General features: G+C 57.2%; 50 protein-coding genes and 1 other annotated feature (1 of these 51 cut by a window edge). Of the genes, 6 read left to right on the top strand and 44 right to left on the bottom strand.

The genetic code is table 11. From position 1 onward, the window contains the following. The first annotated feature begins 24 nt into the window (after positions 1-24). The gene (locus MITSMUL_RS01900; RefSeq protein WP_040635742.1) at positions 25-1,161 is read left to right on the top strand and encodes an acyltransferase; all 1,137 of its coding nucleotides are present in this window, start codon (positions 25-27) and stop codon (positions 1,159-1,161) included. Between the two features lie 66 nt (positions 1,162-1,227). Here MITSMUL_RS01900 and MITSMUL_RS01895 read toward each other — a convergent pair whose 3' ends face one another. The 7 genes from MITSMUL_RS01895 to xylB form a co-directional block, all read right to left on the bottom strand. Further along, positions 1,228-1,743, bottom strand: a complete 516-nt coding sequence (locus MITSMUL_RS01895) for an ImmA/IrrE family metallo-endopeptidase (RefSeq protein WP_005839456.1) — start codon at positions 1,741-1,743, stop codon at positions 1,228-1,230. Between the two features lie 9 nt (positions 1,744-1,752). Continuing rightward, positions 1,753-2,163, bottom strand: coding sequence for a helix-turn-helix domain-containing protein (locus tag MITSMUL_RS01890; protein WP_005839453.1), 411 nt, complete (start codon positions 2,161-2,163; stop codon positions 1,753-1,755). Between the two features lie 67 nt (positions 2,164-2,230). Continuing rightward, entirely contained in the window at positions 2,231-2,692 is a 462-nt protein-coding gene (locus tag MITSMUL_RS01885; protein WP_005839452.1) for a hypothetical protein, read from the bottom strand. Positions 2,693-2,852: 160 nt separating this feature from the next. Then, a complete protein-coding gene (locus MITSMUL_RS01880) occupies positions 2,853-3,869 on the bottom strand; it encodes a LacI family DNA-binding transcriptional regulator (RefSeq protein ID WP_040635308.1) in 1,017 nt (338 codons plus the stop codon). Between the two features lie 177 nt (positions 3,870-4,046). Then, positions 4,047-4,664, bottom strand: a complete 618-nt coding sequence (locus MITSMUL_RS01875) for a DUF4867 family protein (protein WP_040635307.1) — start codon at positions 4,662-4,664, stop codon at positions 4,047-4,049. A 132-nt stretch (positions 4,665-4,796) separates the two neighbouring features. Then, positions 4,797-6,200, bottom strand: coding sequence for a sugar porter family MFS transporter (locus tag MITSMUL_RS01870; RefSeq protein ID WP_147653137.1), 1,404 nt, complete (start codon positions 6,198-6,200; stop codon positions 4,797-4,799). Positions 6,201-6,251: 51 nt separating this feature from the next. Further along, complete coding sequence (gene xylB / locus MITSMUL_RS01865; RefSeq protein ID WP_187115572.1) at positions 6,252-7,775, bottom strand: xylulokinase; 1,524 nt, start codon at positions 7,773-7,775, stop codon at positions 6,252-6,254. A 382-nt stretch (positions 7,776-8,157) separates the two neighbouring features. Between xylB and MITSMUL_RS01860 the strand changes: the two genes are divergently transcribed. After that, positions 8,158-9,651 (top strand): L-fucose/L-arabinose isomerase family protein, encoded by a 1,494-nt coding sequence (locus tag MITSMUL_RS01860; protein WP_005839445.1) that lies wholly within the window; start codon positions 8,158-8,160, stop codon positions 9,649-9,651. A gap of 79 nt (positions 9,652-9,730) precedes the next feature. Here MITSMUL_RS01860 and MITSMUL_RS01855 read toward each other — a convergent pair whose 3' ends face one another. Then, positions 9,731-10,219 (bottom strand): hypothetical protein, encoded by a 489-nt coding sequence (locus MITSMUL_RS01855; protein WP_147653073.1) that lies wholly within the window; start codon positions 10,217-10,219, stop codon positions 9,731-9,733. 8 nt (positions 10,220-10,227) lie between these two features. Then, a complete protein-coding gene (locus MITSMUL_RS01850; protein WP_040635306.1) occupies positions 10,228-10,791 on the bottom strand; it encodes a hypothetical protein in 564 nt (187 codons plus the stop codon). A 166-nt stretch (positions 10,792-10,957) separates the two neighbouring features. Between MITSMUL_RS01850 and MITSMUL_RS01845 the strand changes: the two genes are divergently transcribed. Then, entirely contained in the window at positions 10,958-11,926 is a 969-nt protein-coding gene (locus MITSMUL_RS01845; RefSeq protein ID WP_005839442.1) for an SLAC1 family transporter, read from the top strand. A gap of 89 nt (positions 11,927-12,015) precedes the next feature. Here the strand turns inward: MITSMUL_RS01845 and pflB are convergent, their stop codons facing one another. The 5 genes from pflB to MITSMUL_RS01820 form a co-directional block, all read right to left on the bottom strand. After that, positions 12,016-14,295, bottom strand: coding sequence for a formate C-acetyltransferase (gene pflB / locus MITSMUL_RS01840; RefSeq protein ID WP_005839441.1), 2,280 nt, complete (start codon positions 14,293-14,295; stop codon positions 12,016-12,018). Positions 14,296-14,402: 107 nt separating this feature from the next. Continuing rightward, positions 14,403-15,137 (bottom strand): pyruvate formate-lyase-activating protein, encoded by a 735-nt coding sequence (gene pflA / locus MITSMUL_RS01835; protein ID WP_005839439.1) that lies wholly within the window; start codon positions 15,135-15,137, stop codon positions 14,403-14,405. Beyond that, complete coding sequence (locus MITSMUL_RS01830; protein WP_005839437.1) at positions 15,134-15,646, bottom strand: NUDIX hydrolase; 513 nt, start codon at positions 15,644-15,646, stop codon at positions 15,134-15,136. The genes pflA and MITSMUL_RS01830 overlap by 4 nt, the downstream gene beginning before the upstream one ends. A gap of 73 nt (positions 15,647-15,719) precedes the next feature. Further along, the gene (locus MITSMUL_RS01825; protein ID WP_005839434.1) at positions 15,720-16,304 is read right to left on the bottom strand and encodes a DNA-3-methyladenine glycosylase I; all 585 of its coding nucleotides are present in this window, start codon (positions 16,302-16,304) and stop codon (positions 15,720-15,722) included. Further along, positions 16,301-16,615, bottom strand: a complete 315-nt coding sequence (locus MITSMUL_RS01820) for a TIGR04076 family protein (protein WP_040635304.1) — start codon at positions 16,613-16,615, stop codon at positions 16,301-16,303. The genes MITSMUL_RS01825 and MITSMUL_RS01820 overlap by 4 nt, the downstream gene beginning before the upstream one ends. A gap of 273 nt (positions 16,616-16,888) precedes the next feature. Between MITSMUL_RS01820 and MITSMUL_RS01815 the strand changes: the two genes are divergently transcribed. Beyond that, the gene (locus MITSMUL_RS01815) at positions 16,889-18,889 is read left to right on the top strand and encodes a BCCT family transporter (protein WP_005839432.1); all 2,001 of its coding nucleotides are present in this window, start codon (positions 16,889-16,891) and stop codon (positions 18,887-18,889) included. Positions 18,890-18,919: 30 nt separating this feature from the next. Next, positions 18,920-20,299, top strand: a complete 1,380-nt coding sequence (locus MITSMUL_RS01810) for a DUF389 domain-containing protein (RefSeq protein WP_005839430.1) — start codon at positions 18,920-18,922, stop codon at positions 20,297-20,299. Between the two features lie 47 nt (positions 20,300-20,346). Here MITSMUL_RS01810 and MITSMUL_RS01805 read toward each other — a convergent pair whose 3' ends face one another. From MITSMUL_RS01805 to MITSMUL_RS01795, 3 genes are all read right to left on the bottom strand, one after another. Then, positions 20,347-21,030 (bottom strand): TerC family protein, encoded by a 684-nt coding sequence (locus MITSMUL_RS01805; RefSeq protein ID WP_040635303.1) that lies wholly within the window; start codon positions 21,028-21,030, stop codon positions 20,347-20,349. Between the two features lie 229 nt (positions 21,031-21,259). After that, a complete protein-coding gene (locus MITSMUL_RS01800; RefSeq protein ID WP_005839426.1) occupies positions 21,260-22,132 on the bottom strand; it encodes a histidinol-phosphatase HisJ family protein in 873 nt (290 codons plus the stop codon). A 29-nt stretch (positions 22,133-22,161) separates the two neighbouring features. Then, complete coding sequence (locus MITSMUL_RS01795) at positions 22,162-23,322, bottom strand: MFS transporter (protein WP_005839424.1); 1,161 nt, start codon at positions 23,320-23,322, stop codon at positions 22,162-22,164. Positions 23,323-23,440: 118 nt separating this feature from the next. Here MITSMUL_RS01795 and MITSMUL_RS01790 point away from each other — a divergent pair, with 118 nt between their 5' ends. Further along, a complete protein-coding gene (locus tag MITSMUL_RS01790) occupies positions 23,441-24,337 on the top strand; it encodes an AraC family transcriptional regulator (protein ID WP_005839422.1) in 897 nt (298 codons plus the stop codon). A 123-nt stretch (positions 24,338-24,460) separates the two neighbouring features. On the opposite strand, the gene MITSMUL_RS01785 is transcribed toward MITSMUL_RS01790, so the two are convergent. From MITSMUL_RS01785 to nth, 27 genes are all read right to left on the bottom strand, one after another. Further along, a complete protein-coding gene (locus tag MITSMUL_RS01785) occupies positions 24,461-24,826 on the bottom strand; it encodes an ACT domain-containing protein (protein ID WP_005839420.1) in 366 nt (121 codons plus the stop codon). 29 nt (positions 24,827-24,855) lie between these two features. Beyond that, a complete protein-coding gene (locus MITSMUL_RS01780; protein WP_005839419.1) occupies positions 24,856-25,248 on the bottom strand; it encodes a C-GCAxxG-C-C family protein in 393 nt (130 codons plus the stop codon). Positions 25,249-25,322: 74 nt separating this feature from the next. After that, positions 25,323-26,195: a DUF5131 family protein gene (locus tag MITSMUL_RS01775; RefSeq protein ID WP_071599932.1), complete on the bottom strand. Its 873-nt coding sequence runs from the start codon at positions 26,193-26,195 to the stop codon at positions 25,323-25,325. A 42-nt stretch (positions 26,196-26,237) separates the two neighbouring features. After that, positions 26,238-27,041 (bottom strand): carbon-nitrogen hydrolase family protein, encoded by an 804-nt coding sequence (locus MITSMUL_RS01770; protein ID WP_005839415.1) that lies wholly within the window; start codon positions 27,039-27,041, stop codon positions 26,238-26,240. A gap of 28 nt (positions 27,042-27,069) precedes the next feature. Continuing rightward, on the bottom strand, positions 27,070-28,002 hold the full coding sequence (locus MITSMUL_RS01765) for a DMT family transporter (RefSeq protein WP_169627113.1): 933 nt from the start codon (positions 28,000-28,002) through the stop codon (positions 27,070-27,072). Positions 28,003-28,016: 14 nt separating this feature from the next. Then, positions 28,017-28,913, bottom strand: coding sequence for a DUF6282 family protein (locus MITSMUL_RS01760; protein WP_040635725.1), 897 nt, complete (start codon positions 28,911-28,913; stop codon positions 28,017-28,019). A 41-nt stretch (positions 28,914-28,954) separates the two neighbouring features. Continuing rightward, a complete protein-coding gene (locus MITSMUL_RS01755; protein WP_005839408.1) occupies positions 28,955-29,833 on the bottom strand; it encodes a LysR family transcriptional regulator in 879 nt (292 codons plus the stop codon). A 26-nt stretch (positions 29,834-29,859) separates the two neighbouring features. Further along, on the bottom strand, positions 29,860-30,777 hold the full coding sequence (locus MITSMUL_RS01750) for an NAD(P)-dependent oxidoreductase (protein ID WP_005839406.1): 918 nt from the start codon (positions 30,775-30,777) through the stop codon (positions 29,860-29,862). Between the two features lie 249 nt (positions 30,778-31,026). After that, a complete protein-coding gene (locus MITSMUL_RS01745; protein ID WP_005839402.1) occupies positions 31,027-31,818 on the bottom strand; it encodes an urease accessory protein UreD in 792 nt (263 codons plus the stop codon). Continuing rightward, on the bottom strand, positions 31,815-32,462 hold the full coding sequence (gene ureG, locus MITSMUL_RS01740; RefSeq protein WP_005839401.1) for an urease accessory protein UreG: 648 nt from the start codon (positions 32,460-32,462) through the stop codon (positions 31,815-31,817). Before ureG ends, MITSMUL_RS01745 begins: the two co-directional genes overlap by 4 nt. Before the next feature lie 50 nt (positions 32,463-32,512). Continuing rightward, positions 32,513-33,223, bottom strand: a complete 711-nt coding sequence (locus MITSMUL_RS01735; RefSeq protein WP_005839399.1) for an urease accessory protein UreF — start codon at positions 33,221-33,223, stop codon at positions 32,513-32,515. Further along, positions 33,216-33,755: an urease accessory protein UreE gene (locus MITSMUL_RS01730; protein ID WP_005839397.1), complete on the bottom strand. Its 540-nt coding sequence runs from the start codon at positions 33,753-33,755 to the stop codon at positions 33,216-33,218. The genes MITSMUL_RS01735 and MITSMUL_RS01730 overlap by 8 nt, the downstream gene beginning before the upstream one ends. Before the next feature lie 37 nt (positions 33,756-33,792). Beyond that, the gene (ureB, locus tag MITSMUL_RS01725; protein ID WP_005839396.1) at positions 33,793-35,514 is read right to left on the bottom strand and encodes an urease subunit beta; all 1,722 of its coding nucleotides are present in this window, start codon (positions 35,512-35,514) and stop codon (positions 33,793-33,795) included. Then, positions 35,514-35,924 carry an urease subunit beta gene (gene ureB / locus MITSMUL_RS01720; protein ID WP_050751621.1) on the bottom strand — a complete coding sequence of 137 codons (411 nt, stop codon included), beginning with the start codon at positions 35,922-35,924 and terminating at the stop codon, positions 35,514-35,516. The genes ureB (MITSMUL_RS01725) and ureB (MITSMUL_RS01720) overlap by 1 nt, the downstream gene beginning before the upstream one ends. 34 nt (positions 35,925-35,958) lie before the next feature. Beyond that, entirely contained in the window at positions 35,959-36,261 is a 303-nt protein-coding gene (locus MITSMUL_RS01715) for an urease subunit gamma (RefSeq protein WP_005839392.1), read from the bottom strand. A 43-nt stretch (positions 36,262-36,304) separates the two neighbouring features. Beyond that, positions 36,305-37,000, bottom strand: a complete 696-nt coding sequence (gene urtE / locus MITSMUL_RS01710; protein WP_005839389.1) for an urea ABC transporter ATP-binding subunit UrtE — start codon at positions 36,998-37,000, stop codon at positions 36,305-36,307. Next, complete coding sequence (gene urtD / locus MITSMUL_RS01705) at positions 36,993-37,781, bottom strand: urea ABC transporter ATP-binding protein UrtD (protein WP_005839388.1); 789 nt, start codon at positions 37,779-37,781, stop codon at positions 36,993-36,995. The genes urtE and urtD overlap by 8 nt, the downstream gene beginning before the upstream one ends. Continuing rightward, positions 37,778-38,884 carry an urea ABC transporter permease subunit UrtC gene (urtC, locus tag MITSMUL_RS01700; RefSeq protein ID WP_005839386.1) on the bottom strand — a complete coding sequence of 369 codons (1,107 nt, stop codon included), beginning with the start codon at positions 38,882-38,884 and terminating at the stop codon, positions 37,778-37,780. The genes urtD and urtC overlap by 4 nt, the downstream gene beginning before the upstream one ends. Positions 38,885-38,902: 18 nt before the next feature. Further along, a complete protein-coding gene (gene urtB / locus MITSMUL_RS01695; RefSeq protein ID WP_005839385.1) occupies positions 38,903-39,793 on the bottom strand; it encodes an urea ABC transporter permease subunit UrtB in 891 nt (296 codons plus the stop codon). 85 nt (positions 39,794-39,878) lie between these two features. After that, the gene (urtA, locus tag MITSMUL_RS01690; protein WP_005839383.1) at positions 39,879-41,111 is read right to left on the bottom strand and encodes an urea ABC transporter substrate-binding protein; all 1,233 of its coding nucleotides are present in this window, start codon (positions 41,109-41,111) and stop codon (positions 39,879-39,881) included. A 356-nt stretch (positions 41,112-41,467) separates the two neighbouring features. Then, positions 41,468-41,923, bottom strand: a complete 456-nt coding sequence (locus tag MITSMUL_RS01685) for a hypothetical protein (protein ID WP_156779528.1) — start codon at positions 41,921-41,923, stop codon at positions 41,468-41,470. A gap of 119 nt (positions 41,924-42,042) precedes the next feature. Further along, entirely contained in the window at positions 42,043-42,438 is a 396-nt protein-coding gene (locus MITSMUL_RS01680) for a VOC family protein (protein ID WP_005839380.1), read from the bottom strand. A 63-nt stretch (positions 42,439-42,501) separates the two neighbouring features. Further along, positions 42,502-42,918 (bottom strand): UPF0158 family protein, encoded by a 417-nt coding sequence (locus MITSMUL_RS01675; RefSeq protein WP_040635299.1) that lies wholly within the window; start codon positions 42,916-42,918, stop codon positions 42,502-42,504. Between the two features lie 115 nt (positions 42,919-43,033). Further along, the gene (locus tag MITSMUL_RS01670) at positions 43,034-43,924 is read right to left on the bottom strand and encodes a prephenate dehydrogenase (protein WP_005839376.1); all 891 of its coding nucleotides are present in this window, start codon (positions 43,922-43,924) and stop codon (positions 43,034-43,036) included. Continuing rightward, entirely contained in the window at positions 43,921-44,934 is a 1,014-nt protein-coding gene (aroF, locus tag MITSMUL_RS01665; RefSeq protein ID WP_005839374.1) for a 3-deoxy-7-phosphoheptulonate synthase, read from the bottom strand. Before aroF ends, MITSMUL_RS01670 begins: the two co-directional genes overlap by 4 nt. 50 nt (positions 44,935-44,984) lie before the next feature. Then, positions 44,985-45,216, bottom strand: a binding site (T-box leader). 116 nt (positions 45,217-45,332) lie between these two features. Then, positions 45,333-45,785 carry an N-acetyltransferase gene (locus MITSMUL_RS01660; RefSeq protein WP_040635718.1) on the bottom strand — a complete coding sequence of 151 codons (453 nt, stop codon included), beginning with the start codon at positions 45,783-45,785 and terminating at the stop codon, positions 45,333-45,335. Further along, a protein-coding gene (gene nth / locus MITSMUL_RS01655; protein ID WP_050751620.1) for an endonuclease III crosses the window boundary here: on the bottom strand, positions 45,785-46,084 show its end. Its footprint extends 369 nt past the window's final position; only the last 300 of its 669 coding nucleotides appear in the window; its start codon lies off the right edge, out of view; it ends in the stop codon at positions 45,785-45,787. The genes MITSMUL_RS01660 and nth overlap by 1 nt, the downstream gene beginning before the upstream one ends.

The following is a 46,084-nucleotide window of genomic DNA, read 5'->3' as shown; positions in this document are numbered from 1 at the left end:
CAAGAATCCCCGGCAGCAGCTCCCGTGAAAAAGCGGAAGCCCCGCCTGCCTGCCATCGAATACATCCGCGGCATCGCGATGATGGGCGTCATCGCCATCCACGTCGGTTCGCAGTACCTCATGAACCAGACGGCCAACGTCCATCTGATTGCCCTCTTAGAGGTGGCCTCGCGCTTCAGCGTGCCCATCTTCTTCTTCATCTCGGCCTTCGGGCTCTTCTACAACCTCGACATCCACGAGCCGCTCGACTACCGGGCCTTCATGAAGAAGCGCTTCCGTACGGTCCTCATCCCGTACCTCGTCTGGTCCGCCTTCTACCTGCTGCACGATGGCCTGTTCTACGGCGTCGGATTCCCCGACCCGCTGCACCTCCTGAGCATCCTGTTCTTCGGTACGGCGAAATACCAGCTCTACTTCCTCGTGATCCTGATCTGGTTCTACCTGCTCATGCCGCTCTGGATTGCCATCGTGCGGCGCGCGGGCAAGGTCAGCCTGATCCTGCTCTTCGTCGCGCAGCTGGGCTTTGACTACTGGTCGAGCTTCTCCGTGGCGTTCAACACGTTCGTCTACGCGCTGCCCGACCACTCCTTGCTCAAGCCCTTCCTCATGTACCGCCTCAACTACTGGGTCGTCCACTACGTCTTCATCTTCGTGCTCGGCGGCTATCTTGCGGTGCACATCCAGGAATTCCAGCGCTTCATGAAGGAGAACCGGCGCGCCATCACGGTGTTCTTCTGGGCCTCGCTCGTCTGGCTCCTCGCCTACTACTACCAGCTGATTTTCGAGACGGGCTACACACCGCTCGAGGCCATCAACACGGCTCATCAGCTGAGCCCGGCGGGCCTCTTCTACACGCTGGCCAGCTCGGTCTTCTTCTTCACGATCTTCACGTACCAGAAGTACCCGGGATGGCTCAATCCCATCCTGCACCAGCTCGGCCGCCACTCCTACTTCGCCTACCTCGTCCACCCGTTCTTCATCACCTACGCAGCCACGCTGCTCCAGAAGAGCGGGCACCTCATGACGGCCCCCGTCACGATTGCCTTCTACTTCGTGATCCTCGGGCTCTCCATGATTGCCGCGGCCCTCTGCCGCAAGCTCGGCGAGCGCCTGTCCATCCTCAACGAATGGACCATCGGCGTCTACCCGCGCAAGAAATGACGAGCAAACAAAAATCCTGCCCACATCGCAGACTGCGGTGTGGGCAGGATTTTTTATAATATCGATTCAGGCGCGGATTTTCTTGAAGAACTGGCTGTCGGCCGTATCCGTCAGCCGCAGGTCGTAGCCGAGCGCGACCATCTCGCGCATCTTGATGAGCATGAGGTTGATGTTGCAGCGCAGGCGCTTCGAGATTGTCTCCATGTCCTCGCCCGCGCGCACGAGCCGGTAGACCTCGTCGTTGTCGAGCAGGAGATGCGCCGCGAAGGCATTTGCCTCGTACTCCGTGCGGCTGTTCATGCGGAAGAGCTCGAATTCCTGCAGGCCCGTCTTCGCGAGCTCGCGATGCAGCTGGTCGTGGCCGATCTCATGCGCGAGCACCATCGGCAGCCAGTCCTCATCGAGGCGGCTGTTGAGGAAGATGAAGCGGTGGTGCCACTTGTTGAAGTACATGCCGAGCAAGTCCTTGTAATCATCCGCGAATTCGACATGGATGCCGAGCTCCTGCGCGAGTGCCAGCATCTCATGACCGGCGGACGGCTGGACCTTCTGCGCGGCCTGATAGAGCTGTATCGAATCCATCCAATCACTTCACTTCCTGTATTTTTTCGGCGTGTATTTCTGGTTGTCTTCCTTGGCTAGCCAGTAGGCCCGCTCGAGCGAGCGCATGACGGCCTCACGGTCCTGGTCCGAGAGCTCGCCGCCCGCGAACATGCCTGCTAGCTGGCTCACGAGCTCCTGCGCCTGCGCCATGCCGCGGCTGCCGTACTGCTCGTGCGCCGCGTCGAGGAACATCTCGCGGTCCGTGTAGAGGTAGTCGACATCGACCTCGAAGAAGTCCGCGAGGACTTGATACATCTCCTTCTTCTTCGGGTAGCGCTCCCCCGACTCATAGCCGCTGTACGTCTGGCGCGTGATGCCGCAGGCCGCCGCCACATCCTTCTGCGTGAGCCGGCGCGCGCGGCGCAGCTGCAACAGTTTATCACAGAATTTCACGATCATTCCCTCACTCTCAAATCATTGCTTTTATCATTCTATCATCGCTCTGCCTTACAGACAAGACAATCCCTCAGGCGATATGGCGCCATGACGGCCGCCAATCGACAGGCGCCTCCGCATGCTGCGGCAGGGACTGGCGCACAGGGGCCGAGTGCACAGGGCGCACCGGGCGCTGCTGCACCGTCAGGTAGACGAGCGTCAGCAGGTTGAGGAGCGGCAGGCACTGGCCGACGAGCACGAGCCGGCTCGCGCGGCAGTCATTGCAGCGCCAGAGCGTGACGAGCAATAAGAGGAGCGCAAACGGCGCCGTGAACTCCAGCGACGCCAGGCCGCCGACCTGATGCGCAAAGCAGAACGGAATGCCGCTGCCGAGGATGCTGAAGAGCCCCATGACGAGCCCCGTCGGCTCCGAGAGATACGGCTCGACTGTCTCGTACTCCCAGGCCGCGTAATAGAGCGGCACAGAGACGTAGAGCAGGATACTCGCTAAGGCAAAGGGCAGGCGCCCGATTTTCTTCGACACGATATACATATATAAGACCTCCCGTCATTATCTTTAACAATTGTAAAACTTATGCCTTAATATTAACATATGTCAGCGTATTTGTCAAAGTAAGCGCGAGAATGTCAAATATCTTGTCAAATAAAAACAGGCCTGCATCTTTGCAGGCCTGTCCGTGCCAAGGCAGCTCTCAGAGATTCTCGAGCAGCCGTATCTCATTCTTCATGATGTAATTCTTCTTGTCCGGCATCCTGCCGTTGACGAGGTACTCGAAGGCGAGGTTGATGGCCATGCGCCCCTGCCGGACCGGATGCTGGTAGAGGATGGCCTTGACGATGCCCTGGCGCATCATCTCGACCGTCGAAGGCACGCTGTCGAACGCGATCGTCACGGGGCGCTTCCCCTCCGGCAGCTGCATGATGGCGCGGCAGGCACCGTAAACGCCGGCCGCGAGCAGGAACATCGCCGAGATGTCCGGATGGTCGTCGAGCAGGTTCTTCGTGCGCTCGTACGAGCAGATCTCATCGTCGCCGTTCTCGACGACGTCGACGATAGAGAAGCCTGGGAGTCTCTTCATGCGGTGCTCGAAGCCCTCTAGCCTCTCGCGGTGGCCGAGGACCTGCCGGCTGCCCATGACGATGCCGACCTTCGCCTGCTCGCCGAGCAGCGCATGCAAGAGCGCACAGGCCGTCTCGCCGCCGTTGAAGTAATCGCTGCCGACATAGCAGTGACGCTTCGAGCTCTTGATGTCGTTGACGACCGTCACGACGAAGATGCCCGCATCGACAAAGTCGTCGATGGCCTTCGCGATGCGCGCATCGTCGATAGGGCTGATGATCAGGGCATTGACCTTCCCCTTCATCTGCTCCATGAGGTGCAGCTGCTTGTCGACGTTGTAGCCCTTCATCGGATAGTAGCGGACCGTCAGGCCGTAGATGGCATAGGCCGCCGCCGCGCGGTCCATGCCGTGGATGACATCGTCAAAGAAGGCATTGCCCTCCGACGGCAGCAGGACCCCGATGACCGGATGATTCTTGCGCGCCGCCAAGGCCTTGCCCGCCGGGTTTGGCTCATAGCCGAGCTGCTCCGCCATCTTCTTGATCATCGCCGCCGTCTCTGCGTTGACCCTGCCGCGTCCGTTGAGCGCGCGGTCCACCGTGCCGCGCGAGACACCGCAGAGCTCTGCTATCTTCTTCATGGTAACCATGTATATATCCTCCAACATGTAGCATGCGTTCCTGTCTTTATCCCTTATTTTAGCAGATTTGTGCGACTATGGCGACAATCATGCGCAAAAAGGCAAAAAGAAGCCTCACCACGCGGCTGAGCCATGCGGTGAGGTTTCTCCCCCCTATCAAAACTTCCCTTCACGACGGGCAGATCATCAGAGCGTGAGGTTCTCCCCCTTGAGGCCGATGAACGCGCCGTCCTTGTCGAGGCCGCTCTCTTTGTGGGCAATCAACCACTTGTTGACCGCGAACAGCAGGCGGTCCTCCCCTTCCTTAGCGATGGGGTCCTTGAGCGCTTCATTCGTGCCGCGCGGCAGAGCGACGCCGCAGCGGAACTCCTTGCCGTCGATGCCGCACGGAGCGAAATGCAGCGTCGTCGCGTAGAGCTCTACTGCCGTGCCGGCCGGCACGAAGAAACACTCGACATTGCCCGTGTCGTACGTCAACGTCTTCGGGTCGATGTCCTGCTGGCGGCCGACCATCAGCACGAGGTCCGTCGCCGCGATGTCGATCTCCGACGAGCGATGGTACTCAAGCGCATTGAGTGCTTCATTGTGGCCGCTGCAGTGGCCGAGCTCCGTCGGCATCTCGCCGTACGTCTTCTCCGTCAGCTCCTTGAAGAGCGGCAGCGCTTCGAACGATGCGACAGACGGCTCGTAGACCGTCCCCTCAGCCGGGATGTCGATTCCCTTCAGCGCCGTGCAGAATTCTTTCGTATCGAGCGGCAGGACGCGCCCATACGGGCGGAATGCTTCATCTGTTACAGATTTCATAGTATCTCTCCTCTGAATGTATCTACTAGACCGTATCATCATACGATTCATTTTACAGGATGACCGGCCCCCGCAAAAGGACACGGGGCCCAATCCATCCATAAAGTCGTCTCATCTCTTGCAGTCAGCCAATCAGCAGCCGATGTCGCGCAGCTTCTTGCCAGACATGAGGTTCTTCTCGATCTGCTCGAGCGTGACGTTCTTCGTCTCCGGGACAAAGGCCATCGTCAGGACGATGAAGAAGGCATTGAGGCCAGCGTAGAGCCAGAACGTGTGTGCCGAGCCGAGCGCATCGACGAGGGACAGGAACGTCGCACCGACGATTGCGCAGGTGATCCAGTTCGTCATCGTCGAGCAGGCAATGCCGAACTCACGGCTCTTGAGCGGCTGGATCTCCGAGCAGAGGACCCAGACAATCGGGCCGGCGCTCATGCCGAAGCCCGCGATGCTGACCATCGTCATGACCGCAGCGAAGTAAGAGACCCAAGCCGGTGCCGTGCCGCCTTCCAGCATGGACATGCAGACGCCGACAGCAGCCATCGAGAGTGCCATGACGCCGAAGCCAATCTTCAGGGCCGGCTTGCGGCCGGATTTATCGACCATGCCGATGGCAATGAACGTGGACAGCGTGAAGACAATGCCGTTGAGGACCGTGCCGATCATCTGGTCTTCCGTGCTCGAGAAGCCCGCAAGGCTCAGGATCTTCGGCGAATAATACATGATGACATTGAAGCCCGTGAACTGCTGCATCGCCTGGAGCAGCACACCGAGGAATACAGCGCGACGGACGTTCTTGTTCGTCTTGAAGAGATGCCAGCCAGCCTGCTTGACCTTCAGCGTCTCCTTGATGTCAGCGAGTTCTTCTTCGGCAATCTTAGCACTGGCGTGCAGCGAGTTGAGGACCGTCGAGGCCTCAGCAAAGCGGCCCTTCGTCGCGAGCCAGCGCGGGCTGTCCGGCAGGCGCGAGACCGTCAGGATGAGGATGATGGCCGGGATGGCGATGACCGTCAGCATCATGCGCCAGTCGCCCGAGTAACTGAATGCCGTATCCGAGAGGAAAGCGGCCAGGATGCCGACCGTGACCATGAGCTGATAGCCCGAGATGACCTTGCCGCGCGCGTCCTTGTCCGACATCTCGGCGAGGTACAGCGGCGCCGTGTACGAGGCGATACCGACCGAGAGGCCGAGGATCAGGCGGAAGCCGATGAGCATCGAAGCGCTCGCCGCCATACCCGAGCCGACGCAACCGACGATGAACAGCGAAGCGCCGATGAGCAGGCTCTTCTTGCGGCCGATGCCGCGTGCCAGGAATGACGCGATGATGGCGCCTGTCGCAGCGCCGACCATCATCGAGCTGACGACCCATTCCTGTTCCTGGCTCGAGAGCCCCCACTCCTGACTGATGAACGGCAGTGCGCCAGAGATGACGCCCTGGTCGAGACCAAAGAGCAGGCCTGCCATGCCGGCAGCAAAGTAGATACACTTGCGGACCCATGCAGCGCGCTTCTGAGCGGCGGCCTCCGTCTTGTTTTCCATGATTCCCTCCGTCATACGATACACTCCCTTAATCCATAAATACACCTATTCTCATAAAGCAGCCAGGTCCTCGTAGCAGTCCTTGAGCTGACGATAGAGCTTCTGATAGAGCGCGTGCCCCTTCTCGTAGTAGGCATGTGCCGCGGCATCCGGCTGGCACCAGGTATCCTGCTCGATGAATTCCTTGCATGCCGTCTGTACATCCGGGAAGATGCCGGCGCCGACACCGGCGAGGATGGCCACGCCGAGGGCCGGTCCCTCCTGTGCCTTGATCGTCTTGACCTCGCAGCCGTACATGTCCGCGAGCATCTGGCGCCAGATGCGGCTCTTGCCGCCGCCGCCGCATGCCATCATCTCCTTGACGTTGATCTTCATCTCGCGCAGGATGTCGAAGCAGTCGAGCAGCGAGTAACTGACGCCCTCCATGACGGCGCGCAGCATGTCTGCCTTCGTGTGGATGGCCGAGAGGCCGAAGAACACGCCGCGGCAGTTCGGATTGAGATGCGGCGTGCGCTCCCCCATCAGGTACGGCAGGTAGATCAGGCGGCGGCTGCCGATCGGCACCTTCGCAACATCCTCATTGATGAGGTCATAGGAGTCCACACCGAGGCGCACCGCCTTGTCCTTATAGCTCTCTGCGAGATTATCGCGGAACCAGCGCAGCGAGAGGCCCGCCGCCTGCGTGACCCCCATGACGTGCCAGCAGCCCGGCACCGCACAGCAGAAGGTGTGCACGCGGCCCTTCGGGTCGATGTGCGGCTCGCTCGTGTGCGCGAAGACGACGCCGCTCGTGCCGATCGTCGTGAAGGCCCGCCCTTCAAAGACAATGCCCGTACCGACCGCCGCTGCCGCATTGTCGCCAGCGCCGCCGACGACGACAGTATCTACTGACAATCCCGTTTTTTCCGAAAATTCTTTGCTGATGGTGCCCGTGACCTCCGGCGATTCGTAGACTTTCGGCAGCAGAGCCTTGTCGATGTCGAGTTTCTCGAGGATCTCATCCGACCAGCAGCGGTGCGGGACATCTAAGAGCTGCATGCCGCTCGCATCGGATACCTCCGTCGCATACTCCCCCGTCATGCGGAAGCGGATATAATCCTTCGGCAAGAGGATGTGACGGCAGCGGCGGTAGTTCTCGGCCTCGTGGTTGCGGACCCAGAGAATCTTTGACGCCGTGAAGCCCGTCAGTGCCGGGTTCGCCGTGATCTCGATGAGGCGCTCGCGGCCGACGCGCTCCGTGATCTCCTCGCATTCCTTGCCCGTGCGCTGGTCACACCAGATGATGGACGGGCGGATGACTGCATTGTCCTTGTCGAGCATGACGAGGCCGTGCATCTGCCCCGAGAGGCCGATACCCTTGATGTCCTCCGCGGGGACGCCGGAATCCTTGACGACTTTGCGGATCGTCACCAGCACCGCATTGTACCAGTCGAGCGGCTCCTGCTCCGCCCAGCCGTTCTGCGGCTGATAGAGCGGATATTCCTGCGAAGCCGACGTGACGACATGACATTTCTCATCGAATAAGACCGTCTTCGTTGCCGAAGTGCCAATATCAATACCAATCAGATAGCGCATGATTTCTTCCTCCTTTGTGCCCGCCTCATTTTTTTGCGTGCACATGAACGCTTTCCATGTACTCAATATAGCACAAGAGAAATCGCGCGTCAATACGATAATTTGATTTTTATTTCATCGTATTCAACAGATTGTCTCACGATTGCAGCGCATTTATCGTTTATCTCATCGCTTTTTTGCGCCGTTAATTAGTAGAAAATGGTCATCTCTACATAAAGCGAGCATAAATAACACAAAAATCGAATAAAACAATTGACAAATCCTTCCGCCAGTGCTATTCTAATAACCGTGATGAGCGTGCACATGCACGCTAAGAAAAATCGTCAATCTTCGACACTGTGTATGGTATCAGAAGTCAAGCAATCTAAAGGAGCGTTACACCATGAACATGAGCAATATCCCCGATCTCAAATGCGGCATCATCTCGGTCAGCCGTGACTGCTTCATCATCTCCCTCTCGGAGAACCGCCGTCAGGCCATCGTCTCGGCCTACACGAAGAAGTACGGTGACTTATATGAAGTGAAGAAGACCGTCGAGAACGAAAAGGACATGCTGGCCGCCGTCAAGGAAGCCAAGGACGCCAGCTGCAATGCCCTCGTCGTCTTCCTCGGCAACTTCGGCCCGGAAACGCCGGAGACCTTGATTGCCCGCGAGTTCGACGGCCCGGTCATGTACGTGGCCGCTGCGGAAGAGACCGGCAAGAACCTCATCAACGGCCGCGGCGATGCCTACTGCGGCATGCTCAACTGCTCCTACAACCTCGGCCTGCGCCACCTCAAAGCCTTCATCCCCGAGTATCCGGTCGGCACGGCCGAAGAGCTCGCCGACATGATTGCCGAGTTCCAGCCCGTCGCACGCACGCTGCTCGGCCTCAAGGACCTCAAGATCATCACGTTCGGCCCGCGCCCGCAGGATTTCTTCGCCTGCAATGCCCCAATCCAGCCGCTCTACGACCTCGGCGTCGAGATTGAGGAGAACTCCGAGCTCGATCTGCTCGTCGCCTACCGCGCCCACGAAAACGATCCGCGCATCAAGGACGTCGTCGCCGACATGACGGCAGAGCTCGGCACCGATGGCGGCAACCCGTACCCGGACCTGCTGCCACGCATGGCACAGTATGAGCTCACGCTCATGGACTGGATGGAAGAGCACAAGGGCGCGCGCAAGTACGTCGCCTTTGCCAACAAGTGCTGGCCAGCCTTCCCGACGGAATTCCGCTTCGAGCCGTGCTACGTCAACAGCCGCCTCGTCTCGCGCGGCATCCCGGTCGCCTGCGAAGTCGACATTTACGGCGCCCTCTCCGAGTACATCGGCCTCTGCGTTTCGCAGGATGCCGTCACACTGCTCGACATCAACAACTCCGTGCCGAAAGACCTCTTCGAGGCAAACATCAAGGGGACGAAAGACTACACGCTCCAGGATACCTTCATGGGCTTCCACTGCGGCAACACCCCGCTCTGCAAACTCCGCAAAGGCGGCGTGAAGTACCAGCTGATCCAGAACCGCCTGCTCGAGAACGGCAACACACCGGACATCACGCGCGGCACCCTCGAAGGCGACATCGCCGACGGCGACATCACCTTCTTCCGCCTCCAGAGCACGTCCGACGGCCAGCTGCGCGCCTACATCGCCGAGGGCGAAGTCCTGCCAGCTGCCACGAACTCCTTCGGCGGCATCGGCATCTTCGCCATCCCGCAGATGGGCCGCTTCTACCGCCACGTTCTCATCGAGAAGCACTTCCCGCATCACGGCGCCGTCGCCTTCGGCCACTTCGGCAAGACAATCTTCTCCGTCCTCAAGTACCTCGGCGTCGCCGACGTCTCCTTCAACCAGCCAAAGGGCATGCTCTACCCGAGCGAGAACCCCTTCGCATAAAAAAGACTTCCCTTCAAAAACTTACCAATAGAAAAGAGAGCCGCAGACCAAATTTTAGGCCTGTGGCTCTCTTTCATATTCACCTATCCTCATCATCCTGTTCCCGGATCTTGCAGAGAATCGCGTCGTGGCGGTCCCAGAAGCCAGTCTGCTTCGATGCGGCGGATTGGAGGTGCGGGAAGCGAGCGACGGTCTCCAGGATACTGTGCTCTGCAAGGTCGATGAAGCTCTCGTACGTCAGCTCCAGGAAACTCCTGCGGCTGCTGATGAGGCTTGCGCCGTGCTGGGTGTCGTAGGGCATGCCGGACACGAGCTCATCATAGGGCGGCTCGGCGGAATCCCCATCATGCGGGAAGAACGGGCTCATCGTGACCGCGAGCTCATCATCAGCCAGCCACTCAATCTGGATGTCGTAACAGACGTCGCCGATGCGCGCCTGGCCGAAGTACTCGCCGCCCGGCAGCACGGCCTGCCAGTCATGGAGCAGGCGCCAGCGCAGCTCTAAGAAATCTGCGAGCGAGAAATGCGACCAGTCGACGCGCCCGACTTCGCCAATTGTCTTCTCCATGTTCTCACTCATGGATTCTGGTCCACGACGGCTTCAATCAGGATGGTCGTGACCTGCTTCTCCGGGTTGACTGCCTTGAGGAAGGTCCACGTGCGCTTCGTCTCCTCGCGCGGCAGGCGAGCGGCTAACAGGGTGTCATTCGTCAGCGAGAGGCGGTCAAAGGCCTGATTGGCGAAGAAAAGGTTGTTCTCATCGGCTTTGAGACCGAGTGCCGTCAGCGTGCAGTCGAAGACGATGCGCAGCTTTTCCTGCTCGGCCGCATCGATGGCGCCGTGATGCGCAATGACGATGTTCGAGAGGCGGCCGACCTGATTCGCGTTGATGATCATGACGGTGCTCGCGTCAATCCCAGCAAAGTACGAGATGTAATTGCCCTGAACGCGCTTCGTCAGGTCCCCGGCAATCGGATAAGCACTGACCTTGTTGTAAGTCGCGGCAAAGCCATCCGCATCGAGGCTGTCCTCCAGCTGCACCTTCGTCTCCGTCAATTCATTGAGGCCCGCTGCCTGCGTGACCGAGATGGGCGCCAACAGCAGGAGCAGCGCCAGTAAGCATGTACTGATCTTCTTCATGGTATTCCCCCATTCATCTAATTCATGATTCTGCTTAGATTTTATCACAAACACTAGTCTATCTCCATCCTCGCAGTGAAATTCTGTCGGCATCCACGAAAAATCTCTCCACCTATCCATTTACTATGTTATAATAAAAAAATACTATCGCGAGGAGGATTTCAGTATGGACATGGAAACAGAAGCCAAGCCACAGGCGTCCGTCTCGACGCTCAGCATGACCTTAGGTCTTTTTGCCCTTGGCATCGCCTGGCGCAACGCTGCAAAGATGTTCTCGATACCGCCCGCCATCGGCGAGACCATCCTGCTCTTGACGGGATGCCTCTGGCTCTTCCTGCTGTCTCGCTACATCCATCAGATATTGTCCAGCAGCAATGGCGTCTCACGCGAGCTCTTGCTGCAGCTCCAGAATCCGTTTTTGACGCTTATCCCCATCACGACGGGGCTTGCCAGCGTCGCGCTCTATCCCTATGCCTCGCTGCCCGCCCACATTCTCCTGTTCATCGGTGTGGCCGGCCAGCTTTTGTTCAGCTCCTACCACGTCAGCGAGCAGTGGCACGGCAACACGCCATCGGAGATGGAGACACCGGCCATGTACATGCCGACGGTCGGCGCGAACTTCGCCTCAGCCATCGCGCTCGGGGCCTTCGGCTACTCGCACTGGGGCTATGTCTTCTTTGGTGCCGGCTTCCTCTCGTGGATGAGCCTGGAAGCCACCTACCTCTACCACCTGCGCTCGAGTGAGCCCCTGGATGCCGAGCAGCGCCCGCTGCTCGGCATCCAGCTCGCGCCGGCTTTTGTCGGCAGTTCGGCCTACCTCTCCTGCAACGGCGGCCAGATCGACATGGTCGTGCTCGGCCTGATTGGCTACGGCCTGCTCAACCTCTTCTTCATGGTGCGCCTCATGACCTGGGTCCTGCGCCTCGGCCTTTCGATGTCGCTCTGGGCCTTCTCTTTCGCCATGGCCTCCATGGTCAATGTCGGCTTCCGCCTCTCATGCGCCGCGCTCGACGATTCGTTCGCCCTGCTCGGCCACCTCTTCGTCATGCTCGGCACGACCGTCATCGCGCTGCTGATTGGCGAGACGCTCCTGCTCGTCATCACAAGCAGAAAGAAAAAGAGCCGCATCGCATGATGGGCTCTTTCTTTTCCCTTGGTTCACGCCTTTGCGTCGTACCACTCTGGACGGCGCAGCTTGAGCCAGGGGATTTTTTCTTGTTTGGCTTACATCCGCTGATGAGCGCGGCGGGAGATGACGTCGAGCTGCTGCTGGCGCGTCAGGTCGATGAACTTCACGGCGTAGCCGGAGACGCGGATGGTGAAGTTCGCATACTCCGGTTTCTCCGGATGCTCCATGCAGTCGATGAGCTTGTCCACGCCGAACACGTTGACGTTCAGATGATGTGCGCCCTGATTGAAGTAGCCGTCCATCACGCGCACGAGCGTGGCGACGCGTTCGTCTTCCGTATGGCCGAGCGTCTCCGGCGCAATGGTCTGCGTGTTCGAGATGCCGTCGAGCGCGTACTCATACGGCAGTTTCGCGACAGAGTTCAGCGAAGCCAACAGGCCGTTCTGCTCGGCACCATACGACGGGTTTGCGCCCGGCGCGAACGGCGTGTAGGCCTTGCGGCCGTCGGGCAGTGCGCCCGTGGCGCTGCCGTAGACGACGTTCGACGTGATGGTCAGGATGGACGTCGTCGCCTCCGAGTTGCGGTACGTGTGATGCTTGCGCAGCTTCGTCATGAAGGTCTTGAGCAGCCAGACTGCCATCTTGTCGGCGCGCGGATCGTCGTTGCCGTACTTCGGGAAGTCACCCTCCACCTTGTAGTCGACGACGAGTCCCGATTCATCGCGGACGGTGGAAACCTTGGCGTACTTGATGGCGCAGAGCGAATCGACGACATGCGAGAAGCCCGCGATGCCCGTGGCAAAGGTCCGACGCATATCGGTGTCTATGAGGGCCATCTCGGCGGCCTCATAGTAGTACTTATCGTGCATGTACTGGATGAGGTTCAGGATGTTCACGTAAAGCCCTGCCAGCCAGTCCATCATCAGGTCAAACTTGTGCATGACCTCATCGTAGTCGAGCACCTCCGACGTGATGGGCGCGTATTCCGGGCCGACCTGCATGTGCTTGCCGTCCTTCGTCAGGAACTTCTCGTCCTTGCCGCCGTTGATGGCGTAGAGCAGGCACTTGGCAAGGTTGGCACGCGCGCCGAAGAACTGCATCTCCTTGCCCGTCTGCGTGGCAGAGACGCAGCAGCAGATGCTGTAGTCGTCGCCCCAGACCGGCTTCATCACATCGTCGTTCTCGTACTGGATGGAAGACGTCGTGATGGAGATGCGAGCGGCGTACTTCTTGAAGTTTTCCGGCAGTGCCGAGGAATAAAGCACCGTCAAGTTCGGCTCCGGGGACGGCCCCATGTTCTCGAGCGTGTGGAGGAAGCGGAAGTCATTGCGCGTGACCATGTGGCGTCCGTCCATGCCGATGCCCGCCATCTCGAGCGTCGCCCAGACCGGGTCGCCGGAGAACAGCTGATTATACGATGGGATGCGGGCAAACTTCACCATGCGGAACTTCAGCGTCAGGTGATCGATGAGCTCCTGCGCCTGCTCCTCCGTCAGCGTCCCCTCGGCGAGGTCGCGGCTGATGTAGATGTCGAGGAAGGTGGAGATGCGGCCGACGCTCATCGCTGCGCCGTTCTGCGTCTTGACCGCGGCCAGATAGCCGAAGTAGAGCCACTGGACGGCTTCCTTGGCATTCTTGGCCGGCGCCGAGATGTCGTAGCCGTAGATCTTGGCCATCTCCTTCATCTGCTTCAGCGCGCGGATCTGCTCTGCGATCTCCTCGCGCTGGCGGATGACATCGTCCGTCATGACACCGCAGCCGCAGTTGGCAAGGTCCTCGCTCTTCTTCTCGATGAGGAAATCGAGGCCGTAGAGCGCTACGCGGCGGTAGTCGCCGACGATGCGGCCGCGGCCATAAGTATCCGGCAGGCCCGTGACGATGTGGCTATGGCGCGCCTTGCGCATCTCCGGCGTATAGGCATCGAAGACGGCCTGATTGTGGGTCTTGTGGTACTCCGTGAAGATCTTGTGGAACTTGGGATTCACCTGATAGCCGTACGTCGCAGCGGCCTCCTCCGCCATGCGGATGCCACCGTACGGCATGAACGCACGCTTGAGCGGCTTGTCCGTCTGGAGGCCGACCACCTGCTCCAAATCCTTCAGGGAATCATCGATGTAGCCGGGCCCATAGGCGGTCAGGCTCGAGACGACTTCCGTCTCACATTCGAGCACGCCGCCCTTGGCGCGCTCCTCTTTCTGCAGCTCCTGCACGCGGCCCCAGAGCTTGTTGGTCGCCTCCGTCGGCCCGGCCAAGAAGCTCTCATCGCCATCGTACGGCGTGTAGTTGTTCTGGATGAAGTCCCGGACGTTCACATCGTCCGTCCACTTCACACCCTTGAAACCTCTCCACGCAACGTCTCTATCCATTCCGTTCATCGCGGACCTCCCTTTCTATACTCTATACGTATCTCACGCGTCATCGTTTCATCGACTTCATCTTATTACGTTTCGCGGCTCGATTCTTTGACGAAAATCAACGCCGCTTAAACAGCCCCCAGTATTGCCCTGGCCTTCTGCACTGCCTCTTCCGACGGGGGCTTCACGTCCTTGAGCTTGTTGGGAATGCCGAGTTTCTCCCACTTGTAGAGGCCCATGTTGTGATACGGAAGCACCTCACGGCGCTCGACATTCGTCAGCGTGTCCAGGAAGTCCCGCGTGCGCTGCAGGGCAGCCGGGTCATCGGTATAGCCGGGCACCAGCACCTGCCGGACCCAGATGGGCTTGTGGATTTCCGACAGGTAGCGGAACATGTCCAGGATGTTCGCGTTGGGCTGCCCCGTGAGCCTGCGATGGGCCTCCGGGTCGATGTGCTTCACATCCACGAGCAAGAGGTCCGTCACCTCCATGAGTGCCTTGAACTTGCTGAAAAATGGCTCCTGCCGCGTAAAAGGCTGCCCCGCCGTATCGATGCAGGTGTTGATGCCCCGACGCTTGGCCTTCTGGAACAGGTCGAGCAGGAAATCCAGCTGGAGCAAGGGCTCCCCGCCGCTGACCGTGATGCCGCCCTCCGGCCCCCAGTAAGGCCGGTAGCGCTCTGCCTGGTCCAGCAGATCATCTGCCGTCCGCAGCTCGCCGCCCTTTTTTGCATCCCAGGTATCCACATTGTGGCAGTAGAGGCAGCGCATCGCACAACCCTGCAAAAAGATGATGAAGCGCGTGCCCGGCCCATCAACCGAGCCAAACGTCTCGATGGAATGGACGCGACCCTCTATCATCATGCTTCCTCCTCCGGTAAGACGTGCGCCAACCGCTTGTAGTGCAGGAAATCATCCGCTTCGCCGAGCGCGCGGACTTCCTGCGGCGTGGCCAGGCGGAAGCTCTCGACCTCATCTTCCTGGATCTTGACATCCTCCTTCGTGAAGTCGCCCCGGAATTCATAGATATCCACGAAGTAATTATTCTGCTCAGCCGGGCTGTCACTGCGGTACGTATGGATGCAGCGCCCCTGCTCCGGTGCAAAACGAAGCCCCGTCTCTTCCGCGACTTCCCTGAGTACAGCCTGCTCCGACGTCTCACCGGCCCGGACGCCGCCGCCAGGAATCTCCCATTTGAGCGGGGCCCATTCCTTGTCGGCCTTGCGCTGCGTGATGAGGATGCGCCCCGCCGCATCGCGTATCAGGGCCAGCACCGTCAGATGGTAATCGCCCGGCTTCATGTGCCAGTCATTGCGCAACATCTTGCGCCCCGTGACCCGCTTCTCGCTGTCATAAATATCCCAGAATTCCATGCCTGCACCTCTTTCGTCGATATGTCACGCTTATTATACCACGGCCAATATCGCATCACCAGTTATGTTCGATTTATGTTTGATGAAAATCCCGACTGCCTGACAAGAAACAATCGGGCTCATGCGACTCGATGACGCCGACGGCCTGCAGGTACGAGTAGATTGTCGTGGAGCCGACGAATCTCATGCCGCGCTTCTTGAGGTCCTTGGCGAGAACATCTGAGAGCGGTGAAGTCGTCCGGCCATATTCGTGCACGGTCTTCCCCTCCGTCCACTGCCAGAGATAGCAGTCAAAACTGCCGAACTCCTGCTGGATGCAGTGGAAGACGCGCGCATTCCCTATGGCCGCCTCAATCTTGCGGCGGTGTCGGATGATGGCAGCATCCTGCGTCAACCACTCGACGTCCTCTGCCGTGAACGCACAGACCTTTTCCAGATCAAAGCCCGCAAACGCCCGCCGGAACCCCTCGCGCTTATTGAGCACGCACTCCCACGAGAGACCCGCCTGGAAGCATTCCAAGAGCAGCAGTTCAAAGAGCTTGCCATCATCATGCACAGGCCGCCCCCACTCCTCGTCATGATAGCGCACGTAGCGCTCATTCTTCGGATTGGCCCAGAAACAGCGGCATTTGCCATCCGGCCATATCATCTTCGTCATGTTGCGTCTTCCTCCATCGTCTCCAGCAGAAAGCTCACGGGGCGGAAGCCATCGTTGCACGAGATCATCGCCGAGCGCGGATTCTTCATCCAGCCTTCGTAGAAATCTTCGGCCCCATGCGCGAGCCCCATGACAAACGGCGACATCGTCTCCCAAGCGCTCTCGCAAAGCCCTTCCGGGCGCCTCCAGCCGTCCGCGATGAACACCTGCCCTTCCTCCACCGTGCAGGCATCCTCAATCGGATTCTCGTATTTTGCCATGAGATCCTCATAGCAAGCCTTGCGCATCACCGTGATCCGCACCTTTTTCATCATCATCCCTCCAACACGATTGCATGCATTTGTCTTATAGTGAAATCTAGCATATAATAAGCAAAAAAACAAGGATGCGAAGTGCATGAGTTGACCCGTATCATCGAAGAACTTGCCCAGTGATTCCCCACAGTCATTTACACAATGTCAAATAGATGCAGTAATTTGCATTTCACCTGTAAATCTGATATAATAGAGAAAAACATATTGGATTACAAGGCGGAGTCTGTTCACCGACAGGCTCCGTCTATTTCTTTGTAAGGGGGCTTTTTATTGTATCGAACAAATTTACAGAAAAATATCGTTATACCGAGTCTTATCATCATTGCATCTGTTGCACTGGGATGCATCGCCGTGCCTGAGGGTGCGAAAGCCGTCCTGACGTTTCTCAAGCAGGAACTCTTCAATTCCTTCAGCTGGATCTACATCCTCAGCGTGGCCTTCTTCTTTCTGTTCCTCGTCGTGCTCTGTCTCGGCAAGCTCGGCGATATCCGCTTGGGCGACGATGACGAGGAGCCCGAGTATTCATTCTTCTCCTGGCTCTGCATGCTCTTTTCTGCGGGCATGGGCATCGGCCTGATGTATTTCGGCGTGGCAGAGCCGATATCACATCTCTCGGCGCCACTTCACAGCATGGCCTCGCCTGTCATGCAGACAAAGGAAGCCATGCTCAACACTCTGTTCCACTGGGGAATCCACGCTTGGGCAATCTACGGGATCATCGGCCTCTCTCTGGCCTATTTCGGCTTCCGTTACCGTCTACCGGTGACCATCCGTTCTGGCTTCTATCCCCTGCTCAAGCATCGAATCTACAGCACGCCGGGCACAATCATCGACATTTTGGCACTCTGCGCCACGATTTTTGGCCTGACGACCACGCTCGGGTTCGGTGCCATGCAGCTCCATGCCGGACTACGAGAAGTTGGAGCACTGTCTGGTGTATCCTTCCAGAGCCTCATCTTTATCATCCTGCTGTCCATCGGAGCTGCTGTCTTGTCCTCTATCTCCGGCGTTGGCAAAGGGCTCCGCTACCTGAGCCAGGGCAATCTGATCCTGTCCATCACCCTCATGCTCTTCGTGCTGCTGACAGGGCCGACAGTCTACATCCTGGCCGCCTTTACCGAGAACATCGGATACTACCTGACGCACATCGTAGAGCTGTCCTTCCGCACTTTTGCCTATGAGAGCACCAAGGAAGAGTGGTTCACGAGCTGGACTATCATGTACTGGGCCTGGTGGATTTCCTGGGCACCGTTCGTCGGCCTGTTCATCGCCAAAATTTCCCGCGGACGCACGATCCGCGAATTCGTCGTCTGTGTTCTGCTGATTCCGACGGTCTTCAACCTGCTCTGGATGACGGTTTTCGGCAATGGTGCCATCTGGATGGATGCGCAGACGGCAGGCATGCTGACGCAGGCAGCCGATGCGACCGACCGCCTCTTATTCCTGTTCCTCAACCAGTTGCCCCTCTCCACCATCACGTCGCTGACAGCCATCCTGGTCATCGCAATCTTCTTCATCACATCGGCCGATTCTGGCATATTCGTCATCAACTCCATCGCCTCGCAGGGTAAGAGCACTTTCCCGAGATGGCAGAGCATCCTCTGGGGAAGCATGCTCGCCGTGCTGGCCATCGGCCTGCTCTACTCTGGCGGGCTTGAAGCATTGCAGACCATGACGGTCATCATGGCACTGCCGTTTTCCCTCATCATGGTCGTCATGGCCTTCTGCCTGCTGCGCGGCCTCTGGGTAGATGACTCGTATTTCAGCCGGAACCTCTCCAAGAGCACGGCCTACTGGGACGGAAAGCACTGGCAGGCACGTCTGAAAAAAGTTGTCTCCGCAGGAACGCTCGAGGATGTACGCGCCTTCCTGCGCGATGTCGCTGCCCCCGCCTTTGAGGAATTGCAGGCGGAGTTCGCAAAGAACGGGATTGCCGTGCAGATTCGCAGCGGTGAAGAAAACGGACTCTCGTACTGCGAACTCATCGTCGAGAGCGGCCGTCTCCGCGACTTCCTTTACGGTGTTGGCTGCAAGGAACACGCCATCTCCAAGATGGTCGTCTCCTCCGACCTCCTCCCAAAGATGAATACAGTAGATGACTTCGAGCCGGTCTGCTACTTTGCTGACGGCAGGCGCGGCTATAGCCTCAAGTACATGCGCCGCGAGGAACTGCTGACTGATGTCCTGCGCCAGTACGAGCGCTATATCCGCATGATTGCCAACAGCAAGCACAATCTGTACCTATTCGACAAGAAGAACGATGAGACGTGACGTCTCCGGTGAAAGGTGATGTGAGATGAAATGATGTGGCGTGATCTATTCAATCTAAAGGGAGGCGCCGCCTCCATCCAAGAAATCAACCAGCGCATCCTTGCGGATGCGACGGTATCGGGGACGAATCTCATCGTCCTCGTCATGGCCATCATGATTGCCTGTGTCGGCCTGAACATGAACAGCGTCGCCGTCATCATCGGCGCCATGCTGATTTCCCCGCTCATGGGCGGGATCGTGGCCATCGGGTACGGCATGGCCACATACGATGTGCACTTCATCCGGCAGTCCATGATCAAGCTAGCCTTCCAGGTGGGCTTCGCCATCCTGACGGCCTCCCTCTACTTCGCCATCTCGCCGCTGGCCTACTCGACGGACGAGCTTCTGGCACGCACCTCTCCCACCATCTGGGATGTCATCGTCGCCCTGTGCGGCGGCATTGCGGGGGCCGTTGGCAATACGCGTCAGGAGAAGAGCAATGTCATCCCCGGCGTGGCCATCGCCACCGCTCTGATGCCGCCACTCTGCACAGCAGGATACGGGCTGGCATCCGGCCATTACCCCTTCTTCCTCGGCGCGATGTACCTCTTTTTCATCAACGCCTTCTTCATCGCACTCGCGGCCTTCCTCGTCTTCAAACTCCTCGGCGTCCCATCGCATGGTGATGTCGAGGCCTCACAATTCCAGCGGCAGCGCCTCATCCTGGCGGCTCTCGGCATCTTAATCACGGCGCCGAGCATCTATCTCGCCTATCAGATGGTCGAGGAGAATCTGCGCGACATGCAGGTCAAGAGCTTCATCAGCGAGGATATGGACTTCCAGACGACGAGTGTTGTCTCCTACACCGTAAAGGGCCACGTCCTCACCGTCGATCTCGTGGGCACGCTGCTGACCGAGAAAGAGATTGCCACCCTGCAGGACGAACTGCACGCGCGCAACAGGCTCCAAGACCTCGAACTCGTCGTCATACAGGGGCAGCGCGAACTCGACCGCGAGCAAGTCCAGAATCTCATCAATGCACGGCTTGAGAAGCAGAGCGCTTCCGAAAAGGAAGTCTCCTACAAGAACCTCTCCGCGCAGTATTACCCAGCCTACAAGCGCGCGAGCGCAGACCAGCAGACCATCGAGCTCCTCACACAGCAGGGCCCTCTTCTCTTCCCCGAGGTCCTCTCCATCCAGGGCGGCACATTGACATCCGTAACGCCCCAAAAGGATCAGCCAAAAACGGAGAAAAAAGTGGATCACAAGCGCTTCATGGTCGAGGTCATCGTCAAAGAGCCGCTCCGCCCAGAAGAAGCCGACCGCTTGCAGAAGTGGATTGCCGCCCAAGTCGAGATGCCTGTCCTCATGACCGTCCAGACTGCAGATCATCCCAGTGATTTCTACGGCGACGGCATCGCCTGGCCGTAAAAAAACCTGCTCTCACCATCAAGGTGAGGGCAGGTTTTTCTCTAGGATCAGGCCGTCTGGCTCTTGGCGCGGTGGCTCATGGCAAAGCCAATGAGGATGACGCCTGCGGCGAGGATGACCTGGATGGCGATGGCTGCCCAGTCGCCGACGGTGCTCGTGAGCATCGTGCCGAGGATCTTGTCGTGGGCGATCATGGAGCCCGCCGTCCACCCGAGGAGGCCGGCGCCGGCGTAGAGCACGATGGGGAAGCGATCCATGATCTTGCCAATGAGCGTGCTGCCGCCCACGATGATTGGGATGCTGATGAGGAAGCCGAAGACGACGAGCAGGAAGCTGCCGTGCGACGCGCCCGCAATGGCCAGGACGTTGTCGACGCCCATCGCGGCATCCGCGATGATGATGGTCTTGACCGCGCCCATGAGACTGTCCGATGATTCAACGTGCTCATCCTTCTTCTCCGGCACGAGCAGCTTCACGGCAATCGGCAAGAGAATCAGACCGCCGATTGCCTGCAGGTACGGGATGGTCAGCAGCCAGACGGCCACGAGCGTCATGACGAGGCGGATGATGACGGCACCGGCCGTGCCGATGAGGATGGCTTTCTTGCGCAGGTTCTCCGGCAGCTTGTTCGCCGCCATCGCGATGACGACGGCATTGTCGCCGCCGAGCAGCAGGTCCATCAGGACAATCGTGCCGAGGGCCATGAGGAATTGCATCGATAAGATTTCCATGTGATTGATTCCTTTCTTCAGGTAGTCAAACAAAAAGAGACTTCCGCATGGTATCCGGGAATCCGGGTATCATGCGAAAGTCTCACCTATTACATCAATGTGTGTAACGCTGCCACCAGCCGCTCGCGCGGCATGCTTGTTGACGGCAGGCCAAAGAGGTTACTCCCCTTCGCTATTCGTTTGTAGCATCAGTATAACAGATGGAGGCAGCTGCTGTCAATCCACAAAATCATCTGAGCTTGTGGAAAATAGGCTGCATATGCTCAAATGTCGCGATTTCTGTAAAGCCAATCTCATCGCGAAGAATCGCATAGGCGTCCTTGATGTGGTCGGCCAGATAGGAAGTCTGATGGGCATCAGAGCCAACTGTGATGATACGTCCGCCAAGGTCTTTGTAGAGATGCAGGATTTCACGGCTCGGCTGTGTGTCAGACAAGCCATAGTGCCAGGATGAGGTATTGACCTCGATGCCCTTGCCATCTGCGATAGCCTGCTTGAGAATCTCGGCCACGAGGTCTCTCACCTTGTCAAAGGGATAGCGGCCTGCCTTATCATAGCGGACCAGGAGGTCGAGATGCGCCAGGACGGAGTAATGCTTGAAGGCCTTCATCGTCTTGAGGATTTCCTCGTAGTACGCTTCATTGTACTCTTTCTGGCTCCGCCCGCGCTGGAAATCCTGTGTCCAGAATTCTTTATTGTCGACCTGGTGCATCGAGAACAGCACAAAATCCAGCTCATCCTGATACTTGGCAAAGAGTCGCTCATAATCGTCCACCGTGATGGACTGGATGCCGAACTCCAGCCCCGAGCGGATCTTGATCGCATCGCCATAGGCAGCCCGTATGCGTGCTATCTTAGCAAAGTAGCGAGGATAATCGACGTTGGCGAGCGGCTCGCGCGCCGCATCTCCTGAAGAGATGCCGTCGCCCTGCCGCCACTCGATGCCGCGCGGGTCATCCCAGTCACGTTTGATGCCGTAGTCCACATGATCGGTGAAGCACATCTCATCGAGTCCCAGTTTGATGGCCTTTTCAACCTGGCGCTCCATCAGCTCCTTAGAATCATCAGAGAATTCACTGTGTAAATGGTAATCTGCATACATGTCTTATATCCCCTTTCTCTTGGCTTCGCTCAACGGGTCTTCTGGATGAGGCGCTCGTGCATGAACGCCATGATGGCTAAGAGCACGAGCAAGTAGATTGGCAGCAGCGATATCGACAGATGGTTGGCCAAAATGCCGAAAAGCGGCGGCATGAGCATCGTGCCGATATAAGCAGCGGCCATCTGGACGCCGATGATGGCCTGTGACTTGTCCTTGCCAAAATGAGTTGGAGTTGAGTGTATGATGCAGGGATAAATCGGCGCGCAACCCAGACCAATCAGGATCAGGCCGGCCAGCGCGACTGCATCACCTGCGGGGAGCATCACCGTCACGATACCGAACAAGATCAGTACCTGCCCCATCCGAATCATGCTCTCGTCGTGCATGCGCATCGCAAGGAAGCCATTGATAGCGCGGCCCACCGTAATGCCGATGAAGAACATCGCGCCAAAGCTCGCCGCCTGTTCTGCCGAGATGCCCTTGCTGAGATTCAGAAAGCTGCTCGCCCAGAGCCCGCAGGTCTGCTCGACGGCACTGTAGCAGAAAAAGGCGACCAGTATCTCACGCGCACCCGGTATCCGGAAAATCTCGCGCAGTGAGAGCGGCTTGCGCTTGTGTCCAGGATCTGCCTGCACCTCATCCTTTCGCTCCTTCCAGAGCGGCAGGCTGGCGAACAGGATGATGGTCAGGACGACCTGCATCACCGCGATGATATGGTAGCCCGCCGGCCATCCCTTCCCCATCTCGAGCGCCATGCCCATGATGTACGGCCCTGTCGCCGCACCGACGCCCCACATGCAGTGCAGCCAGCTCATATGCCAGCTCCTGCAGTGAAGCGCCACATAATTATTCAGGGCGGCATCCACACCACCGGCACCGAGGCCGTAGGGAATGGCCCAGAGGCAGAGCATCCAGAACTCGCTCGATGCTGAGAAGCCGAACAAAGCCGTGGCCGTCATGGCGACGCTGATGGCCGTCACCTTCCCCGTGCTGAGCCAGAGCGTCAGCCTGTCACTCTGCAGGCTCGAGACAACCGTCCCGAAGGCAATGATCATCGAGATGATGCCCGCATAAGACAGCGGCGCCCCCAAGTCTTCGTGCATGACCGGCCAGGCCGCCCCGAGCAGTGAGTCCGGCAAGCCCAGACTGATAAAAGCAATGTAGATGATTGCTAAGAGCAAATGTACCATGTATTGTCTTCCTCCTCACTTGATGATATGATTATATCGTCTTTAAATATGAATTCATAGATAAATACAGGCATTTTATATGATGATACCGTCAATCTGAGATAAAAGGAGACGTAATATGGTCAACTTGCACTGCACCCTGCACACTGACAAGAATCAAAAAGAAATCACGCGGCACGGCAGTGTTCTATTTCCCGTGGCATGCTATGAAGATGATATGGCCTGTACAGACGTTCCCATCCATTGGCACGATGAATTTGAATACATCCTGGCGTTCAACGGGACCATCCATCTCCATGTCGGCACAGAGCCAATCACACTGCGGCAGGGAGCAGGTATCCTGATAAATGCAGGCCTCCTCCACTCTGTCTCACATTCCCTTCGCAAGCCGAGCATCCTGCGCTCGCTCGTCGTCCATCCCGACCTGATTGCAGGCTCCCCGCAGTCGTGCTACTGGCAGAAGTTGGTTCTTCCCTTTTACGGCAGACAGAATCTGCCTTTCCTGCTCATGGAAGGTAACGAACCTTGGCATGCGACAATTGCCCATCTGATGATGCATGCCTGGGATGCCATCACGCAAGAGACCGAAGCTTATACAATCGAAGCACGCTATGCGCTCTCCAAGGCACTGCACATCCTGTGCCAGAATCTTCCTTCATCCCCGCCCACAATTTCTCGCGATGTCAGCCTGCTTGAGCGGATGAAACTACTCCTGCAGTACATCGAGCAGCATTACATGGAGACAATCTCGAACCAGACGCTGATGCGTCTGGCTGCCTGCAGTGAGAGCGTCCTACTGCGCAGTTTCAAGAAGACGGTCGGAACTTCACCGATGAACTATCTGCAAAATTACCGCATCCAGCAGGCATCATCACTGCTCCTTTCCACCGATATGACTTCCAGCGAGATTGCCATTGCGACAGGCTTCCATGACATCAGTTACTTCACCAAGATCTTTCATCGGACAACAGGCTTAGCACCGCAACGCTTTCGGGCAGCCCATCGCACCAAATAACATCTTCCCCGCTATGAGCGATACATATACCGTCAGCAAAAACGACTCTCGCACAATGTCTTTAAAGAACATTGAACGAGAGTCGTTCTTATCTCAGTGCCCAAATATGAGTCAACTGTTCATTCATTTGACAGTATAGCCGTTTTCCTGCAGGATAGCTATCGCTTTTGCGAAGTTCTCTTCCTTGATCAGGATGTAGTCCGTGTTATAGGTAGAGACAGCAAAAATCCCGATCTTGTTTTCGGCGAGGATCGTAGAAAGTTTGGACAGGATGCCGATGAGCGAGAAATCCAGCGTGCCCTCGATGCGGAAGGCCCGCCAGCCATCTTCGCGCGCCGTCGTCTGAGATGGCGTGTCCTCGGTCTTGCAGACCAGTGAGAGTTCTTCGTCCGTCTTGGCGAAGAAAAAGAAGTCTGACTTGGTATCCACTTTATCCATCGCATCCAGCTTGCATACCGTCAGCGGGAAATCAATCTTTTTCAGGTTCATCCGTATTCTCCTTAACGTATCAAAGTGTATCAGAGGCGCTGCTCCACAGCGCGCACGGCGTGACGCACGCAGTCGTCGCAGGAGCAGAGCATCTTGCCCGTCTCAATGCCTTTGAGATCCTTGCAGATGGTGGCACCGGCTTTTTCCTCGAACTCATGCAGGATATCGCGCATGATGGCCGCCGTCGGCTTGCCGCTCTTGCCCATGAGCCCCATGACCATGCCAGCGCCACAGAGCGCGCCGCACGTCGCCTCCGTGCAGCCCATGCCCATGCCGAACCCCGAGCCAAGTGCCCGGAGCTCTTCTTCGGATTTGCCGAGCTCTTCCGCAAAGGCCAGCAGTACCGCCTGCGCGCAGTTGCAGTCCTTGTGTTTATACGCCACAGCCCGTTCTGCTCGATTATCGCGATTCTTCATTTCCATGATGATGCTCACCTATTTCCTTTTGAATGTATTTCCCTTCATTATACGCTATCTTCATCCACTTGCAAACAGGTCTACCTACGGCATTTCCCGCAATGGCTGCAGCCATTGCAGATGCGCCGGCTTCCGCATTGCTTGCAGTGGGGGCCGTCGTATACAGGCTGATAGCAGTCCGATGGTTGCAAGGGAAAGCCGATCGGCGTCTTCAGGTTGAAGCGCGGCAGATGGCCGAAACTGAGACCAGAACGATAGGCCTGCTCCGCTTGGCACTGCTTGCTCCGGATGAAATACGAGCGTCCATCCTTGACGAAGTGCGTTCCCGTCTCGATGAATGAGAACGCCGTCTTGTGCACAAGGCATTCATCGTGCAATGTCTTGACCCATTCGTAATGGCAGGGCCGTGCACCGTCGTAATTCTCACCGCCGCAGATGACCTGCTCAATCGCGCCATTCTGCAGATAAGGCATTAGGGATACTGGACCGATCAGCGGCGCACACATGACGCCCTTATGTTTGGCGGGAACATCCAGTAAAACAGGCATGCGCCTATCGGCCATCGCCTGATTCTCGCAAGTGACATTGAGCCAGACATTCTCCCAGCCCTCACCCCAGTCAGATGGCAGATGCGCACGGATGCGCTCCGGCCGCTTCGTCAGCAGGAAAAAGATGACATCAGGCCGCTGGTACATGATGTTCCAAGCTTCTTCACGCCATTCATCCGCCTCCGCCAGAAAAAAGTCCGAGGTCATGCAGACGCGAATGAGCTCACCAGATTGTACACGATACCGTCCGGCCTGGTCACGCTGCAGCGGATAATCAAAACTGCTCGTGCGATAGATATGACGACCGTCCTGCCCACGTTGCCGGTCAAGGAAGTACATATAGCAATTGGCACAGCCGGGGCTGACACGCACGCAGCCATGCCAGGGGTTCCAGATATCATGCATGCTCTTGCTCCAATCCAATCATCTCATCTCGCGTCATTGCCATCATAGTTCGAACATGTCACGCCTCCGCAGGGAAAGATATTGTTTCTCATTGCGCAGAATCTTGGATTTTTCATAATCCATATTGGCTAGGAGGAGTTCTTCTTCCACGCCTGCTAAAGCTGTCAAAGTCCCATCCGGTGCAGCAACCAGGCTCTGACCACAAAAATCCATGACACCCTCGCGGCCGGTGCGATTGACCATGACCGTGTAGAAACTGTTTTGGAATGCGGGGATGCGGAGTTCCCATTGGAATATCTCTAGCGGCTCTGTCGTTTCATTGGCAACAGCAGTGATAGCCACGTCCGCCCCCTTGAGCGCCAGTGTCCGAAAGCTTTCGGGATAATGTCGATCAAAGCAAACAATGAGGCCGATGTTCCCAGCAGATGTCGGCACGACGATAAAACCATCATCTCCCGGTGTGAAATAATCTTGTTCGTAAAAATGCGGTGCTCGTACGATGTGATTCTTCCTGGCAATTGCTTTGATGCAACCCGTTTCATCGATTACCATCATCGTAGAATAGATCTGCGCGTCCCAAGTCAGCGTTAGCGAAAACACCCCGATGATACCTTCGTTCCGACAGGCATGGCAAAATCCCTTGATATAGGGATGGTCCAGTGCAATAGCGATATTTTCCTTAGGAAGTCCCGCATATTGAGGAGTGTATTCGCTAAGCTGACCTTCTGGAAAGCAGACCAATTGAGCACCTGCCAGCTTTGCTTTATGCAGGTACAGTAGAGCCTTATGATAATTCTCCTCCATGTCTTTTGTCAAGTGCAGCTGCGCGCAGGCAATACGAATCATGATTTCTCTCCTTCGTTCCAAGATAACATCAATCCAGAGCCGGCTGAGGCTTGTCCTTGTTCAGGCTCACTGCTGCGCCTATGAGCAGCAGGAATACACCGAGCAGAATGCGGCCGGTAATCGCTTCATTGAGGAAAATCAGGGCCATGAACGGGCTCAGGGCCGGCTTGATGAAATACGTCAGACTGCCGATGAAGGTCGATCCGGTTTCCATGGCCTTGAACCAGAAAATATAGCCGCCCAGCGTGACGCCGAAGACCAGCAGCAGGACCCAGCCGATATTCTCGACGGTATAGCCGCCAAAAAGACTGACTTCGGCAAAGTCAGACAGCCCGACCTGCACAAGCCATTCTGCGACGAAGGGAATATGCGTGCAGCAAGCCAGCAAAAAGAGCTGCACTCCGCCGGCCAGGAAACTCCCCGCCGTCGCCATGGCGCTGCCCAGTTCGTCGATCATCTTCTTGCCGATGACAGCGTAAAAGCTGTAACAGAAAATAGTGAAGAACAGCAGCAGCAAGCCGATGGGGTCCATCGTCATCTGCATCGGATTCACCAGTACAAATACCGCGCCGATGTCAAAGAGCAAAGCTGCCCACTGATGATGTGAAAGCGGCTCACCTAAGACCACCATGGCCATGATTGCGATGAACATGGGATTCAGGGAGAACAGGATGCTCGTGACATTTGCCTGCAGCAGCCATGAGGCCAGCTGATAGGCGGGGCCCACCAAGGCAATGCCGATGAAGCCGAGCAGCTGGAACCAGAGGAAATGCGTCCGGTTCAAGCGTACCTGCCGCTTGCGCAAGTCGAGGAGCGCCAGCGGCAACAGGATGATGCCGGACAGGATATAGCGGCTGAAGTTCACATCCAGGCAGTTCAGCGACCCATTCAGGATTTTTAGAGTGATTTCTGTGAAACTGAACAGGCATGCTGCTGCCAGCATGTAGAGCAGTGGTTTCATCTGTATCATACGCATCATGCAAGCAGCCCCCTTGGATTCTCAACCATCATCTGACGGATTTCCTGACCAGAGATGCCGCGCCGATGGAGTTCCTGTGCAAATTGCCGCAGTCCTTCAGCGGGGTCAGGACTCTGGCATTGGCCGAAATCCGTCGAGAGAATGATGTGCTCCGATCCTGCCAGATGAATACTCGCAAGAATCTCGTCCCAGGAGGCGAGCTGATAATACGGCGTATAGAAGCAGTGCTCGAGCCATGCTCCAGCGTCAAGGAAATCCTGCTGCAATCCGGCATCCGCTTTCGTGATAGGCAGCGAGACATGCGTCACCAGCAATTTCTGGATGCCCATGGCAGCCGCCTCGCTGATCAGGACCAGGCTTTCCTGCGGGGCAAGATGACCTGTCGCTAGGACAAGGTCCTGCTGTCGGATGGCCTCCAGCACCGGATAGACCTCCGGCCGCAAGCTGCCATCCTCTGCAAGGATCGTGATTTTTTTCTGGTCAGAAGGCTGTTCATTGTACTGCCCGAGCGCAGGATTCCGATGCTTCCTCTTGTAGATGGCATCATTAGTCGCATCAACGGTTGGGAACCAGACCACCTTCCCGCCCATCCGGCCGCAGGTCATCACCGCAGACGGATTCAATCCACCGACGCTGTGATTGAGCACCACACTGCCGTAAACGATCCCAGCTTCCTGCGGCGGCATGAGCTCTCTTATGACAGCCGCCCGGCCGCTCGTATCCACGTGATGACACTTGCTCACAAAGCCGCCCATACCAGCCTGATGGTATTGACGTGCCAGTTCTGCATCGGTATACTTCCGTGAGGCACAGTCTGGTGCCGCATGCACATGCATGTCGATGGCACCCGCCAGCCATTCTTTCGACACATCCAAACAATTTTTCGTATCCATGAGCAACATCGTTCCTTCCCGTTCTGCTCTCTTTTCTCAAATCATGAATGCATTCTCTCGCGAAGATACGCAATGAAGCGTTCGGTCACGCCCGTCAATTCCGTCTGGCGATGCCAGAGAACGGCGACGCCGGATGTGGGACTGTCTTCGATGGGGATTGCTTTGAGATTGCGGCCATGCAATGCATGGCAGGCTGAGTCCGGCAGGATGGCGACACCGAGATTGTGCTCGACCATGGCTACGGCATTGGCCAGCGGCGAGAAGGCGCAGGTAATGCGGCATGGAAGTTCCTTTTCTGCAAACCAGCCGGAGATCTCCTCGATGCGCTGTGTCGGCACCATGAGCTCTTCCTGGCTGAGCTCTTCCCAGGTAACGAAGTGCTTTGCCTGGACAGCCAGTCGATGTGAGGGATGCATGAGCACCATCCATTGCTCATCCAGCAGATGGATGGCTTCGTAGAGATTGGCGTCGTATGGCTCGCGGATCAGCGCGATATCGACGAGATGTTTCGCGAGCCGCTCCATGACATCGGTGGAGTTACCCGACCACATATTGTATTTCACGTCGGGATACTGTGCCCGGAATCCCTCAATCCAGGTGGGCAGGTAGATCATGCCGACCGTCTCGATGGCACCGAGGTACAACGTCCCCGAAAGCCCCGACTTCATATCGAGCAGCTGGGTGGCCGTCTTATCCGCCAAATCCGCGATGTGCAGAGCCTGTTGGCGCAGGAACCGCCCTTCATCCGTGATGTGCAGCCGCTTTTTCTCGCGGACGAAAAGTGTCACGCCGAGCTCCTGCTCTAATGCATGGAGTTGCCGCGTCAGATGTGGCTGCGCTATGTGGAGCTCAGCCGCTGCCCTGGTGATGTTCTCATACTCTGCAATCTTCAGGAAATTCCGCAATACCTTGATATCCATACCGTCTTCTCCGTGTAAATGTTCCGTTACTCTTCTTCCTTGATATGCAGTGCCGCGAAGACATTGTCGACAACGGTGTTGCCATTGCGCTCCAACGCCTCCCGCGTGCTGCCGCCTACATGCAGTGTACCAATAAAATTGTCCAGCGACAATAGTGGATGATCTGGGCGCGGCGGCTGCTGCTCGAACACATCCATGCCCGCCGCAAGGATCTGCCCCGTGGTCAGCGCCTGATAGAGCGCCTCTTCATCGACGACACCACCGCGGGATGTGTTGACGAGGATCAAGTCTGGATTGGCCTTGGCAAAGACTGCCGCATTGAACATGTGCTTCGTGCTCTCCGTCAGAGGAACGTGGATGCTGACAAAGTCCACCGCGGCGACCAGCGCCTCGACCGTCTCGACCTTCTGGAAACCCAGCTTCTTGCAGGCTTCTGCCGAGAGGAACGGGTCATAGACGAAGAGCTTGCAGTGGAATGCCGCCCGTGCGATATCCGCGACGAGTTGGGCAATCTGACCGCCGCCGACCAGGCCGAGTTTCTTGCCCGAGAGCTCAAGGCCGACCGTCTCAGGCAGCCCAAACGTCTGGAATTTTCCCGCCTGCAGGCCGCGGTCGAGGAACTTCATCTTGCGCGCCATCGCGAGCATGAAGCCGATGGCCAGTTCAGCGACCGACTGCGCATTGCCGCCCTTCGTGCGCTTGACCGAGATCCCGTACTCCTTCGCCGCCTCAACATCGATGCGGTCCAGCCCCACGCCGTGCATCTGGATGAGCCGGCAGCGCTTTGCCCGGCTGATGACTTCGCGCGGACAGTACTGCTGTCGCACGATGATGGCATCGAGCTCTTCCGGATGGTCAAAATTGTCGACGAGATTGACATGGCGGCGCAGCCGCGCCACAGCCGAATCACAGATATGATCGTGAAGATATACATTGGGTATCATATGGCACTCTCCTCAATTTCCTTATACAGATCACTACTCAGATCACTCGGATATCTTGTATTCTACTTTGCTTCAGTTCATACGTCTAATACTTTATCTCAGTATGTTCATGCCAATCTTGTATGAACATACAAGAACTATGCAAAAACGGAGCGCAAGATTCGCGCCGATGCACGAATCTTGCGCTCCGTTTTCCATGAGGAATTGAGGAGCCATGAAGAAGATGCCGTATTTTCTTGTTTCGATTCATCACAGATGACGCAGGAAGTCCTTGAGCGCCTCTTGCACGGTGAGCAGAAGCTCGCTGCCGTTTGCCAATATCTTTACGCAAAGATTCCCCTCCCCGAAACAGGTCAAGCCAGCTTGGCAATCGTGTTCTGCAACCGTTGCATGCAGATAATCGCGTAACGCCTCTTCGCTCACCGGGAAATGGCAGAGGAGATAATTGCCAAGGTGAGTATAGCCTTCGTATTGGGTGAAGCCCTCACAGTCCACATCGTCTTCCTGCGGAGCAAAGCGGAAATTGTCGGCATAGATGAGATTGCCGCCCGATTTGATGCGCACACGGGAACGGTAGAGTCGATAGGCGAATCGCTCGCCGCGGGCAGCACGGCCACAGGCCAGGATATCGGAATAGAACAAACGACTCGTCTCATCGGCCAGTTCGATGGTGAACGCACTGCGAAAAGCCGAATCGGCAAAAGGCAGGACCGGCAGCGGCGCATAGAACAGCGTGGCATCACGGCCCACCGTGACCACACCCTCACGGATGGCCTCACCCTCCGCCATCTGATGGATTTTCTCGTAAGACTGCGATAGGAACTCGGCTTTCGCGCCAGGCTCCAAGGTGATTGCAATGGACTGCCTATCGCCTGCCATAAGGCCAGCCGATACCTTGACGACCATGATCTGCAGGAATCCATCTTGATGAAAAGGATGCAGGACTTTAAAAGGAGCAGTGAAGGACAGATGACGCATCTTGCCCGGCGCAAGCACCAAGGACAGCTCCGACGTCCGCCCAAAGGGATTTGCTTGCATCATCCTTCACCATTCCCATCATGAACCTCATGAACACCATGAGCGTCTTCCAGCAGGACATTGTGGCGAATCCAGGCAATGATCTCAGGCACGCCCTCTTTCTTCATCAGATTCGTGAACAGAAATGGCCGCGATCCGCGCATCTTCTTAGAGTCGCGCTCCATGATGCTGAGGTCAGCACCGACATAGGGGGCTAAATCCTTCTTGTTGATGACGAGCAGGTCGGAACGCGTGATGCCAGGGCCGCCCTTGCGCGGAATCTTGTCGCCTTCCGATACATCGATGACAAAGATTGTGGCATCGGCCAGTTCCGGGCTGAAGGTCGCTGAGAGGTTGTCGCCGCCGCTCTCGATAAAGACAATCTGTGTATCAGGAAAGCGTTCGGTTAGCTCTTCTACCGCTTCAAGGTTCATGGACGCATCTTCCCGGATGGCCGTATGCGGGCATCCACCCGTTTCGACTCCAAGGATGCGTTCCTTCGGCATCGCCGAGTGCTTAACGAGGAATTCAGCATCCTCTTTCGTGTAGATATCATTTGTCACGACACAGATGCTGTAATGCGGGCAGAGCGCGCGGGTCAGTGCCTCAATGAGAGCAGTCTTACCGGAGCCGACCGGACCGGCCACGCCGATTTTCACATAGGACATAGGGAACCTTCTTTCTCTTGCTTGCTCATATCTTAATACTCTAGTAGGATTCAGGACATATAGAGTCGGGAATAGAGGACTTCATGCTGCATGGCTCGGATGTCAAGGCCCGGTGAGGAAAGGCAGAGGTCATCCGCATCGGCCGCCAGGGCCATGTCAATATACGTACTATAACGTTTGCGAAACGATGCCACAAGGCGCGCGCCATCCGTCTGTGACAGCGGGATGAGTTTGACACAGGTATTCGTCAGGGCTGAGAGCTGTGCGTAGAGATAGTGCTGCAGAGCCGCGCGCTCTGGCAGGCCCAATACTGCCGCGAGCGCGCCATAGCAGACGGGATGGGAGGACGACTGCTCAGCAGCCTTCACATAATCGCCAAAGCGCGAGTCAAACGGCAGACCAATCTTCATGGCATTCTTGGCAAGGCGCCGTCCTAGCTTCTGCAGAGCCTCGCGCGGTTCGCGCGGCACGCGCGCCGCGCAGACTTCTTCCTCAAGAGTCTGCAGCCTTTCAATACCATCCGGTTTAGGGAAAGCTTCATAGGCCAGGCGAGCTGACAACAGTTCTCCGTAGAGGAAGCTGCCCGAGAAATACGCCTGCAGCCATTTTCCTGCTGTTGCTGCATCGTGCACGAGCCCTTGCTGCACATACGTCTCGAGCCCATACGAGTGTGCATATGCCCCGATGGGGAACAGTGCATCATTGAGTTCGAGCAGTAGGAAGAGCGCTTCTTCCTCTGCGAGCGCGCGGGACTCAGGCATGATTTCCCTCCCCCTTCGCAGAAGCGGCACCACCATTGCGATGCGAAGAGGCATGATGATGCGTGCCGGACAAGAGCTTCAGGCGGCATCGTTCCTCGAGCTTGATCTCCTTTTTCTCATAGGGCACCTGAAGTTTATGGAAGAGGTCTTCCATGGCTGCATCATATAAGACAGCAAAATACAGGCAGCCAGATGCGGGACCTTCCACTTCATAGAGCGGTGCATGCCGGTTGCCGACTTCATAACAGAAACGGGCAATTGCTGCGTTCCCCTCCGGCCTTGCCAAAAGCGACAGCACTGGCAGGATCTCGACTGCTACGACCGTGTCCCCGTCCTCGAGCAGGACATCGCCATCGTGCAGGCCGCGCAATTGCGCTTCTGGTGAGAGACGCAGGGCGATGTCACGCCCGCCGCGCGTCGTCCGGCGCAACAGATGCTTCTGCGCATCCGCATAGTCGAGCTGCAATGGATCGACTGCTTTCCCAGCATACGCCGCATCGGACAGCGTACCACATACATGCGTGAGAATCATACTATCTCTCCTTTTACTTTTAACTTTCGCAATGCAATCAGAACAGATGATAGAGCTGAGCCAGTGGCAGCTGCTCTGCTGGCTTGCTCGTGATCTTCGCGCCATCGACGCGGACTTCATATGTCTCTGGATTGACGGTGATGGATGGCGTCTTGTCGTTGAAATGCATGTCCTTCTTCGTGATGTCACGGCAATGCGAGACAGGACGTACCTGCTTCATGAGGCCCAGTCTTTCCTTGATATTGGCGTCATAAGCCGCCTTTGATACAAAGGTGATGCAGGTATCATGACGCGCACCAGCTGCCGCACCGAACATTGGGCGGTAAAAGACGGGCTCTGGCGTCGGGATGGAGGCATTCGGGTCCCCCATCTTCGAAGCGATGATGAAGCCACCCTTGATGATGAGCTCTGGGCGCACGCCGAAGAAAGCAGGATTCCAAAGCACGAGATCGGCCAGCTTGCCCTTTTCAATGGAGCCGACTTCTGCCGAGAGGCCGTGCGTGATGGCCGGGTTGATGGTATATTTCGAAAGATAGCGGAGGATGCGGAAATTATCGTTCTCGCCCAATTCCTCCGAAAGGCGGCCGCGCTCCTTCTTCATCTTATCCGCCGTCTGCCACGTGCGCACGATGACTTCACCGACGCGGCCCATGGCCTGCGAATCGGAGCTCATCATCGAGAAGATGCCCATGTCATGCAGGACGTCTTCCGCGGCAATCGTCTCAGGACGGATGCGCGAATCGGCAAAGGCCACGTCCTCGGGGATGCGGCTGTCGAGGTGATGGCATACCATGAGCATATCAAGATGTTCATCGAGTGTGTTCTTGGTAAAAGGCATCGTCGGATTTGTCGACGATGGCAGGATGTTCTCAAAGCCTGCCGCCCGTATGATGTCCGGAGCATGGCCGCCGCCGGCCCCCTCCGTGTGATACGTGTGGATGGTCCGACCGCCGATGGCATCGAGCGTGTCCTCGACACAGCCTGCCTCATTGAGCGTGTCCGTATGGATGGCCGTCTGGACATCATAGGCATCCGATACGCGCAGGCAGGCATCGATGACGGCTGGCGTCGCGCCCCAGTCCTCGTGGATCTTGAGGCCCATCGCGCCTGCCTCAATCTGCTCAGCAAGCGGTGGCAGACTTGAGCAGTTGCCCTTGCCGAGAAAGCCGAGGTTCATCGGATACGCATCAGCTGCCCGCAACATCTCTCGGAGATTCCAAGGCCCTGGCGTGCAGGTCGTAGCATTCGTGCCGTCAGCTGGCCCCGTGCCGCCACCGATCATCGTCGTGATGCCGCTGTAAAGCGCCGTCTCGATCTGCTGCGGACTGATGAAATGGATGTGGGTATCGAGTCCGCCTGGCGTCACGATGAGTCCCTCAGCGGCCAGTGCTTCCGTCGATGCACCGACTGTCAGTCCCGGCGTCACGCCTTCCATGATATCGGGATTGCCCGCCTTGCCAAGGCCGACAATGCGGCCGTCCTTGATGCCGATATCCGCCTTGACAATCCCCTGCACAGGGTCCATGACGATGGCATTCGTCAGGACGAGGTCCAGTGCACCACCAACGCTCGTGATCTCCGAGGCCTGTCCCATGCCGTCACGCAGCGTCTTGCCTCCACCAAACTTTGCTTCATCGCCGTAGCTCGTATAATCCTTCTCGATCTCGAGCACGAGGTCAGTATCCGCCAGTCGCACCTTGTCGCCTGTCGTCGGGCCATACATCGCCGCGTACTTTTCCCGGCTGATCGTGTAACTCATCAGACATCGCCCTCCTTCTTTTTTCGATTCTCCGTCTCCACATCGGCTGCTCCGGCAAAGCCGCGTTCTTTCGCATGGCGCAAGGCTTCCTCGCGCTCAAAGTCACCAGCCGGCCCCATTGTCAGGCCATTGAAGCCGAAGCAGCGATTCCTACCGCGCAGCGAGACGAGCGCAACAGTCTTCTGCTCGCCCGGCTCAAAGCGCACGGATGTGCCGGACGGGATATCGAGGCGCATGCCGAATGCCTCCCCGCGCGCAAAGCTCAAGCAACGGTTCACCTCAAAGAAGTGATAATGTGCGCCGACCTGAACGGGACGGTCGCCGAGATTCGTGACGACAAGTTTCCGGACCGTCCGCCCGACATTGAGTACGATGTCCCCTTCCTTCAAGAAGAATTCACCTGGTATCATGCACTGACCTTCTTTCTCCATTCATTGTTTTGGCTCATTGGATTGGCTCATGTACGGTCACGAGCTTCGTTCCATCGGGGAACGTCGCCTCAATCTGTACGGAGGGAATCATCTCTGGTACGCCCTCCATGACATCTTCACGCGTGAGGATTTCCCGTCCTCTTGCCATGATATCTGTGACGGTATGGCCGTCGCGGGCCATCTCCATGAGCTCCATGCTCAGATAAGCCACTGCTTCCGGATGATTGAGCTTTAGGCCTCTCGCCCTGCACTCTTCTGCCAGCTTGCCCGCATAATGCAGCATGAGTTTCTCCATATCCTGCGGCGTCAATCGCATCGTGTCATCGTCTCCTTCCTATCTGTTATCATATATCCATGCTTCAGGATGCCAGCATATGCTGCTGGATCTCTTCTTTCTTCGCTTCTCCTGCCGCTACGTGCAGGACGATCTGCCCCTTGTCCATCACGTAGCATTCATCAGCCAGCTCCAGTGCAAAATCCAGATACTGCTCGACGAGCAGGATGGAAAGGCCTGTCTCTTTATTGATGGTGCGGATAGCGGCGCCGATTTCCTGGATGACAGACGGCTGGATGCCTTCCGTCGGCTCATCGAGCAGAAGAAGTTTCGGATGAGCAATGAGCGCGCGGGCAATGGCCAGTTGCTGCTGCTGACCACCGGACAGGTCGCCACCCTTGCGCGGCAGGAATTTCTCGACAATCGGGAAAAGGTGGAAGAGCTCTGACGGGTCCTGCTTCTTCCCGCCGCAGACTTCAAGACCCAGCCGCAAATTCTCGGCCACCGTCATCTGTGGGAAGATATCGCGTCCTTGCGGCACATAGCCGATGCCACAGCGCGCCCGTTCATACGGCGGCTTCTTCAAGAGCTCTTCACCAGAAAGCTCAATGCTGCCAGCTGGCGTCTTGACAAGGCCCATGATGCTCTTGAGCGTCGTCGTCTTGCCGACGCCATTGCGGCCGACGAGCGCGATGATCTTGCCATCCGGCACTGAAAGATTGATGTCGTGGAGTATCTCACTTTCTCCGTAATATGCTGTAAGCCCTTTGATCTCAAGCATGCTGCTCCTCCCCTCGTCCAAGGTAGACCTCCTGGACCTTCTTGTTCTGCATGACTTCATTCGCCGTCCCCTCCGTCAAGATGGCCCCTTCATGCATGACCGTCACATCGTCCGCGATGCTCTTGACGAAGTTCATATCGTGTTCGACGACGGCCACAGCACAGCGGTCCTTGATTTCCTCGAGAATACGTGCTGTCTTCTCCGTTTCTGCCTGTCCCATGCCAGCGACCGGCTCGTCGAGCAGCAGGAGCTTCGGTTCCTCGACGAGCAGCATCGCAATCTCGAGCCACTGCTTCTCACCGTGTGACAGAGATTTTGCGCGCTCCTTGCTCTTCTTGTCGAGACCGACGAGGTTCAGCACCTCGTAGATCTTCCGCGTATCAAGATAGCGCTTGCGCATGAACAGCGAGCCGAACACGCTCTTGTCGTGATTCAGCGCAATGCGCATATTGTCGTAGACACTGAGATTGACAAAAGTCGATGGCACCTGGAATTTTCGGCAGATGCCTTTCTTGACAATCTCGAATTCCTTCAACTTCAGTATGTTGCCGATGTCCGCATAATCGACTTCGCCAGCAGATGGTTTCGTCTTGCCGCAGATGACGTCGAGCAATGTCGTCTTGCCTGCTCCGTTCGGACCGATGAAGAAGTGAATTTCATGCGGCGCGATAGAAGTCGTCACATCGTTGACGGCCTTGAAGCCGTCGAATTCAACGGATATGTGCTTGAGGCTCAAGAGCGCATCTGTGGCGCTCTCTTTGTTGCCAGAATGACGTATCATGATGCCATCTCCTTTCTCTTGCAGGTACGGCGTCTGCCACCGAAGAATGCCGGCATGGCCGGCAGATAAGGCCGTGCCTTAGCGTACAGAGCGGAACAGACTCCGACAAGGCCCTTCGGCATGAAGAGCACGACGAGGACGAAGAGCAGGCCGATGAAGTACAGCCACATGTCAGGAGCTGTCTCACTGATACCCGTCTTCATCGCATTGACGAGCAGAGCACCGATGACAGCACCGATGAGCGTCCCGCGGCCGCCGACGGCCACCCAGATGACCATCTCGACCGAAAAGGCGATATCAAGTTCTTTCGGCGAGATCATGCCCGCAAAGAGCACGTACATCGCACCGGCAATGCCCGTGATGATGGCTGAGATGCAGTAGACAAACGTCTTATAGCGGCTCGAATCATAGCCCGTGAAATACGTGCGGTTCTCACCATCGCGGATGGCGATGAGGATCTTGCCAATGCCACGGCTCATGAGCCAGGTGCAGAATACGTACGTCACGACAAGCAGAGCGACGGCAACATAATAGAAGGAAACGAGGTTCATCGGATTCTGGAGCTGGATGCCCAGCAATGTTGTGAAGCCCGTGATGCCATTACTGCCGCCCGTATACGCCTGCATGCCGACAAAGATGGTCACGAAAGCCCAAGCAAGTGCCTGCGACAAGATGGAAAAGTAAACGCCCTTGATGCGGTTCTTGAAGGTAGAGAATCCCACAATGAGAGCCAGTAGCAGCGGCAGAGCGATGATTGCCAAGAAGGCAAACGGCGCAGATGCAAACGGCTTCCAGAATGCTGGCAGCTGCGTCAAGCCGCCCGTTACCATGAATTCCGGCAGCGAACTGCCACTGGCCACGAGCTTCAGATGCATCGCCATCGCATACGCGCCTAACCCGAAGAATACACCGTGGCCGAGGCTCAGGATGCCCGTATAGCCCCAGATGAGGTCGATACCGAGCGCCACGATTGCATAGCAGAGGAATTTGCCGAGCAGGGTCAGGCGGAAGAGTGTCAGCACGAATGGCATCGTGAGCAGCGCCAAGACCAAGAGAATGAAGACAAGATTCTTCTTGTCCCGGAACCAATATTTGATACCCAAAGTACAAGGCCTCCTTTCTCAATCATCAAGAGAACGACTGCGCAGAGCGAAAAGCCCCTGTGGCTTTTTCTGCAGGAACAGGATGACGAGAAACAGCACTGCAGCTTTTGCAATGGATGCTGTGCTGCCGAATTCGAAGACAGTCCCTGCCACGCCGATGATCAGGGCCCCCGAGATGCAGCCAATCAGCTTGCCCACACCGCCGAGCACGACGACCATAAAGGTATCGACGATATAGTTCTGCCCGAGCGTCGGGCCGATGGAGCCGAGCAGCGTCAAGGCGCAGCCCGCGATGCCCGCCAGACCGCTGCCGAGCGCAAACGTCAGGCAATCGATACGCTTCGAGCGAATGCCTAGGCACTGTGCCATGTCACGGTTCTGGATGCAGGCCCGCATCTTGCGGCCAAAGTCCGTATGGTACAGGAAGGCCCAGACGCCGACGAGGCAGGCCAGCACCAGTGCTAAGATGAAGAGTCGTTTGTAGGACATCGAGACGCCCAAGAGGGAGATGCTGCCACCGAGGAATGCCGGCGCTACGACATTGACATTCGGTGCGCCGAAGATGCTGCGCGCGAGCTGCTGCAGGATGAGGCTGACGCCCCATGTCGCGAGCAGGCTGTCCGTCGGACGCCCGTACAGGCGCCGTATGACGACGACTTCCAGTATCATGCCGAAGACAGCTGCCACTAGGAAGGCGAGCACGATGGAAACGAAGAAATAGCCATCGCCGAGGACAGGCATCAGGAGTCCCTGCACGACATACGTCGTATAGGCACCGACCATGATGAATTCCCCGTGCGCCATATTGATGATGCCCATGAGGCCGAACGTGATGGCCAATCCCAGTGCTGCCAGCAGCAGGATGGACGAAAGGCTCAGGCCATTGAATAAGATGGTAAGAATATCCATAAATGCCTCTCTTTTTCATAAATAAGTGCAGGATATGCGCTGCTATTGCCTCGCATCTCCTGCACTTCCTCTACGTCAAACGCTTTTACTGCGCTTCTGCACTCAGGCCTTTGGCCCAGTCATACGTCTTGAGGAATGGATCTGGCTTGATGGGGTCCGTCGCAAAGACTTCATCGATGAGGCCGTTGCTATTGACCTTGCCGATACGCACGTATTTATACAGATGCTGGTTGTCACCGTCAATCTTGACCGTGCCTTCCGGCGCATCGAAGCTGATGCCACCGGCTGCCGCACGGACCTTGTCAACATCGAAGCTGCCTGCTTTCTCTACAGCGGCCTTCCAGAGGTAGACGGCGTCGTAAGCGGCTTCAATCGGATCATCCGTGACACGGTCTTCGCCGTATGCTTTCTTATAGGCCGCGACGAACTTCTCGTTGGCCGGCGTCTTGGTCGTCTGGTAATAGTCCCACGAGACGAGGTCGCCAGCGATGTTCTCGGCACCGATGCCCTTGATTTCTTCTTCGGCAATCGAGAACGACATGACCGGGCATGCTTCTGCTGTTACGCCGGCATCTTTCAGCTGCTTGAAGAACGCCACGTTGGAGTCACCGTTCAACGTATTGACGATGACATCGGGGTTGGCGGCCTTGATTTTGCTGATAATCGTCGCGTAATCCGTATATCCCATCGGAGTGTACTCTTCGCCGACAACCTCACCACCCTCTGCGGCGAGCTGCGCCTTGATGATGCGGTTCGCTGTCTGAGGGAATACATAGTCGCTGCCGACGAGGAACATCTTCTTCCTGCCGTTCTTCAGCAAGTACTCGATAGCCGGTACAATCTGCTGATTCGGAGCAGCACCCATGTACATGATGTTTTTCGACTGCTCCATGCCTTCGTACTGGGTCGGGTACCACAGAAGACCGTTCGAGCCCTCCACGACTGGTTTCACTGCCTTGCGCGAAGCACTCGTCCAGCATCCAAAGATGGTCGCAACTTTATCATTCATCAGGAGTTTCTTGGCTTTTTCCGAGAAGATCTGCGGATCCGAGGCACCGTCTTCCTCGACAATCTCGATTTTCTTGCCCAAGACGCCGCCCTGATCATTGATTTCTTGGATAGCGAGTTTCTCGGCATCGCGTACAGACGTCTCACTGATCGCCATCGTACCGCTCAGGGAATGAAGCAGTCCGACTTTTACCGTATCGCCCGAAGCGTTGCTCGTATTGCCGCTCATGGCACTGTCTCCGCCACAGCCCGTGACTAGCAGACTTGAAGCCAGGAGAGAAATTCCCAGCAGTTTTTTCCACATTCTCATATCCACACTTCGCTTTCTTGTTGAACTCATCTATAATTCCAACGGCGGCATTTTCTCGAGAAAATCTGCACCCAGTAAAACGAAGCGGGGCTCATGATCCGTGCCAATACACTGAATCATGAGCCCCGTTGCTCAACTGGATATGGTCCTATTGTAAGGCTACCTGTATGTTTTGTCAACAGTCTATTGTATGTATACAATAGACAAAATGTTTATCTTTGCACGATATCAGCATAAAAAACGATTTTTCTCAGCAGCATCTCACTATTCACCCATATTTATCTCATCAGATAAATATCCTGACAAAAATCCGCATGACGTCAGCCAGCCGACACCATGCGGAAATCTCCTAGTATTCAGTTCGTCAGCAGGGCATCCTGCATCTCATCGAGCATCGCCTTTGCCTGCTGCCAAGAATCGTCATGCGTACCCGCAGCAGAGGCGAGGTCATTGCTAGCCTGCTGGAGGAGCGGCCAGATGGCGTGCAAATCATCCTGGCGCAAAAGGCACGCTTCTGCCTGCAGGAGCGTGAAATGCGCGCGCTCAACGGGCGTATTGCTGTCGAGCACCGCCAGAGAGGCGATGATACTGGCCTCGCTGTAGCGCCCGTCATGCATACATTTGCTAAAAAGCATCTCACTCGTATGGAGCGGTGTCTGATGCGCGTGGTTGTCGCGGATGGCGGTCTGCGTGATCCTGTACTGATCATCACTGATGACCGCCATCTCACGATATTTGAGGGCAATACGAGCCTTCAGGGCCGCCTGAGCGCGGACTGCCGAGCTCAGGCCGTTGTCGCCTCCATCTGTCACGACAGAGATAGGGGGTCTCACGGCGTCCCGTGGCTGTGCCGCAGCAGATGACGATGTGCTTCCAAGAGGCAGGCAGACGGCCAGCAATACCAGCACACCGCCTACCACCTTCCCTGCATTCAGCATTCCTTGAAGAGCTCGATGGTCTCGCCGCAGGGGCCCACGGCGAAGGCGATGCGAACGGGGAACGGGGTCTCTGCGGGGATGGTCATAGACGTTGGCTCGACGGTGATCTTGTAACCTGCCTCGCGGATGGCCTTGACACAGGCGTCCGTGTCGTCGGTGGCCAGAGCGAAGTGGCGCACGGAGCCTTCGCTGTGGTTCTCGCCGCCCTTGGCAAAGATTTCGATGAGGCCGGCGCCGGTATCGAACATGATGCCAGCTTCCTCACCTTCACCCCAGCTGCGCTTCACGGGCAGGCCGAGGACTTCCTTGTAGAAGTGGATGGCTTCCTGGAATTCCGCCTGGCAGCTGCACTTAAGTGCAGCGTGATGCAATCCTTTGATCAAAGACATAGAAAAGACCTCCTATTCAGATACAACAGTTCTTACAATCTATCTCAACACCGGCAAGCGCTATTACGGTTCCCGGTATTCGACAGCATTCTCCTCACACCAGTCGCGCGCGGCCTGCAGCAGGTAGTCCTGCTTGAAGGCATCCCAAGCTGGCTTGAGCAGCAGATGGCGGACCTGATGATGGAAGCGCGTCACGGCACCTGCGCCTTGCAGTGCCTCGCGCAGGCGCTCTTTGACATCCTCGCGCGGGCGCGATTCCGCGAACGCATGCATCATCGCCGTCTCATCCTCGTCCATGATGTTCGGGATGGGGATGTAGTGCTCCCAATCCTCTTCCATCGCGAAGGCGTGGTGCATGGCCTCTTCCTCGGCCATGTCGTCCGCCATCATGACGACCTTGCCCGCCCGGATGTCCACATAGCCCTGGCGCACATCCGACTGGGCAAAAGCCGCCGCTAAATCCTTTAAATCGACTTTCATGTTTAGGTCACCTTTCGTCTTACGCAATCTCTTGCTCCTATTATAGCAAATTTTAGCAAAAGAAACACCCATGCGCCAGGATATGGATATCCCAGTGCACGGGTGTTGGACATACTCAGTTAGGGTCGAACTTCTTGCTGGCATCTTGCAGGAGATGGTCGCGCAGTTCCTTGGACGCCGCAAAGTAATCGTGGACGGTCTGGCGGTCGTGATGCTCGACGGCTGTGATGACCTCGCCGAGGATGGTCTGCAGCTGCCGCAGATCGCTCGCGATGGCCTCGCCGTTCGTCATGCAGATGTCGGCCCACATATCGGCATTCGACGAGGCGATGCGCGTCGTGTCGCGGAAGCCGCCGCCGATGAGCTTGATGCAGGACTCGCGGTCGTCACCCGAACGGTCGAGCAGCGTGACGAGCGCGGCGGCCGTGACATGCGGTACATGGCTGATGACAGACGCGCAGCGGTCGTGCTTGGCGATGTCAAGCGTCGTGAAGTTCGCGCCCGTGTATTTGAGCACGCTCATGAGCTTCTCGTGGGCCTCCGGCGGTGCGCCCGTGTCCTCGACGATGACGTACGCTTTACCGACGAAGAGGTCCTTCATCGCGGCATCGACGCCGCTCTTCTCGCGGCCCGTCATCGGATGGCCGGCGATGTAGTAGATGTCCGGCGGCAGGATCTTCTGCAAATGTTGCCAGATGTAGCCTTTTGTGCTGCCCGCATCCGTCAGGATGCAGCCCTTCTTGAGGTACGGCAGGATTTTCTCCACCATCGGCACAATCTGCAGCACGGGCGGGCTCAGGAAGACGATGTCGGCATCGCGGACGACCGCCTCGACGTCGGCAGAAGCGTAGTCGACAGCCCCGAGCTCGACGGCCCGGTCCATCGAGGCCTGATGGCGGCAGAGTCCCGTGATGTAGATGTCCTCGCCGAGCTTGTCCTTGAGGCAGAGCCCGAGCGAGCCGCCGATGAGTCCAACGCCGATGATGGCAAGTTTGAGGCAGCTCATAACGTGCGCCCCATGACATCACAGATCTTGCCGAGCTCGCCCATCAGAGCATTGAAGTTCTTCGGTGTGAGGCTCTGGTCGCCGTCAGAGAGTGCGACCTCCGGATGCGGGTGTACCTCGATGATCAAGCCGTCGCAGCCAGCAGCGACAGCGGCGCGCGCCATCGGGCGCACCATCTCCCAGCGGCCCGTGCCATGACTCGGGTCGACGATGATCGGCAGATGCGAGAGCTCCTTGATGGCTGCAACGGCGCTGAGGTCGAGCGTATTGCGCGTGAACGTCTCGTACGTGCGGATACCGCGCTCACAGAAGATGACCTGCTCGTTGCCGCCCGCCATGATGTACTCCGCCGCATTGAGCCATTCGCTGATGGTCGCCGCGAGGCCGCGCTTGAGCATGACCGGCTTCTTAGCCTTGCCGAGCGCCTTGAGGAGCTGGAAGTTCTGCATGTTGCGCGCGCCGACCTGGTAGATGTCGGCGTACTTGCCGACGAGCTCGATGTCGTCCTTGTCGACGATTTCCGTGACGACCTTGAGGCCTTCTTCATCGGCTACCTCGCGCAGCATCTTGAGGCCCTCTTCAGCCAGGCCCTGGAAGTCGTACGGGCTCGTGCGCGGCTTGAACGCGCCGCCGCGCAGGAATTTCGCGCCGCCCGCCTTGACCGCCTTGGCGGCCTCGCGCAGCTGCTCGATGCTCTCGACCGAGCACGGGCCTGCCATGACGACGACTTCCTTACCGCCGATCTTGACGCCGTCGACATCGACAATCGTGTCCTCCGGATGGAAGTGGCGGCTGACGAGCTTGTATTTCTCCGTGATGCGCACGGTCTTCTCGACGCCCTCGAGCATGCTGACCTCGAGGTTGGCGATCTTCTTGCGGTCGCCGATGACGCCGATGATCGTGCAGTCCTCGCCCGTCGACAGATGGGCCTTGAGGCCGACCTGCTGCAGGCGCTCTTCTACTTTCTGGATATTCTCTTTCGTAGCATCTGGTTTCATGACAATGATCATAATGAATTCCTCCTGACAATCCCCCGAAGAATAGAAAAAGCCCGCCCCTCTACAGGGACGAGCCGATATACCCGTGGTACCACCCTGCTTGCTGACGCAAGCCTCTCACTTCGGATACTGACATATCCTAGCCTCTGATAACGGTGGCATTCCGGCGGGGCCTACTCTCTTCAGCCTGCTGCTCCTGAGTGTATTTCGTCCCCTCTCCCTGCGCTGTCACACCAGCCCAGCGCTCTCTTCAAGGAAGTCTCAGGGATTACTTCTCTCATTCCTCGCATTTTACTTGATGTATATTACCATAACAGATTTGTTACAGAATGTCAACACATCATCGCTGGAATCGTCAAAAATTGTACAACAAAGACAAATCCCAGCACACAACCCTGTTTCCTTGTCAATCAGACGCGGACCATCGCAATCTCATCGCAGTTCGGGAATTTCGGGCAGTCGATGCATTCCTTCCAGACCTTATGCGGCAGCTCTTCCTTCGTGATGGTCTGGAAGCCGAGTTTCTGGAAGAAGCCCGGCTTGTAGGTCAGCGTGAAGTACTTCTCGACGCCGAGCGCATCGCCTTCCTCGATGAGGCGGCGGACAATCTCCGCGCCGATGCCCTGGCGCGTCAGCTCTGGCGAGACCGCCATCGTGCGGATCTCCGCCAGGCGGTCCCAGATGATGTGCAGGCCGCCGACGCCAGCCACTCTGCCCTCTTCATCGACCGCGACAATCATGTCGCGCAGGGTCTCATAGAGCGTGTTGCGCGAGCGCGCGAGCATGACGCCGTCCGTCGCATAATCGTTCACGAGATGGTATATCGCTTCAATATCGGCAAATGTTGCCTTCCTGTACTGCATCATTTCTCTGCTCCTTTACTCGATTCCTGCCCTGCAAGCGGCTCTGCACTCGGGCACACGGGCGCGAGCGGGCAGATGTCGCAGGCGGGTTTTCTCGCCTTGCAGATCTTGCGGCCGTGCCAGATGAGCCAGTGGTGCGCATCCGACCACTTCTCCTTCGGGATGTTCTTCATGAGCCCCTGCTCCACGGCCAGCGGCGTGGAGCCTGTCGCGAGCTGCAGCCGGTTGGCGATGCGGAAGACGTGCGTGTCGACCGCGATAGCCGGATGGTGAAAGGCCACGCTCATGACGACATTGGC

This window comes from Mitsuokella multacida DSM 20544 (assembly GCF_000155955.1).
Lineage (GTDB): Bacteria > Bacillota > Negativicutes > Selenomonadales > Selenomonadaceae > Mitsuokella > Mitsuokella multacida.
Note: the sequence above shows the minus strand (reverse complement) of the source record. Positions and strands in the feature narration are given on the sequence as shown.

What these genes read in the sequence shown, in the direction of transcription:
- MITSMUL_RS01895 (WP_005839456.1), bottom strand. Translation starts at nt 1,743, where the DNA reads ATGGATTCGATACAGCTCTATCAGGCCGCGCAGAAGGTCCAGCCGTCC.
- MITSMUL_RS01890 (WP_005839453.1), bottom strand. Translation starts at nt 2,163, where the DNA reads ATGATCGTGAAATTCTGTGATAAACTGTTGCAGCTGCGCCGCGCGCGC.
- MITSMUL_RS01885 (WP_005839452.1), bottom strand. Translation starts at nt 2,692, where the DNA reads ATGTATATCGTGTCGAAGAAAATCGGGCGCCTGCCCTTTGCCTTAGCG.
- MITSMUL_RS01880 (WP_040635308.1), bottom strand. Translation starts at nt 3,869, where the DNA reads ATGGTTACCATGAAGAAGATAGCAGAGCTCTGCGGTGTCTCGCGCGGC.
- MITSMUL_RS01875 (WP_040635307.1), bottom strand. Translation starts at nt 4,664, where the DNA reads ATGAAATCTGTAACAGATGAAGCATTCCGCCCGTATGGGCGCGTCCTG.
- MITSMUL_RS01870 (WP_147653137.1), bottom strand. Translation starts at nt 6,200, where the DNA reads ATGGAAAACAAGACGGAGGCCGCCGCTCAGAAGCGCGCTGCATGGGTC.
- xylB (WP_187115572.1), bottom strand. Translation starts at nt 7,775, where the DNA reads ATGCGCTATCTGATTGGTATTGATATTGGCACTTCGGCAACGAAGACG.
- MITSMUL_RS01860 (WP_005839445.1), top strand. Translation starts at nt 8,158, where the DNA reads ATGAACATGAGCAATATCCCCGATCTCAAATGCGGCATCATCTCGGTC.
- MITSMUL_RS01855 (WP_147653073.1), bottom strand. Translation starts at nt 10,219, where the DNA reads ATGGAGAAGACAATTGGCGAAGTCGGGCGCGTCGACTGGTCGCATTTC.
- MITSMUL_RS01850 (WP_040635306.1), bottom strand. Translation starts at nt 10,791, where the DNA reads ATGAAGAAGATCAGTACATGCTTACTGGCGCTGCTCCTGCTGTTGGCG.
- MITSMUL_RS01845 (WP_005839442.1), top strand. Translation starts at nt 10,958, where the DNA reads ATGGACATGGAAACAGAAGCCAAGCCACAGGCGTCCGTCTCGACGCTC.
- pflB (WP_005839441.1), bottom strand. Translation starts at nt 14,295, where the DNA reads ATGAACGGAATGGATAGAGACGTTGCGTGGAGAGGTTTCAAGGGTGTG.
- pflA (WP_005839439.1), bottom strand. Translation starts at nt 15,137, where the DNA reads ATGATGATAGAGGGTCGCGTCCATTCCATCGAGACGTTTGGCTCGGTT.
- MITSMUL_RS01830 (WP_005839437.1), bottom strand. Translation starts at nt 15,646, where the DNA reads ATGGAATTCTGGGATATTTATGACAGCGAGAAGCGGGTCACGGGGCGC.
- MITSMUL_RS01825 (WP_005839434.1), bottom strand. Translation starts at nt 16,304, where the DNA reads ATGACGAAGATGATATGGCCGGATGGCAAATGCCGCTGTTTCTGGGCC.
- MITSMUL_RS01820 (WP_040635304.1), bottom strand. Translation starts at nt 16,615, where the DNA reads ATGAAAAAGGTGCGGATCACGGTGATGCGCAAGGCTTGCTATGAGGAT.
- MITSMUL_RS01810 (WP_005839430.1), top strand. Translation starts at nt 18,920, where the DNA reads ATGATGTGGCGTGATCTATTCAATCTAAAGGGAGGCGCCGCCTCCATC.
- MITSMUL_RS01805 (WP_040635303.1), bottom strand. Translation starts at nt 21,030, where the DNA reads ATGGAAATCTTATCGATGCAATTCCTCATGGCCCTCGGCACGATTGTC.
- MITSMUL_RS01800 (WP_005839426.1), bottom strand. Translation starts at nt 22,132, where the DNA reads ATGTATGCAGATTACCATTTACACAGTGAATTCTCTGATGATTCTAAG.
- MITSMUL_RS01795 (WP_005839424.1), bottom strand. Translation starts at nt 23,322, where the DNA reads ATGGTACATTTGCTCTTAGCAATCATCTACATTGCTTTTATCAGTCTG.
- MITSMUL_RS01790 (WP_005839422.1), top strand. Translation starts at nt 23,441, where the DNA reads ATGGTCAACTTGCACTGCACCCTGCACACTGACAAGAATCAAAAAGAA.
- MITSMUL_RS01785 (WP_005839420.1), bottom strand. Translation starts at nt 24,826, where the DNA reads ATGAACCTGAAAAAGATTGATTTCCCGCTGACGGTATGCAAGCTGGAT.
- MITSMUL_RS01780 (WP_005839419.1), bottom strand. Translation starts at nt 25,248, where the DNA reads ATGGAAATGAAGAATCGCGATAATCGAGCAGAACGGGCTGTGGCGTAT.
- MITSMUL_RS01775 (WP_071599932.1), bottom strand. Translation starts at nt 26,195, where the DNA reads ATGCATGATATCTGGAACCCCTGGCATGGCTGCGTGCGTGTCAGCCCC.
- MITSMUL_RS01770 (WP_005839415.1), bottom strand. Translation starts at nt 27,041, where the DNA reads ATGATTCGTATTGCCTGCGCGCAGCTGCACTTGACAAAAGACATGGAG.
- MITSMUL_RS01765 (WP_169627113.1), bottom strand. Translation starts at nt 28,002, where the DNA reads ATGAAACCACTGCTCTACATGCTGGCAGCAGCATGCCTGTTCAGTTTC.
- MITSMUL_RS01760 (WP_040635725.1), bottom strand. Translation starts at nt 28,913, where the DNA reads ATGGATACGAAAAATTGTTTGGATGTGTCGAAAGAATGGCTGGCGGGT.
- MITSMUL_RS01755 (WP_005839408.1), bottom strand. Translation starts at nt 29,833, where the DNA reads ATGGATATCAAGGTATTGCGGAATTTCCTGAAGATTGCAGAGTATGAG.
- MITSMUL_RS01750 (WP_005839406.1), bottom strand. Translation starts at nt 30,777, where the DNA reads ATGATACCCAATGTATATCTTCACGATCATATCTGTGATTCGGCTGTG.
- MITSMUL_RS01745 (WP_005839402.1), bottom strand. Translation starts at nt 31,818, where the DNA reads ATGATGCAAGCAAATCCCTTTGGGCGGACGTCGGAGCTGTCCTTGGTG.
- ureG (WP_005839401.1), bottom strand. Translation starts at nt 32,462, where the DNA reads ATGTCCTATGTGAAAATCGGCGTGGCCGGTCCGGTCGGCTCCGGTAAG.
- MITSMUL_RS01735 (WP_005839399.1), bottom strand. Translation starts at nt 33,223, where the DNA reads ATGCCTGAGTCCCGCGCGCTCGCAGAGGAAGAAGCGCTCTTCCTACTG.
- MITSMUL_RS01730 (WP_005839397.1), bottom strand. Translation starts at nt 33,755, where the DNA reads ATGATTCTCACGCATGTATGTGGTACGCTGTCCGATGCGGCGTATGCT.
- ureB (WP_005839396.1), bottom strand. Translation starts at nt 35,514, where the DNA reads ATGAGTTACACGATCAGCCGGGAAAAGTACGCGGCGATGTATGGCCCG.
- ureB (WP_050751621.1), bottom strand. Translation starts at nt 35,924, where the DNA reads ATGATACCAGGTGAATTCTTCTTGAAGGAAGGGGACATCGTACTCAAT.
- MITSMUL_RS01715 (WP_005839392.1), bottom strand. Translation starts at nt 36,261, where the DNA reads ATGCGATTGACGCCGCAGGATATGGAGAAACTCATGCTGCATTATGCG.
- urtE (WP_005839389.1), bottom strand. Translation starts at nt 37,000, where the DNA reads ATGCTTGAGATCAAAGGGCTTACAGCATATTACGGAGAAAGTGAGATA.
- urtD (WP_005839388.1), bottom strand. Translation starts at nt 37,781, where the DNA reads ATGATACGTCATTCTGGCAACAAAGAGAGCGCCACAGATGCGCTCTTG.
- urtB (WP_005839385.1), bottom strand. Translation starts at nt 39,793, where the DNA reads ATGGATATTCTTACCATCTTATTCAATGGCCTGAGCCTTTCGTCCATC.
- urtA (WP_005839383.1), bottom strand. Translation starts at nt 41,111, where the DNA reads ATGAGAATGTGGAAAAAACTGCTGGGAATTTCTCTCCTGGCTTCAAGT.
- MITSMUL_RS01680 (WP_005839380.1), bottom strand. Translation starts at nt 42,438, where the DNA reads ATGTCTTTGATCAAAGGATTGCATCACGCTGCACTTAAGTGCAGCTGC.
- MITSMUL_RS01675 (WP_040635299.1), bottom strand. Translation starts at nt 42,918, where the DNA reads ATGAAAGTCGATTTAAAGGATTTAGCGGCGGCTTTTGCCCAGTCGGAT.
- MITSMUL_RS01670 (WP_005839376.1), bottom strand. Translation starts at nt 43,924, where the DNA reads ATGAGCTGCCTCAAACTTGCCATCATCGGCGTTGGACTCATCGGCGGC.
- aroF (WP_005839374.1), bottom strand. Translation starts at nt 44,934, where the DNA reads ATGATCATTGTCATGAAACCAGATGCTACGAAAGAGAATATCCAGAAA.
- MITSMUL_RS01660 (WP_040635718.1), bottom strand. Translation starts at nt 45,785, where the DNA reads ATGCAGTACAGGAAGGCAACATTTGCCGATATTGAAGCGATATACCAT.